The 57,671-nt window shown below is 67.9% G+C and carries 46 protein-coding genes and 8 pseudogenes (1 of these 54 running past the window's edge); 29 read left to right on the top strand and 25 right to left on the bottom strand.

Annotated elements, in window-relative coordinates; translation table 11 throughout:
- A protein-coding gene (locus ACZ7M7_RS42605) for a TniQ family protein (protein ID WP_472126951.1) crosses the window boundary here: on the top strand, window positions 1–1,020 show its 3' portion. The gene continues 756 nt to the left of window position 1, outside the view; 1,020 of the gene's 1,776 nt are visible here — the last part of the coding sequence; its start codon lies off the left edge, out of view; the stop codon is at window positions 1,018–1,020.
- A 306-nt stretch (window positions 1,021–1,326) separates the two neighbouring features.
- On the opposite strand, the gene ACZ7M7_RS42600 is transcribed toward ACZ7M7_RS42605, so the two are convergent.
- Window positions 1,327–2,355 (bottom strand): SGNH/GDSL hydrolase family protein, encoded by a 1,029-nt coding sequence (locus tag ACZ7M7_RS42600; protein WP_472126948.1) that lies wholly within the window; start codon window positions 2,353–2,355, stop codon window positions 1,327–1,329.
- Window positions 2,356–2,940: 585 nt separating this feature from the next.
- Between ACZ7M7_RS42600 and ACZ7M7_RS42595 the strand changes: the two genes are divergently transcribed.
- Complete coding sequence (locus tag ACZ7M7_RS42595; protein WP_472126945.1) at window positions 2,941–4,959, top strand: Shedu anti-phage system protein SduA domain-containing protein; 2,019 nt, start codon at window positions 2,941–2,943, stop codon at window positions 4,957–4,959.
- Window positions 4,960–5,263: 304 nt separating this feature from the next.
- On the opposite strand, the gene ACZ7M7_RS42590 is transcribed toward ACZ7M7_RS42595, so the two are convergent.
- The 3 genes and pseudogenes from ACZ7M7_RS42590 to ACZ7M7_RS42580 all read right to left on the bottom strand — a co-directional run bounded on the left by ACZ7M7_RS42590 (window position 5,264) and on the right by ACZ7M7_RS42580 (window position 9,873).
- Window positions 5,264–7,615, bottom strand: a complete 2,352-nt coding sequence (locus tag ACZ7M7_RS42590) for a P-loop NTPase fold protein (RefSeq protein ID WP_472126996.1) — start codon at window positions 7,613–7,615, stop codon at window positions 5,264–5,266.
- 255 nt (window positions 7,616–7,870) lie between these two features.
- Window positions 7,871–8,710 (bottom strand): annotated as a pseudogene (locus ACZ7M7_RS42585) (WD40 repeat domain-containing protein); the annotation flags it as partial.
- 536 nt (window positions 8,711–9,246) lie between these two features.
- Window positions 9,247–9,873 (bottom strand): hypothetical protein, encoded by a 627-nt coding sequence (locus ACZ7M7_RS42580; RefSeq protein ID WP_472126943.1) that lies wholly within the window; start codon window positions 9,871–9,873, stop codon window positions 9,247–9,249.
- A gap of 478 nt (window positions 9,874–10,351) precedes the next feature.
- Between ACZ7M7_RS42580 and ACZ7M7_RS42575 the strand changes: the two are divergent.
- The 5 genes and pseudogenes from ACZ7M7_RS42575 to ACZ7M7_RS42555 form a co-directional block, all read left to right on the top strand.
- Window positions 10,352–11,169: pseudogene (locus tag ACZ7M7_RS42575) on the top strand (IS701 family transposase); the annotation flags it as partial.
- Window positions 11,170–11,629: 460 nt separating this feature from the next.
- Entirely contained in the window at window positions 11,630–13,765 is a 2,136-nt protein-coding gene (locus ACZ7M7_RS42570) for a hypothetical protein (protein ID WP_472126940.1), read from the top strand.
- A gap of 118 nt (window positions 13,766–13,883) precedes the next feature.
- Window positions 13,884–14,333: a hypothetical protein gene (locus tag ACZ7M7_RS42565; RefSeq protein ID WP_472126937.1), complete on the top strand. Its 450-nt coding sequence runs from the start codon at window positions 13,884–13,886 to the stop codon at window positions 14,331–14,333.
- Between the two features lie 350 nt (window positions 14,334–14,683).
- Complete coding sequence (locus ACZ7M7_RS42560; protein WP_472126934.1) at window positions 14,684–15,103, top strand: hypothetical protein; 420 nt, start codon at window positions 14,684–14,686, stop codon at window positions 15,101–15,103.
- Window positions 15,079–15,390, top strand: coding sequence for a hypothetical protein (locus tag ACZ7M7_RS42555; protein WP_472126931.1), 312 nt, complete (start codon window positions 15,079–15,081; stop codon window positions 15,388–15,390). Before ACZ7M7_RS42560 ends, ACZ7M7_RS42555 begins: the two co-directional genes overlap by 25 nt.
- Before the next feature lie 268 nt (window positions 15,391–15,658).
- On the opposite strand, the gene ACZ7M7_RS42550 is transcribed toward ACZ7M7_RS42555, so the two are convergent.
- From ACZ7M7_RS42550 to ACZ7M7_RS42530, 5 genes and pseudogenes are all read right to left on the bottom strand, one after another.
- A complete protein-coding gene (locus tag ACZ7M7_RS42550; RefSeq protein WP_472126994.1) occupies window positions 15,659–16,525 on the bottom strand; it encodes an SGNH/GDSL hydrolase family protein in 867 nt (288 codons plus the stop codon).
- 611 nt (window positions 16,526–17,136) lie between these two features.
- A complete protein-coding gene (locus tag ACZ7M7_RS42545) occupies window positions 17,137–17,448 on the bottom strand; it encodes a hypothetical protein (protein WP_472126928.1) in 312 nt (103 codons plus the stop codon).
- 181 nt (window positions 17,449–17,629) lie between these two features.
- Window positions 17,630–19,228 carry an alpha/beta hydrolase gene (locus tag ACZ7M7_RS42540; protein ID WP_472126926.1) on the bottom strand — a complete coding sequence of 533 codons (1,599 nt, stop codon included), beginning with the start codon at window positions 19,226–19,228 and terminating at the stop codon, window positions 17,630–17,632.
- Between the two features lie 189 nt (window positions 19,229–19,417).
- Window positions 19,418–19,774 (bottom strand): annotated as a pseudogene (locus ACZ7M7_RS42535) (GAF and ANTAR domain-containing protein); the annotation flags it as partial.
- A 523-nt stretch (window positions 19,775–20,297) separates the two neighbouring features.
- Window positions 20,298–20,666 (bottom strand): hypothetical protein, encoded by a 369-nt coding sequence (locus ACZ7M7_RS42530; protein WP_472126923.1) that lies wholly within the window; start codon window positions 20,664–20,666, stop codon window positions 20,298–20,300.
- Window positions 20,667–20,777: 111 nt separating this feature from the next.
- Here ACZ7M7_RS42530 and ACZ7M7_RS42525 point away from each other — a divergent pair, with 111 nt between their 5' ends.
- Window positions 20,778–20,912, top strand: a complete 135-nt coding sequence (locus tag ACZ7M7_RS42525; protein ID WP_472126920.1) for a hypothetical protein — start codon at window positions 20,778–20,780, stop codon at window positions 20,910–20,912.
- 13 nt (window positions 20,913–20,925) lie between these two features.
- Here ACZ7M7_RS42525 and ACZ7M7_RS42520 read toward each other — a convergent pair whose 3' ends face one another.
- Window positions 20,926–21,534 (bottom strand): TetR/AcrR family transcriptional regulator, encoded by a 609-nt coding sequence (locus ACZ7M7_RS42520; RefSeq protein ID WP_472126917.1) that lies wholly within the window; start codon window positions 21,532–21,534, stop codon window positions 20,926–20,928.
- A 95-nt stretch (window positions 21,535–21,629) separates the two neighbouring features.
- Here ACZ7M7_RS42520 and ACZ7M7_RS42515 point away from each other — a divergent pair, with 95 nt between their 5' ends.
- Both ACZ7M7_RS42515 and ACZ7M7_RS42510 read left to right on the top strand, forming a co-directional pair.
- Window positions 21,630–22,880 carry an NADH:flavin oxidoreductase/NADH oxidase family protein gene (locus ACZ7M7_RS42515; RefSeq protein ID WP_472126991.1) on the top strand — a complete coding sequence of 417 codons (1,251 nt, stop codon included), beginning with the start codon at window positions 21,630–21,632 and terminating at the stop codon, window positions 22,878–22,880.
- Window positions 22,881–23,153: 273 nt separating this feature from the next.
- On the top strand, window positions 23,154–23,630 hold the full coding sequence (locus ACZ7M7_RS42510) for a hypothetical protein (protein WP_472126914.1): 477 nt from the start codon (window positions 23,154–23,156) through the stop codon (window positions 23,628–23,630).
- Here ACZ7M7_RS42510 and ACZ7M7_RS42505 read toward each other — a convergent pair.
- The 4 genes and pseudogenes from ACZ7M7_RS42505 to ACZ7M7_RS42490 all read right to left on the bottom strand — a co-directional run bounded on the left by ACZ7M7_RS42505 (window position 23,605) and on the right by ACZ7M7_RS42490 (window position 27,295).
- Window positions 23,605–25,202, bottom strand: a pseudogene (locus ACZ7M7_RS42505) (succinic semialdehyde dehydrogenase). The gene ACZ7M7_RS42510 and the pseudogene ACZ7M7_RS42505 sit on opposite strands and share 26 nt — an antisense overlap.
- Before the next feature lie 15 nt (window positions 25,203–25,217).
- Window positions 25,218–26,138: an acetoacetate decarboxylase family protein gene (locus ACZ7M7_RS42500; protein WP_472126911.1), complete on the bottom strand. Its 921-nt coding sequence runs from the start codon at window positions 26,136–26,138 to the stop codon at window positions 25,218–25,220.
- Window positions 26,139–26,204: 66 nt separating this feature from the next.
- Window positions 26,205–26,512 (bottom strand): annotated as a pseudogene (locus ACZ7M7_RS42495) (DUF6207 family protein).
- A gap of 291 nt (window positions 26,513–26,803) precedes the next feature.
- Window positions 26,804–27,295, bottom strand: a complete 492-nt coding sequence (locus tag ACZ7M7_RS42490) for a DUF6233 domain-containing protein (RefSeq protein WP_472126909.1) — start codon at window positions 27,293–27,295, stop codon at window positions 26,804–26,806.
- A 293-nt stretch (window positions 27,296–27,588) separates the two neighbouring features.
- On the opposite strand from ACZ7M7_RS42490, the gene ACZ7M7_RS42485 reads away from it, so the two are divergent.
- From ACZ7M7_RS42485 to ACZ7M7_RS42475, 3 genes are read left to right on the top strand one after another with little or no spacing between them, the layout of a single operon-like run.
- A complete protein-coding gene (locus ACZ7M7_RS42485) occupies window positions 27,589–28,113 on the top strand; it encodes a PadR family transcriptional regulator (protein WP_472126906.1) in 525 nt (174 codons plus the stop codon).
- Entirely contained in the window at window positions 28,110–28,802 is a 693-nt protein-coding gene (locus ACZ7M7_RS42480) for an ABC transporter ATP-binding protein (RefSeq protein WP_472126903.1), read from the top strand. Before ACZ7M7_RS42485 ends, ACZ7M7_RS42480 begins: the two co-directional genes overlap by 4 nt.
- On the top strand, window positions 28,799–31,147 hold the full coding sequence (locus tag ACZ7M7_RS42475) for an ABC transporter permease (protein WP_472126901.1): 2,349 nt from the start codon (window positions 28,799–28,801) through the stop codon (window positions 31,145–31,147). Before ACZ7M7_RS42480 ends, ACZ7M7_RS42475 begins: the two co-directional genes overlap by 4 nt.
- Before the next feature lie 348 nt (window positions 31,148–31,495).
- Here the strand turns inward: ACZ7M7_RS42475 and ACZ7M7_RS42470 are convergent, their stop codons facing one another.
- From ACZ7M7_RS42470 to ACZ7M7_RS42455, 4 genes are all read right to left on the bottom strand, one after another.
- Window positions 31,496–32,152 carry a DUF1326 domain-containing protein gene (locus ACZ7M7_RS42470; protein WP_383605087.1) on the bottom strand — a complete coding sequence of 219 codons (657 nt, stop codon included), beginning with the start codon at window positions 32,150–32,152 and terminating at the stop codon, window positions 31,496–31,498.
- A gap of 248 nt (window positions 32,153–32,400) precedes the next feature.
- Window positions 32,401–33,237, bottom strand: coding sequence for a DUF2182 domain-containing protein (locus tag ACZ7M7_RS42465; RefSeq protein ID WP_451179669.1), 837 nt, complete (start codon window positions 33,235–33,237; stop codon window positions 32,401–32,403).
- A 1,028-nt stretch (window positions 33,238–34,265) separates the two neighbouring features.
- Window positions 34,266–35,384 carry a fatty acid desaturase family protein gene (locus ACZ7M7_RS42460; RefSeq protein WP_472126898.1) on the bottom strand — a complete coding sequence of 373 codons (1,119 nt, stop codon included), beginning with the start codon at window positions 35,382–35,384 and terminating at the stop codon, window positions 34,266–34,268.
- A gap of 7 nt (window positions 35,385–35,391) precedes the next feature.
- The gene (locus tag ACZ7M7_RS42455) at window positions 35,392–36,447 is read right to left on the bottom strand and encodes a ferredoxin reductase (RefSeq protein WP_472126895.1); all 1,056 of its coding nucleotides are present in this window, start codon (window positions 36,445–36,447) and stop codon (window positions 35,392–35,394) included.
- A gap of 86 nt (window positions 36,448–36,533) precedes the next feature.
- On the opposite strand from ACZ7M7_RS42455, the gene ACZ7M7_RS42450 reads away from it, so the two are divergent.
- From ACZ7M7_RS42450 to ACZ7M7_RS42435, 4 genes and pseudogenes are all read left to right on the top strand, one after another.
- Entirely contained in the window at window positions 36,534–37,673 is a 1,140-nt protein-coding gene (locus ACZ7M7_RS42450) for a PucR family transcriptional regulator (RefSeq protein ID WP_472126892.1), read from the top strand.
- A 562-nt stretch (window positions 37,674–38,235) separates the two neighbouring features.
- Window positions 38,236–38,574: a thioredoxin family protein gene (locus ACZ7M7_RS42445; RefSeq protein ID WP_472126890.1), complete on the top strand. Its 339-nt coding sequence runs from the start codon at window positions 38,236–38,238 to the stop codon at window positions 38,572–38,574.
- A 56-nt stretch (window positions 38,575–38,630) separates the two neighbouring features.
- Entirely contained in the window at window positions 38,631–38,873 is a 243-nt protein-coding gene (locus ACZ7M7_RS42440; RefSeq protein ID WP_472126887.1) for a hypothetical protein, read from the top strand.
- Window positions 38,849–39,130: pseudogene (locus ACZ7M7_RS42435) on the top strand (1,2-phenylacetyl-CoA epoxidase subunit PaaA); the annotation flags it as partial. The gene ACZ7M7_RS42440 and the pseudogene ACZ7M7_RS42435, both read left to right, overlap by 25 nt.
- 248 nt (window positions 39,131–39,378) lie before the next feature.
- On the opposite strand, the gene ACZ7M7_RS42430 reads toward ACZ7M7_RS42435, so the two are convergent.
- A complete protein-coding gene (locus ACZ7M7_RS42430) occupies window positions 39,379–41,040 on the bottom strand; it encodes a sigma-54-dependent Fis family transcriptional regulator (protein WP_472126988.1) in 1,662 nt (553 codons plus the stop codon).
- 305 nt (window positions 41,041–41,345) lie between these two features.
- Between ACZ7M7_RS42430 and ACZ7M7_RS42425 the strand changes: the two genes are divergently transcribed.
- From ACZ7M7_RS42425 to ACZ7M7_RS42395, 7 genes are all read left to right on the top strand, one after another.
- On the top strand, window positions 41,346–42,371 hold the full coding sequence (locus ACZ7M7_RS42425) for an NAD(P)-dependent alcohol dehydrogenase (RefSeq protein ID WP_472126884.1): 1,026 nt from the start codon (window positions 41,346–41,348) through the stop codon (window positions 42,369–42,371).
- 18 nt (window positions 42,372–42,389) lie between these two features.
- On the top strand, window positions 42,390–43,991 hold the full coding sequence (locus ACZ7M7_RS42420) for an extracellular solute-binding protein (protein WP_472126881.1): 1,602 nt from the start codon (window positions 42,390–42,392) through the stop codon (window positions 43,989–43,991).
- Window positions 43,992–44,072: 81 nt separating this feature from the next.
- Entirely contained in the window at window positions 44,073–44,951 is an 879-nt protein-coding gene (locus ACZ7M7_RS42415) for a carbohydrate ABC transporter permease (RefSeq protein WP_383605016.1), read from the top strand.
- Window positions 44,948–45,793, top strand: a complete 846-nt coding sequence (locus ACZ7M7_RS42410; RefSeq protein WP_383605013.1) for a carbohydrate ABC transporter permease — start codon at window positions 44,948–44,950, stop codon at window positions 45,791–45,793. Before ACZ7M7_RS42415 ends, ACZ7M7_RS42410 begins: the two co-directional genes overlap by 4 nt.
- The gene (locus tag ACZ7M7_RS42405; protein ID WP_472126878.1) at window positions 45,790–46,878 is read left to right on the top strand and encodes an ABC transporter ATP-binding protein; all 1,089 of its coding nucleotides are present in this window, start codon (window positions 45,790–45,792) and stop codon (window positions 46,876–46,878) included. The genes ACZ7M7_RS42410 and ACZ7M7_RS42405 overlap by 4 nt, the downstream gene beginning before the upstream one ends.
- A gap of 1 nt (window position 46,879) precedes the next feature.
- On the top strand, window positions 46,880–47,959 hold the full coding sequence (locus ACZ7M7_RS42400) for an ABC transporter ATP-binding protein (protein WP_472126875.1): 1,080 nt from the start codon (window positions 46,880–46,882) through the stop codon (window positions 47,957–47,959).
- 196 nt (window positions 47,960–48,155) lie between these two features.
- The gene (locus ACZ7M7_RS42395) at window positions 48,156–48,758 is read left to right on the top strand and encodes an NADPH-dependent F420 reductase (protein WP_472126985.1); all 603 of its coding nucleotides are present in this window, start codon (window positions 48,156–48,158) and stop codon (window positions 48,756–48,758) included.
- Window positions 48,759–48,965: 207 nt separating this feature from the next.
- On the opposite strand, the gene ACZ7M7_RS42390 is transcribed toward ACZ7M7_RS42395, so the two are convergent.
- The 3 genes from ACZ7M7_RS42390 to ACZ7M7_RS42380 all read right to left on the bottom strand — a co-directional run bounded on the left by ACZ7M7_RS42390 (window position 48,966) and on the right by ACZ7M7_RS42380 (window position 50,697).
- Window positions 48,966–49,115 (bottom strand): hypothetical protein, encoded by a 150-nt coding sequence (locus tag ACZ7M7_RS42390; protein WP_472126872.1) that lies wholly within the window; start codon window positions 49,113–49,115, stop codon window positions 48,966–48,968.
- A complete protein-coding gene (locus tag ACZ7M7_RS42385; protein WP_472126869.1) occupies window positions 49,112–49,765 on the bottom strand; it encodes a response regulator in 654 nt (217 codons plus the stop codon). The genes ACZ7M7_RS42390 and ACZ7M7_RS42385 overlap by 4 nt, the downstream gene beginning before the upstream one ends.
- Before the next feature lie 281 nt (window positions 49,766–50,046).
- Entirely contained in the window at window positions 50,047–50,697 is a 651-nt protein-coding gene (locus ACZ7M7_RS42380; RefSeq protein ID WP_472126867.1) for a histidine phosphatase family protein, read from the bottom strand.
- A 487-nt stretch (window positions 50,698–51,184) separates the two neighbouring features.
- Here ACZ7M7_RS42380 and ACZ7M7_RS42375 point away from each other — a divergent pair, with 487 nt between their 5' ends.
- Window positions 51,185–51,313 (top strand): hypothetical protein, encoded by a 129-nt coding sequence (locus tag ACZ7M7_RS42375; RefSeq protein ID WP_472126864.1) that lies wholly within the window; start codon window positions 51,185–51,187, stop codon window positions 51,311–51,313.
- A gap of 27 nt (window positions 51,314–51,340) precedes the next feature.
- Here ACZ7M7_RS42375 and ACZ7M7_RS42370 read toward each other — a convergent pair whose 3' ends face one another.
- Window positions 51,341–51,925 (bottom strand): Imm21 family immunity protein, encoded by a 585-nt coding sequence (locus tag ACZ7M7_RS42370; protein WP_472126861.1) that lies wholly within the window; start codon window positions 51,923–51,925, stop codon window positions 51,341–51,343.
- 451 nt (window positions 51,926–52,376) lie between these two features.
- On the opposite strand from ACZ7M7_RS42370, the gene ACZ7M7_RS42365 reads away from it, so the two are divergent.
- Entirely contained in the window at window positions 52,377–52,610 is a 234-nt protein-coding gene (locus ACZ7M7_RS42365) for a hypothetical protein (protein ID WP_472126859.1), read from the top strand.
- Here the strand turns inward: ACZ7M7_RS42365 and ACZ7M7_RS42360 are convergent.
- Window positions 52,522–52,827: pseudogene (locus tag ACZ7M7_RS42360) on the bottom strand (replication-relaxation family protein); the annotation flags it as partial. The gene ACZ7M7_RS42365 and the pseudogene ACZ7M7_RS42360 sit on opposite strands and share 89 nt — an antisense overlap.
- A gap of 207 nt (window positions 52,828–53,034) precedes the next feature.
- Here ACZ7M7_RS42360 and ACZ7M7_RS42355 point away from each other — a divergent pair.
- A complete protein-coding gene (locus tag ACZ7M7_RS42355) occupies window positions 53,035–53,448 on the top strand; it encodes a hypothetical protein (protein WP_383632390.1) in 414 nt (137 codons plus the stop codon).
- Between the two features lie 278 nt (window positions 53,449–53,726).
- On the opposite strand, the gene ACZ7M7_RS42350 is transcribed toward ACZ7M7_RS42355, so the two are convergent.
- Window positions 53,727–54,206, bottom strand: coding sequence for a hypothetical protein (locus ACZ7M7_RS42350; RefSeq protein WP_472126856.1), 480 nt, complete (start codon window positions 54,204–54,206; stop codon window positions 53,727–53,729).
- A 480-nt stretch (window positions 54,207–54,686) separates the two neighbouring features.
- Between ACZ7M7_RS42350 and ACZ7M7_RS42345 the strand changes: the two genes are divergently transcribed.
- A complete protein-coding gene (locus ACZ7M7_RS42345) occupies window positions 54,687–56,486 on the top strand; it encodes a hypothetical protein (protein WP_472126853.1) in 1,800 nt (599 codons plus the stop codon).
- 334 nt (window positions 56,487–56,820) lie between these two features.
- Window positions 56,821–57,585 (top strand): annotated as a pseudogene (locus ACZ7M7_RS42340) (IS481 family transposase); the annotation flags it as partial.
- Window positions 57,586–57,671: the final 86 nt, after the last annotated feature.

Genomic DNA, 57,671 nt, shown 5'->3' with positions numbered 1-57,671 from the left:
TGGTTCGCCGCCCTGCGGTTCATTGCCGCGATGGCCCGGCTGGTCGTTCACGACGATGAACTCGCGCCCCTCCCCGATTTCGCGGCGCACGCCCTGGCGGTGGTGCGCGATGCCCGGCACGCCCGCCGGGAGAAGTTCGCTCGCGGCGGCGTCCCCGACCCGGGAGCGGTGCCGGCCACGGCCGCCGAGGCCGCCGCCGTCCTCGCCCTCGCGGCCCCCATCCTGGACGCCCCCGACCGCAACTCGGGCCCGCCGTACCTCGTGACCTGGGCGAGCAGACTCGCCGAGGACCGGGTGGCCAGGTACCACAAGTTTGACCCGCTGCGGCATCTGCCGCGTCCGATGGTCATGGACGAGATGATGGCGGCCACGATCCCGCCGCACCGCCGCCACGTCGCCGATGATGCAGTGCCGGCCTCCACCCTGACGTTCCGACACATTCCCCAACGCCTCGACCCGGGCGACTACGAGGAGTTCCTGGCGGCGCACCTGCCCGGCGCCCGCGTCAACAACGGCCGGTACACCGCCTCCTTGGCGCTGGCCCGCCACGCCGGGGCCGAAACGTGGGCACAGGCCTCCCATGCGCTCGGTCTACCAGCACGGTCGCGGAAGACGTACGCACGCATCCTCCAACGCACCCCGGAACCAGAGGCATTCTGGGAGGCAGTCCGGGCCCTGGCAGACCGGATGACCGATCGCGGCCTCATCGACTACCAGGCCCGTCGCACGGCGCTCTCCAGCCTGCGCGAAGTACCCGGCCGCGCCCTGGCCCCGATCCTCAAGCCGACGGGACAGTCCCTGACCTGGCAGCGGCGGCGGCACGCCGCCGGCTGGCTGTGGGAACACCTCACCGGCGGGCAGGCGGCCGACGCCCCCACCTACGCCGAAGGCTGGGACGGCATCAAAGCGGCCTCCGTCACTCACGCACGCGCGCGATTTCACGCAGAACTCCCGCAAGAAGCGGCAGACGCACTGCTCTCCTGGGGACGGCAGTGGCTCGCCTCCGGCGGCATCCGATGACACACCGATCCTCGGCATGTCGACGGCAGGGCGGCGCACCGCTGTGAACCAGGGCATCCGGTGCGGCCGGGCAGGCACCGGGCACTGGACTGGGCTTGTCCCTCTCGTTTCAGAATGAGTTGAGCTGGGGGTCTTGTGCTTCACCTGCCGGGCGCTGGGCGGGGACTGCTCCAGCTGGATACGGCCGGGTGCGTCACGTCGTTCAGGGGGGCGGTTCGGGGCGAGCACCTGGAGTCCGACGCATGATCGAAGCCCCGGGCCGACGGCCCGGGGCTTCGATCATGCGGGAAAGGGGCTGTATCTCGGTCAGCGGTTGAGGACTTCTTCGATCTTGGTTGCTACGTGCTGGGCCTGGATGTCACGGCCCTTCTCGTTGGGGTGTGCGTACCACGGGATCGGCGTGCCGAGTTCGACCTTGGAGCCTTCCAGCAGGCCGCCGATGCCCCGGTTGGCGCCGTCGCACGCCGTGTTGTTTCCGGTGTGGTCGTAGAGGTCCACGAAGTCGGCACCGTCGTCCGCGGCGACCTTCTTCATGACGTCGTCCAGCCGCTTCTGGGCCTGGTCCAGGACGGGCAGCGCGTCCTGGGGGATGTCGGCGAACGGCAGTTCCGTCTGGCCGGGGGCCGCGGTCAGGCACTTGGTCGTGTCCTTGGGCACGAGCCGGGGATAGCCGACCAGGACACGCTCGGCGTCCGGCGCGAAGTAGCTCATGCGCTGGAGCGTCTCCTCCAGGTCCCCTTCGACCCGCTGGAACTGGTAGTCCAGCCACCGCTCTCCGTCTTCCGACTCGAAGAAGTCCTTGCACTCGCCCGCCGGTTGGTCCGAATCCACCGGCTGTCCGGGCAGCAGCACTCCCTCGTTACCCCGGAGCTTGGCGGAGCACTGCTTGAGGATGCTGGTGAAGCCCAGCGTGTTGCCGCCCATACCGCCCACGACCAGCTTGGTGTCCTCCTTGAGCGCGTCCTGCTGCGCCGGGACCGACCCGACGCCGCCGAAGAGCTCCTGCTCCTTCCAGAAGTGTTCGACCAGCGCGCCTCCGCAGGAGACGTCCGACTGCACGTCGAGCGTGATGTCCCTGGCCGCCAGGTTCCGGGTGGCGACGGCGGGATAGTTCTCCGTGGCCTGGAAGCAGAAGAACTTCTCGTTGTCCTGGTCATTCACGGGAGCGATGCCGAAGTTGGCGGTGTAGGAGTCGCCGAAGAAGACGGTCGGCACCGCCTCGGCGGGCGCCGCGCCGGCGGGTGCCGCCGGCGCGGCGAGCGCCAGGCAGCTGCCCAGTGCGACGGCCGCGGCGGCCAGCCGCAGTGTCCTGGGAGTGGTTGTCGTCTTACGCATGGCCGAAGGCATGCCTGTGCCCTTTCGTTGGGGCCCACGCGAAGCGGGGCGAGAGAGCGCTACGTTCCGTATTCAGACATGCGCAGAGCGTGATCGGCGAGTGGTTGAGAACCGCAACCAAGCGTTCTCGGACATTGCTTCCACTCGCGTCCATCTCGCCTGCTCAGCAAGGGTGCCCAAGGAGGATTGACTGCCGAGATCGAGAACGATCACGACCCGTTCGAGGGAGGGCCGGCGCGGCCGCGGTGCGAGCCGGGCAACGGGCCGCCCGTTGGCGGGGCGACGGGATTCGACGCACCGCCGTGCCCGCCGAGCGAGTGAGCGACTGTCGCAGACATGTGCCATAGCTGACGTGGTTGTGCGTCTCGAACTGGCCTGAATCCCGCCTGCGACGGGTCTCAGGCCGTCACCGCCTCGAGCGCCGGATGAGGAGAGGCCGGAGAACCGCACAGCCACTGGTGGATGGCAGTGTGCTCGGCGAGGTGAAGTCTCAATTGTCCGGCGCCCTACCGGCTAACCGCCCATCCTGGACGCATGACTTCCACCGATCCCGCCAGCGCGGCCGAGTCGCGGACAATCACTCCTGTGACACGACGTGACATCTTCGCGTACCTGCGCGGGATGTCGAGCCCCTGGTGGGGCACATTGGATGAGGTCACGTTCCTTGAGGGCCTCTACGACCTGGACCGGCCGCCAGTCGGCAACAGCCGGCTTCCGACCGTCCGCGCCGATATCCAGCAGCACCGGATCAACAATCAAGACCTGGACGACGACTGGATCTTCGAGGACTCCCGCCTGGAGCTCTCCCACCGACCGGACGAGGTACTACTCAGCTTTCTCGCACGGATGGTCCATCCAGAAGTGGCGGCTGACGTCGAGGAGGCTATGAAGCATGTCCAGGCACTGAACGTGCTGCTGGCGCCGGACGGTTGGGGTCTGCGTGCGCACGAGTTCCTCTCGGGCCGCCCCCTGTATGAGCCGGTACGTATTCCGCCTACAGGCCCGTTGATCCCGCTGCCGCTGGAGGACGAGGACGCGGGCAAGCTCGACCTGGTCCTCGGCCAGGTTTTCAGTCTCCTGGACTGCGCTGGGGAGGAGACCCCACGCGACCTGCTTCGCACCGCGGTTCTGACTCTCCGCCGTGACGGCGGCTACTTCCATCCCACACCTGGTGACCATTGGACGGATGCCACCTACGAGGCGGTCCTGACGGTGGAGCGCGAGCTTCTGCCCACCTGCACCGCGGAGGTGAAGGAGGCGGTCTGGCGGACGTTGCAGTCCGTGCTCACTCAACTCGGCCGCATCGACGTCCAGGACCTTGTGGTCGAAGCCGACACCCGCCCGCTGCCCAACATCCCACCGGACTGGCGGACCCAAGGCGCAGCGCCCGCTACCCCCATCGTTCGCGGCCTCCGACTCCCCTTCACCACCACCGAATTCGACGTCACCCGCAGGGACTTCACCGACCTGGAGATCCGCGGTGCGCAGGACAGCAGCGGGTTCCACTACCTCTACGACACCCGCGCCCGCCGGATGATCACCGAGTTCATCCTCGACGACCGGCCGCAGGTAGCGACCCTGTGCAGCGTCACCATCATCAAGAAGGGCGACACCTTCACCCCGAGGATCAAGCTCTGGAAGAAGGACAAGAAGAGGGCTGGGGAAGTCTCCGCCACGCAGGAACTGCCTGACACCGGGATCACCCGGGCCGTCAAGGCGCTCGTAGACACCGGGGACGTCCACGAGAACTTCTGGAAAGTCATCAACTTCCTCCAGGGCTGCACCGGCCTGAGCACACCCGGCAGTTCCCTCCAACTCGTGGCCGGTGACGAGACCCAGCTGGCCGAGCTGCTGACCGGCCAGGACCGGACGACGGTCCTCGGCGCGGTCAGGACCGCCATCGGCGGCGGGCTCACCGAGGAGGACATCCGGCTGATCAGCAACCGCAAGGAACAGCTTCAGAGGTTCGAGCGACTGCTGACCGATCCGGACTACTTCCGCCAGGAGGAGGACGCGGCAACGACACGCGGGGCGGAAGCGGTCTGGCAGGCCTTCTTCGAGGCGAATCAGTGGATATTCGGCTACGGCCTCAACCTCATCGCCTGCGAATCCATCAACGACGGCAAACTGGAACGCATCACCACCGGCGCCAACATCTTCGGCGGAGCCGGGAAACGTATCGACGCCATCATGCGGTCCAAGGGCCTGATCAGCAGCATGCTCTTCTGCGAGATCAAGACCCACGACACCGAACTGCTCGCCAAGACCCCGTACCGCGTGGGCGTCTACCAGGCATCCAAGGAACTCGGCGGCGGCGTGGCGCAGGTGCAAAAGACGGCCAGCAAGGCCCAGCAGCTCATCTCCCGCGAGTTCCTCACCCGGATCTACGAGGAAGACGGCACCCCGACAGGGACCGAACTGTCCACTACCCGCCCGAGGCAGGTCGTGGTGATCGGGAGCCTGCGCGAGTTCACGCACAACGGCGCCGTGAACCCGGAGAAGATGAGCTCCTTCGAGCTGTACCGGACATCCATCCAGGAGGTCGAGGTCATCACCTTCGACGAGCTCTACGAGCGGGCCTGCTTCATCGTCGAGGACCACTGAGGCGGACCGCTACCAAGGCGCTCGACGACACTGCCGCTGTCCATGGTTCGGTTGGCCAGAGGCGGTTTTCCACTCTTTGGGGTAACGCCTCCTGATCGGCGGCAGAGCGACCGGCCGCCTGTGCCCTGTACCTCACAGCCAGTAGCGCCTACCACTGATCACGTGATCAACGCTCCTGTCGTCCGGGTGGGTTAGTCCCCCCAAGGGCTTGGTCGGCCACAATGTTCGGTGGCAGCCTGCGCACGACCCCGCCCGCGCCCTGGAATTCTTCAGGTGAACCACCCTCTGCGAAGCCCCACCTGGTTCACGACGCTCCTGTGTCCTCTCCTGACCCCGGTTCCGGCCGGTTGCCCAGGGGGCGTTGCCGCTCGAGGCTGCTGACGATGCGCCCAGTGGGAAAGGACAACCGGCCCACCGGAACGACCCAAGGGCCCCAGGCGGACAAGGGCTCGGGCAGCTGAAGGCTGTGCTCGGCAGCACTTCGTTCCACTGCATCAAGGCCGTCCAGCAGGGCTTGCCACTGCTGGGCCTGGACGGGCGTCATGTTCGGGTCCGCCACGCTCCACCACTGCCCTCCCTTCCTTTGCCGCGGCGTGAGGGAAGCGCGGAAGCGGGCCCAGCTCTCGCCGGGATGCGCGGCAGTCGTGTGGTGCAGATGGAGGAAGAGGGCAGGGCCGAGGGACGGATAGGCGACGAGCGCGGCAAGGAGAACCATGGCTGCGCGGTAGGGCCGGTAGGGCACGTCGCGGAAAGCGTTCGTGTCGGGGTCCAAGACCACGGCTCGCTGTTCGTCGAGATCGGCTTCACGGTGATCCCGACGGATCGCAGTGAGCAGACCATAGCTGTTGGCAAGCCGCTTGACCGCGCGGGGAGTGGCCACGAGGAGTGGCGGACCGAGCAGGTTCAGCAGGGCGATCTCGTCGGGCTCGAGCGTGAGCGGATCCACCCGCTCAACCACACGGGCAGCGGGCAGCTCGAGCCCGAACTCGTCCGCCTCGGATACTGCATCATCGTCGCCAGCACGGACCCCGTCCGCACTCCCGGTCCTGCGTTCCTCGCCCTCGCCCAGAAGAGGCAGGGGGTGGGCAGCGGATGCGGCATCGGGGCGATCGGCCTCGTGCGAGGGCGAGGGCAGCGGGCCGAGCGTCGGGTCGGGCAGGTCACCGCGTACGCCGACCAAGGTGTGCAACATCCGCTGGTACCCGGTGGTGTCCAACGGCGGCAGGGTGAGCACTACCTGGAAGATCTTCTCCAGGTACTGCGCGGGAGTGGAGCGCCACAGTTCCTCGTCGTCGGGGTCTACGGCGCCTTCTCCGCCTTCCGTGCCGCTGGAAGGCTCTCCCTGATCGAGGAGGTCCCGGTAGTGCGCGCTGATAGCCCGCAACAGCCAGCGCGGATCCACAGCGACAACCACAACGAACAAGTCGACTGCGAGCAGCAGATGAACGGCCTCCAGCATCTCCACCACACGCTGAGGTGGGCATCGGTCCAGGTCGTCGATGCAAAGAATGATCCGGTCGATTCGCGGCAGCTCGTCCCCTGCTTCGTCAGTACCTGACCCAGGCGCGCTGCGGGAGTCCTCCGCAGCACGGGCCAGCAGATCCGCCATGCGCTGGAAGTCCTCGCGGATCCGGGTCATCACCCCGAGCTGACTGCGATAGTCGCCTGTCACGGCCCGGTCGACGACGAGCCCGGCCAGCTGCCCGGCTGCGGTGACGTTCTGGACTTGTCTGGTGAGCTCGGACACCTCGGCATCTGCGACGTCGGCGGCGGTTTGCAACCGGCGATGCTGCTGCTCGCCGAACTGCACGGCCTTTTGCCATGCAGCGTTCGCACGGGCCCGGGCTGCGCGAATGAAGCCGACTGCCGTACGTACGGCCACTGCTACACAGGCGATGCCTGGCAGGGTCGCTGCCCAACCCCACAGCGCTGGTAGGCCCCAGGCCATCGCGACCGTCGCTCCGGCCAGTACGACGAGGACGGCCAGAAGTGCGGCGGCGACTAGCGGAGCGCTTCGGGCAAGACGCCAGGACGCCCGGCCCGTCCCCCGCAACGCAGCCACGGTGCGTGCTGCCTCCGCGTAGACCTTTTCCGGACCGTCGCCTGCGAGCATCCGTACCTCTGCCCGCTGTTCCTCGGGAAGCCGGTCCCACAGCTTTTCGGGTTCGTCAAGCGCCTTGTGCAGCTCGTCGCAACGCGTTCTCGCGGCGTGCAGCCGTTCTCGCAGACGGCGCTCAGTGACCAGCTCGGCCGTAAGACGGGACTGCCTGCGCTGCTCCTCGTCGACGTCGCCGTTCAGCGGCGCCGCGAGCTGGGCGAACAGCTCGGCGACCAGGCTGGCCCACAGGCCAGTTTCCGCGTAGTGCCAGGCATTGAATCTGACCTGCCGCACTGCGCTGTGCGCGAGCGGGTTGCCCGGCTGGGCTGTCGCATCCACCTGTTTCTGCAGCAGCCCCAGAAAGTGGCTCTTGCCCTGCCCCCAGTCACCGAACAGTCCCACCGCCAGTGGTGGCCTCGCTGTGCGCGCGGTGATCAGCTCTGCGACCGCGGCTGCCTCCCCCGCCCTGGCGAGGTCGTCGGTAGAAGCCGTAACGTCCGAACGGTAAGTGGGCAGCCGCGGAACGGGCCGGTGCTCCACCACCTCCCACAGCAGCACGCCACCATCATCATCACCAGTGGCCAGAGTCGGCCGACCGCCGGCATCCCCCCACGCACCCCACACCAGACTGCCGGAATGACCGTTCAAGGGTTCTCCCAGGGCAATTCCCTCCACTGGGTCCCATAGCCGTACCTCCGCGTCTCGGTCCCCCGTGGCCAGTACCGGTCGGCCTTCGACACCGCTCCAGGCCCCCCACACCAAGCCACCTCGGTGGCCGGTCAACGGCTGTCCCTGCATTCTGCCGGTTGCCGGATCCCACAACCGGACTGTCCCGTCAAAACCGCCGGTGGCCAACACCGGCTGACCTGTGACCTGTCCCCACGCACCCCACTCCACGCTGTGCTCGTGACCGATCAAGGGCTCTCCCAGCGCAGTGCCCTCCACGGGATCCCACAGGCGTACCTCCCCCCCGCGGTCGCCCGTGGCCAGGACAGGCCGGCCGTCGACACGGCCCCACGCACCCCACTCCACAGGTTGGGAGTGGCCGGTCAATCGCAGTGGTGCCGACCTAGGCACCTCCGCGAAGTCCCACAGGCGTACCTCGCCTTCGTGGTCACCGGTGGCAAGGAACGGCCGGCCGTCGACACGGCCCCACGCACCCCACTCCACGATGCCGTTGTGGCCGGTCAGATGTCCTGTCTCGGCGCGCTGCACCGGATCCCACAGGTGAACCTGGCCCACCAAGTTGCCGGTGGCCAAAACGGGTGCGGGCCCGACCGTGCCCCAGGCCCCCCACATCCCAGCTGCGTCGGCCGGGCCGGGCATGGGTTCACCAAGTTCGGCTACTGCCCCCTCCCATGTCCGCGCTTCCCTCCTGCCGTCCGGGGAGCGAGGGTCCCACAGGCGTACGGTGCCGTCTCCGCCACCCGTGGCCAACAACGGCTGACCTGCCACGCTCCCCCACGCCCCCCACAGCACAGCGCCGTCATGGCCACTCCAGGGGGTTGCTAACAGAGTTCCGTCCACCGGGTCGCACAGTCGCACCCTGCCGTCGGCGTCACCAGTGACCAGCACCGGTCGACTGCTCAGCTCGCCCCACACCCCCCACAGCGCACCCCCGTCATGTCTCGGCAGGGGTTTCCCCACCGGCATTCCACGCAGAACAGGTGTCCCGATACTGCCGCTCATGGCAGGAATGTACGAGCTTTGGGCACATTCGCCCGGGTAGGCGCCACGGGAGGCCATTGACGAACCCTTTGCTCACCCACGGCATCCCTGTGTCGGACCGATCGCCAGCTGACGTGCCAGAGGATGTGAGGCCGAGCTGTCCTATTGATCCGAAACGCTTTGGGTTCAGCGCGTTGACGGTGCCTCCTCGACGAGAACCTTTTGGGTTTCTGATCAATAGGGAGACGCCCGAGAGGGTCTGCGCACTGAACAGATCATTGCGCATTTCCTCGGTGTCGACCGTGCAGGGAAGAGTTCAGTGCCCAGGTCAGAGCCTCGGGCGCTGAACTCAATTCTCTCGCCCGACAGATACCGCAGGCGGCGACGTCAACACCGCCGTACACCAGTGGCAGGTGGAGACCGGACGCATCCGCCCGGACGCCCAGATGATTCACATCGAGGTCCGAACATGGCGCCCCGGCTGACCGCACCTGGGGCAACCATCCCTCCACGCGGGGCTGTCAGTGCCCAGACTCTGCGGGCTGTGCCTCGGCCTCAGGAGCAGCTGCTGACTTGGGAGCGGTATAGAAGACGGACCTTCCTTGCTTGGTGCGCTCTGCCTGGCTTTTGGCCACGAGCCCCTCGAGTGTGACTCGCACGACCTTGTCCGCGATCTGGCGCTCGGGGTGGGCCTGGCCGAGTGCTGTAGAGATCTCCGCAGCCGAGCGCGGTTCCTTCAGCTCGAGGAGGTGACGGCGAATGAGCTCGACCAGGGTGGGCTGAGCTGCCTTTGCGGCATCCGCCGGCTTGGCCACGGGCTTCTTAGGTGCTGCCTTCTGAGGCGCGGCGGTGGACTTCCGGGCCTTTCGCTTGCCGCCACGCGCCGCGCCGGTCTTCTGCCGGGGTGAGGGCACCGCGGCACTCTCGGCCTCTGCCGCGGGCCGGGCCGGCGCCTGGGTGACACCGAGCGCCTGCTGCACGTTCACCAGCACTGTGTGGTCGTGCTGCACCGCGGCAAGCTGCTCTTGCAGGGACGCGATCTCCGCAGTGATACGTTCCTGCTCTTTCACATTGCGTTCGAGGTCTCCGGCCACCTGGGCGACGTACTGCGATGTCAGTTCGGTGGCGGGAGTGATTGTCTCGGGCATGGGGCTGACCTTCCTCAGCGAATGAACGTCCTGCGGGGCTGCACCACATGGAAGTGACGCCCTCTTGGGCGAGGTCTAGGCGGCGGCGCGGCTGGGGGTGCCACAAGTGCCGCAAGATGCCTCGGTGTACAGATGGTACGGACAAACAGCGCTGGTTGTTCCCGCCAGGTGAGGTCTTCTTACTCTGGAGACAGTTTCAGGATTGTCATACCCGGTGTCCGTTAGGCAGCGCGACGGGATGTGGCTGAGGCTGGGGCAGGTGCCACATCACCTCGTCGTTCGCCCGGACGTGATGCCATGCCCCAGGGCGTCTGTGGCCAAGGCGGTCGAGGAGGTCGCCGGTCTGCTGGGGGGGGGAGTGACCGCATAGGCGGGGGAGGGTGTCCATGTCGGTGCTGTGTTCGGCGCGAGCGCAGGTGTGTGCGGCCAACGCGAGAGCGGTCAGTTGCAACGCGGGTGCTGCGGCCGGCAGGACCTGCACCGGGAGAAGTGGCGCCTTGCGCTCGGCCTGCTGGACACACTCGCCCAGTGGCATCTGACGGCGCCGGTCGTGGTCGCTGACGCCGGCTACGGCGTCAGCACTCCGTTCCGGCTCGGTCTCGAGGAGCGGGGGCTGTCCTTGTCCTGGCGCTGAACGGCAAGGAAGTCGTTCATCCGGAGGATGTCGAGCCGCACCAGCCTGCTTATGGCGGCCTCGGACCTCCCACCCTTCCCCGCTACCGCACCCCGCCGCGAGCTGTCTCCGCCTTCGCGGCGCAGGCGGGTGCGGAGCGGTTCACCGAGGTGACCTGGCGGCAGGGCAGCAAAGGCGCGATGACCTCACGGTTCGCGGTGCTGACCGTGAGGCCCGCGGGCAAGCAGTCCCTGGCCGCCGCTCAGGAAGCGGGCGGCGGCCGCAGCCGGTGGGACGGTGCCCTGCCCGTCCGAACCCTCCTGGTCGAATGGCCGGATGGCCAGGACGCCCCGACGGACTACTGGATATCGAACCTGCCGCCCACCACTCCGGCCGCTGACCTGGTGCGGTGGGCGAAGATGCGCTGGCGGATCGAACACGATTACCGCGAGCTCAAACACGGCCTGGGCCTGGACCACTTCGAGGGCCGCACCTGGCTCGGCTGGCACCACCGTCCCGGGGAACCAGCGGGTTCGGGGCACTTCCTGGCACTTCCTGCGCATCGCGAAGGACCACCGCGGCCGGGACGTGCCGCTGTGGTCGACGCTGTGGGAGGACTCCGGCCAAAGAGCGGGCGTGAGGACTGCGGCCTCGAGACCCTCCCGGCCTTGGTCAGGGCTTAGATCACTCCGCGCTGGGGAGCCGGGGCAACGCGCCGTTCAGCGATGCCGACTTCCTCCAGCTCCGCCAGAAGGCCGTCCGGGAAGGTTTCCGCAATGCCTGCGCACGGATCCTCTCACCGCCTCAGTGAACAATCAAGCTCAGAAACAGCTCAACACCGTTGCTTCACGCGACGGTCACAGGTTTCCCTATCTTAGCGATCTTGGGCGCATCCGGAAGGCTGCGCTCAGGTTCGCGGTCCGATCAGCGTGTTTGCACTTGGCCAGGTGAGCCCGACCAGCTCATCCATACCTGCAGACACCAGACCAGGGGGGAACTATGACATCTCAGGCCATTAGAAAGTCCACGCTACGCGCCGTCTGGGCGGTATGCGCGGGCTCTCTCGTCGCCTCCGCTGCGCTCGCACCGCAGGCCATCGCACCGAACACGGCTCACGCAGCAGACGCCTCGTGTATCTCGTCGGTGGGTACCTACGTCCTGAGCCCGGCGAGCACCAACCCCGCCAAGAAGCGGACTCTGTCCAAGTACATGGACTGGGGGCCCAAGGCGGGCGAGTCGAGTTTCTTCGACACGCAGCTCACCGCCCAGATACCCGGCACCAGCAAGCTGTTCACCGCGCCGAACGGCGTGATCTACGAGATCTCCAGCAGCGACCGTGACGCGCCACTGAAGGCTTACAAGGACAACACCGCGACAGGCGGTGCGCTGCTGACGCCGGTGAAGTCTTACAAGCCCGACTGGAGCACCGCGAAGCGGGTGTGGTCGAACGGCAAGCGGATCTTCGTCATCAACGCTGACAACACGGTGAACGTGTTCGGACAGAGCGCCCCGGCCACCGGCGACGGGACCATCAGCCTCATCACCACACTGCCGCGGTCCAACAGGCTGACCGAGATCCTCAACGCCGAGGACGTATGGATGGTCGGCTCGGTCATCTACACGCTGAGCACCGACGGCACGATCGCCCACCAGACCTACCTGGAGACCGGGGGGTCTGCGGGCGCCGTCACGACCACGCTGGGCGCCTCCGTCACCGACACGACCGGCCTGAGCGGAGTCACGCAGGCGTGGAGCCCCGGTCCCGGCGCCATCAACACCCTCAGCGTCACCGGCGATCCGGACACCACGGGTCGCATCAGCAAGTACGCCACCGGCCCGTTCACCGGGATCAACGACGAAGTGACCGTCGGCATCCTGGGCGACGTCATGGCAGACCCTGCCGCCTGCATGGCGGACCCGGACCCCGACGTCGTGCCCTACTTCGGCACGCCAACGGCCGTCGACAACGATCTGCCAACCGCGCAGGAGCCGTCCGACACCGGTGCGCCGCAGCCGTCGAACACGGTCACGGGCAAGTTCATGCTCGGCGACGGGCAGCCCGCGGCCGGCCTGCCGGTCACGGTGACCGCCGCCGATGTCGTAGCCGGTAGCGAAAGCACTAATGGCGCTACGGAGCCCGTTGTGGGTACCGCGACGACGGCAGCCGACGGCACCTGGTCCCTGACGCTTCCCTCGAAGCTGCCGACGGCCGTGCAGAAGGCCATGGACGACAACCGCGGTGCGCTGAACCTGAACGCCACCACGACCGGAACCACCTCGTCCGGCGTCCCTGTACTGGGAGTGGACGCCCTGGTCGCCGTACCGCCGAAGTCCGCGACCCTGCGCGCGGCGAGCAGCGAGGAGACGGCCTCGATCGCGGAGGCGATCGACGACGGGCACAGCGTGCCGATGCTGCCGAACACGGTCGACGACGCCACGGCGAAGGATCCGACGCCGGAGCAGGAGAAGCGGACGCTCGCCGCCCAGACGGAAGCCGACCCCAAGGCGACCGACGAGAAGACTCCGGTGTGGCAGTCCGACCGCGGCGCCCTCGCCGCCGACTACAACCCCTACTTGGCGGACGGCAAGGACATCCGCAGCGAGAAGGTCGCGCCTCGCGCGTCGGGGACGTGTGACACGCTGCGGTACAAGCAGACCTCCAAAATCAAGTACACGGTGGTCGGTGAAGCGCACGCGAACTGGGATGCGAAGGCCACGTTCGAGTACGACGCCACGATGAACAGCACCATCGACATCGCCGTCAACAGCAACGGGGACTGGAAGGTCGGCGGCAGCAAGCAGGTGTCGCACGAGACCGGTGCGTCGACGGGTTACGTCAACAAGGGCTCCTACTACGCCCGCCAGTACCAGGTCCCGGTCGAGTACATCAAGTACAAGCACCAGCGGATCTGCTCCGGCACGGTCCGCGCCACCTGGTACACGATCGAAGCCGGCCGCTACAAGGTTCCCTCCGGCGGCTCGGTCGGCAAGATCGGCAAGAACGTCTCCTCCAAGGACGGCTCGCGCAACTACAACAACTCGCCCAGGAGCCACCGGGCCAAGGTGGAGCCGGGGACCTACTTCCAGCTCACCAGGAAGAAGTCGAGCAAGTTCGGCAACGCCGTCAACTTCATGGGCGTCGCGCTCGGCGTCACCACCGGGTACGACAAGAACCACAAGCAGAAGATCACCGCGGGCAACCGTACGAGCGCGAAGCACAAGATTTGGGGGAAGAATGGGCCGGTTTCTGACAAGCCGGGTGTCTTCTACTCCAGCTAGACGCCGCACCATCCTCGTTGCCGGACTCGGTGCCGCGGCCCTGACGGCCGGGGTTTCCTGGGTGATCGCCGGCGCGTTGGAAGGCGGGGTCCGCGAGGGATCGGCACTCGATGGAGGCATGCAGTCAGCCGGGGATGTCGGCTACGAACACGCCCAGATCGGTGACGAGTACTGGGCCGGTCTTCCCCTCACCTGGAACACGTCTGCTCGAGACGTGGAGATCACCAAGGCGGAGTTCTCCGAGGTCCCCAAAGGGCTGAAGGTCATCGAGTACCGGGCCCTCAACGGCAACGAGACGGACGGGAACATCCTGTTCGCCCGCACCGATGGCAAAGGCGGTATGCCCGACCTGTCCAAGGCCAGGAACTACGCGGGCCACCCGGTCAAGGTGAAGGCGAAGTCCGGCAGCGACATCTACTTCGTCGCCCGGGTCAAGGTCACCGGCCCACCCCAGGGCGCGCTGAAGGGGTGCCGTTTCTGGTACGAGCAGGACAGCAAGGAGTACCAGCAGCAGGTGGACTGCTCGACCATCGTCAGCCTCGGGCCGCCCCTGAAGTACGAGAAGTAGGCGTGACTGCCTGTTTCTGAAGCGGGTCGCAGACGGGCCTCACGCCACATGTGATCAGCTTTCAACGACCGTGCTCCCAGCGCGAGGCCCGGCGGGCTACGTCCCGCCGGGCCTCGCGCAGACAGCTGGTCACCCGCACAGTCGGGAAAGGAGCCTACGCATGGGAGGAGATCGGCCGGAACGGGCCCAGAGACTATCCGGCACGCCCCCGCGTAGACGCCTCAACTGTTCTTGCAACTGCCGCCGAGTGCGCTGACAGACCTGGGTGCAGAATGACCCCGCACGATCGGGAGGGAAACGTGAATAGACTCAAGCGCCTCATTGCGCGTGGTTCGCTCATTGTGCTTGCGGTGTCGGGGCTTGCAGCCTGCGCTGGTGATGACAAGGACGAGGCACTCCAACTCGCCAGGGAAGCCTGCGCGATGGAGTTCCCCGAGGTCTCTGGTGATCCGCTGATCGACGCCGGGGCTCGCCAGGAGTCCCGCGACAGAGTCCTTCCGCTCATGGAGAAGGCGGCCGACAAGACGGCCCAGGCCGCCCGCCTCGATGACACCTGGCAGCCTCTCGCTACGGCGTCCAACCGGGGCGCCGAACTCGCCTCGATCACGCTCGAACTCGGTGACCTGCGCAGTACGCAGCTTGGCGGGGACTACAGCGATCCCGCGGACCTCGACAAGGACAGCCAACTCGACGAGCGACGCACCAAACTGATCAACAGGCTGGACGAGCCGAGCATCACCGGCGAGTGCCGCAAGACGACCGGGTCCTAATCGAACGCTGGCCCGCAATCGACTCCCGCATCCTCGTCTGTCAGCGCTACAAGTCCTTCACCCCAGCGAAGTCCCTCACCGTCATCCCTCAGTACCACCGACTGTGGACAGCCGTCCCCACCGACGACCCGCTGTGGATCGACGACCTCGCCTGCCACGGCAACTTCCGCCAACGGGCGAAACTCACCTACCTGGTCATAGGGAGGGGTGCAGCGCTGCCTTCACCCCACGATCTGCGGCCGCACGGAACACGTCTGAATGCGCAGAACGGGACGAGCAGCGCGTGATCGATGCACATGAGCGGCCAACCGCTTCAAGGCCCTCGAAGCCGCCTCCGGTTCGGTGGATCGTGACGTGCGCGCAACGACTCCTTACTGGCCGTGACCACTGCGCAGTGGTCAGGACCAGATGCGCATCCGGGGTTGCACGGCAACTTCAGATCGGTGGGACGACGAAACCCGGATCGATGACCTGGAGCTTCGTTGAGGCGCGAGGACAGGAACCGGACCGTGCGCGGGAGGGGCGCCGGCCCGGTTCCCTGCTGGGGTGTGCCCCTTACCGGTTGAGGATCTGCTCGACCTTGCCTGCCACCCGCTCGGCTTGGATGTCGCGGCCCTTCTCATCGGGGTGCGCGTACCAGGGAAGCCATTGGTCTTCGCCGATCTGGATCTGGGAGTTCTCCAGCAGGCCGCCGATACCGCGGTTGACGCCGTCGCAGGCCGTGTTGCTGCCGGTGTGGGTGTAGAGGTCGACGAAGTCGGCGCCGGCGTCCGCGACGGCCTTCTTCATCGTGTCGTCCAGCCGCTTCTGGATCTGGTCCAGGACCGGCATGGCGTCCTGCGGGATGTCGGCGAGCGGCAGCTCCGTCTGGCCGGGCGCCGGGGTCAGGCACTTGGTGGTGTCCGCAGGCACGAGTCTGGGGTAGCCGACCAGGACGGGCTTTGCGTCGGGGGCGAAGTACCGGATGCGTTCGAGCAGCTCCTCCAGGTCCCATCCGACCCGCTCGAACTGATCGTCCAGCCACTGCTTTCCGTCGCCGGACCCGAAGAACTCGGCGCACTTGGCGGCCGGTTGGTCCTCGTCGACCGGCGTTCCGGGCAGCAGGGCGTGCTCGTTGGAACGGAGTTTGTCGGAGCACTGCTTCAGGATGCGGGTGAAGCCCAGCGTGTTGCCGCCCATGCTGCCCACAACCAGCTGGGTGTCTTCCTTGAGAGAGTCCTGCTGCGGCGGGGCCTTCAGGCCGGTGCCGGGCAGCAGCTCCTGCTCTTGCCAGAAGTGGTGGATGAGTGCGCCTCCGCAGGAGACGTCCGACTGGACGTCGAGCGTGATGGCCTTGTCCGCGAGGCGCCGGGTGGCGACGGTGGGATAGTTCTCCTTCGCCTGGAAGCAGAGGGTCCTGTCGCCCTCCTGGTAGGGAGCGATGCCGAAGTTGGCGGTGTGGGAGTCGCCAGAAGAAGACGGTCGGTACGGGGTCGGCGGGCGCCGCGCCGGCGCTTCCTGCCGGGCCGGCGAGCGTCAGGCAGCTGCCCAGCGCGACGGCCGCGGCGGTCAGCCGCCGTACCACCGGAGTTTTCGTCGTCTTACGCATGGCCGAGGACATGGCTGTGCCCTTTCGTCGAGGCCCTCACGGGGTGAGACCAGTGAGCCGGAACGTTCCGTATTCAGTCATGCGCAGAGCGTGATAATCCAGTGGTTGTGAGTTAAACCAGACATTCCTGGACAACCTCTCGTGCATGTCCATCTCGCCTGCTCAGCAGAGGTGTTGGGGAAGCGCGGGCAGATGAATCGGATGCGATCATGGCCCGAAAGAGGAGGAGCCTGCCCGACCCTCCTGCGGGCCCGGCAGCGTGGCCGTGCGCTGACGGGCAAAGACGTCTGGCATGCAGTCGGTCATGCCGTACAGAGGAGCGGCCATCGAAGAGGAGTCTGTCGGCCGACGCTGTCGCCTCTGGGTACTTGGCCTAAAGCCTGGCTGAGGCGTGAGTCCAGGTCGGCGGGTGAGTGACGGAGCAGGCCTGCCTCACCTGCGAGCGTCAGGTGAGGACGGGCAGCGGCCGGGTCTCCGCACCTGGGTCCAGCACAGTCAGGGCGCCGCTCAGCCGGTCGGCGATCTTGCGGCTGACCGTCTCGGCCCGCTCGAGTGCCGCGTCGATGTCGTCACCCAGCAGGCCGGGCGGCAGCAATCCCTCGTCCGGTAGAACCGGTGTGTCGACGGGTGTGCCGTTCGTCGCGGGCAATGCTGATGCGGCCCGCAGGTGCCCCATCTCCAGCCGCACCCGCCGGGTGCGGATGAGTGCCTCCGCCAAGAGGCTGGTGGCGAGCTGGCGGTCAGAGTCGGTTCGCACGAGTGTCGCTGCTGTGCGGCTGTGTCGATCGACGGCTCCCCAGCTCGGCGTCCACGGCCACCAGCCGGGGCAGGACGGGGCGTCAAGGTCCGGCATGTGCGGACTCACCCCCGGCGGCACGAGTACGGGTGGGGCCCGCCGCTGACGGAGGGCCCCACGTGGTCGTCACCCTGTCCCGGGTTCAGAAACGGCTGACCATCCCGGGGAGACCACGAGGTGTCGGCAGCGGGAGCGGGTTGTCGCCGGCGCGCTCGCGTGCTTCCGGAGCGGCCTTGCAGGTCACGTCCTTGACCGGCAGCTTTCCGGTGGTCAGGTAGGCCGTGGCCGGCTTGTCGGCGCACGACTTGGAGCCGTAGATGCCGTGTCCGACACCTCCGAGGACCGTGACCATCTTCGAGCCCTTCATGACCCCTCGCAGGCCCTGCCCACTGGCCAACGGGGTCTGGGAATCCCACTCGTTCTGCAGGATCAGCGCGCCGACCTTGTTGTCGATCGTGGTGGCGGGCTCGGAGCCGTTCTTCTTCCAGAAGGCGCACGGCTTGATGTTGGACACGAAGTCGCCGTACAGCGGGTACTTGGCCTTGTCCCGGATCGCGTCGGCGCGGTACTGCTCGGGATCGCGCGGCCAGTTGCGGGTGTCGGCGCAGACGACGGACCAGAAGCCGGCGTCGCCGTTGTCCTCGGGCACGGCACGGGCGAAGGAAGGCGGCTGCGGCGAGAGCCTCTTGCCCGCCTCGCCACCGGAGGTGGGCCGGCCCTCGGCGGCCTTCTTCAGCTCGACGACCGACTCGGCGGCGTCGCGGACACTGAAGAACGTGGCCCGGCTGCCGGAGCGGATGTCGTCACCGGTCAGCTTGGTGCCGTCGAGGTCGATCGGCTTCCGGTCGGCCTGGGCGACGAGGTCGTAGAAGGTCTTGCGGACCGCCTCGGGCGTCTTCCCCAGCTTGTACGTGGAGTTCCGCTCGGCGGTCCACTCGGTCCAGCGGGTGAAGGCGGGCTCGGTGCCCTCCGCCCAGATCTGGATCATGCCGCGCCAGACCCTGGCCGGGTCGACGGCGCTGTCCAGCACGAAACGGTCGGAGCGCTTGGGGAACATCTGCGTGTAGACCGCGCCGAGGTAGGTCCCGTACGAGTACCCCAGGTAGGAGATCTTCTTCTCGCGGAGCACGGCCCGGATCACGTCCATGTCCCGCGCGGTGTTACGGGTGGTGATGTGCCGCAGCTTGTCGCCCTGCTTGGCGTCGCACTTCTCGGCGACGGTCCGGGCCCACTTCACGTCCTTGGCGAACGTCGCTGCCTTGTACGGCCGTTCCGAGTTCGCCTGCTCGGGCGTCAGGCCGCAGCTGACGGGGGAGCTCTGGCCGATCCCTCGCGGGTCGAACCCCACGAGGTCGTACTTGGCCTTCACACTCTTCGGCAGCTCACTCGCCATGTACTGCGGCATGTCGACTCCCGGACCGCCGGGTCCGCCCGGGTTGAGCAGGAGCACACCCCGGCGCTCCTGCTTGGTGCTCGTCTTCAGCCTGGATATCGCGAGGTCGAGCTTCTTGCCGCTGGGGCGGTTGTAGTCGAGCGGCACCTTGATGGTGGCGCACTGGAAGGCCGCCGGCATCTCTCTGTCACAGCGGTGCCAGGCGGGCTTCTGCTGAAGGTACTGGCTCATGGGGTTCGCCGCGGTGGAGGGGGCGGAGGCGGCGGATGCCGTGGCCGGCGCGAGCGCGGGAACCAGGGCGGCGACGGTACTGGCCGCCAGGAAGCAGGCTATTCGGCTGTTTCGCACGTGGGGGAGGTCCTTGCCGTTGAGGTGTACGGGTCGGACCAACCCTTTCGGCTATGGGAGTTGGGGCGAATCCATCAACGAGGCAAGGTTTCTCAGACCGTGGACGGACAGGGCGGGCGGCGGATGGTCCCGGAGTCGGACAACCAAGACTCGCTCCGCGGCATCCAGCTCAATCGCCTTTCTGCCGCCCTACGGCCATCCCGGGGTTCCCCGTTCGCACACACGGCGGGCCGCCTCGCGAAGCTTGATGTTGCTCTCCTGCGAGGAGCGGCGCAGCACGTCGAAGGCTTCTTCTTCGGTGAGTTCGTGGGCGCCCATGAGGATGCCCATGGCCTCGCCGATGATGTGGCGGGTGGCGACGGCCTGTTCCATCTGGGCGTGGGTGCGGGCGCTGGAGAAGGCGACCGCGGCATGGGAGGCGAGCAGCAAACCGGCTGTCTCGCCGTCCTCGGTGAAGACAAGGGCTTGTGGGAGCATAAGTTCAGCGCGCCGAATTCCTCGTCGTCGGTGAATAACAGGAAGCGCCATCATGCTGCCCACGCCGAGCGCTGCGAGGACCACGGCGTCCACGAACTCCGCACAGAACTCAAGTCGCAGAACGGGAGTGCCCACCCAGTCCGGTGACTGATGACCTGGCAGGTTCCCCATAGCCGTGCAGCTCACGTGCCTACGGCCTGCCTGGTATGCGGTATTCATGGACCGAGCGGGGTGTCTCTGAAGGCCGCGTCGATGGTACCGGCATCTGGACATGGTGGGTCCGGTTGACCCGCAGCACGTTGCTCGGGCTGGCTTCCAGGTGCGGGGCGTGGCAGCGCCGCTCGGGGGATCACCTGGTGGCCGTCCGGCACGGTGAGGACGTTGAGTACGCCCGCGAGCACGACGATCCGCTCGACGCTCTGTACGGGGAACGAGGAGTCCGACGCCGGGCTGCCGCGGGAACGGCAACAGTAGGCGCCCGGACCCTCGGGCTGGAGGCGGCCGCTGTCGCTGGCGTGGCAGAGGATCGGAACGGGCATGGTGTACCTCCGCGCGGGCACCGGCTCCGGCGGGCGCCCGCCGGCTTGGGCGGTCAGGGCTTCACGCGGGTGACGCGGGAGGTCCGCAGAGGGGCGCGCAGGACGTCCGCGTGCGCGGGCGGGTCAGGTGCCGCGAGACGCTGGAGCGCCTCGGTCAGCCTCGGGTCCGCGAAGTCCTCCTCGGCTCTGTCCGCTTCGCCGGCCGGCACCCTGCGCGCAGTGGTCTCGGTGTGCCTGAGGTCCGGCATCTCCTCGGAGGGTGCGAGAGCCGCGATGTACGGGCTCCGGCCAATGGACATCCCGCTGCCCGTCCGCTGCTCCGTCGTCGTGGGGTACGCGGCCACGGCATGCGGCCCGTCGCCCGGCTGCTCGTCGGCGAAGACGTGTGGAGCGCCTTCGTCGAAGGCGCCGCCGATGCGCATGCCGAGCTGCCCGCCGCGCTCGGCCGGGGGCGCGACGCTGTTGTCGTCACCTCGGGCGGCTTCCTCGCCGCACCGTGAGGCACGCTGCTCTCGCTGCCGGACGAAGGAGTCGTGGCCCTCAACCGCGTGACCGTCAACGCCTCCGTCACCACCCTCGTGGTGGGCGCGTCCGGAACCACGCTCCTGACTTTCAACGAGCACGCTCACTTCGCCGGAGAGCGCCGCCGCATGCTCACCTACCGCTGAACCAGGCAGTCATCTACTCGGCCGGCGCTGCCGCTTGGGACAGAGCGGGGGCCGCGTTGAAGAGTGCGTACACGGAGGCGTGGACCTGGTTCGCGACCACCTCGGGTGTGGAGCTGTCCAGCTTGCCGTCGAGGTGCAGGAACGCCAGGCCGTGGACGAGGGCCCACACGGTGGTCGACAGCGCTGCCGAGTTGTCGACACCCGGGAAGGCGTCGCGGACGATGCCCTGCACGTACACGGTGATCACGGCAGTCGCGGCGACGCGTTCCGCGCTGGTCGGGTCGCAGGGCTCGGCGAACATCGCCCGGAACAGGGCCGGGTGATCGAGCGCGAACTGCACGTAGACGACCGCGACCGCGGCCAGGTCATCGGGAGTCGACGGCGCGGGGTGGACCGCTGCCAGGTGCTCGGCGAGCTCGCGGTATCCCTCGGCGGCGACCGCGGAGACGAGTGAGTCGCGGTCCGCATAGTGACGGTAGGGGGCGGTAGGCGACACGCCGGCCCGGCGGGCGACCGCGCGCAGCGAGAGCCCCGCGCTGCCGTCCTCCTCCAGCAGCTCCCGCGCGGCCCGCAGGCAGGCGGCGCGCAGGTCGCCGTGATGGTACGTGCCGCTCTGCGACATAAGTCACACTCCCTCATGTGTGCGGTGCTCACATTGGTGCCCTAATGTGAGTGGTGCATACATCGTAGGTGATCGACATGGAAGAGGAAACCGGGATGACCACCGAGCTGTTCTCGCCACTGCTCCTGAGCTCCGGGCAGGTGCTCAGCAACCGGATCGCAAAGGCCGCCATGGAGGAGAACATGGCCGGCAACGGCCAGCTCCCCGACGAGCAGCTCTTCACGCTCTACCGGCGCTGGGCCCGCGGCGGCACCGGACTGCTGATCACCGGGAACGTGATGGTGCATGCCGAGGCACTGACCGGCCCTGCCGGAGTCGTACTCGACGAGCACGCGCCCCTGAAACCGTTCACCGAGTGGGCGAAAACCGGCAAGTCCGGTGGCGGGGCGATCTGGATGCAGATCAACCACCCTGGCCGCCAGGTTGCGTCCGACATGCCCGGCGTCGTGTGGGGCCCCACCGACATCGGCGTTTCCCTCGGCAAGCACAGCAGCCGCTTCGGCCGCCCGACGGCCATGACCGCGCAGCAGATCGAGGACACCGTGACCCGGTTCGCCGTCACGGCGCAGCGCGCAGAAAAGGCCGGCTTCGACGGCGTCGAGATCCACGCAGCGCACGGCTACCTTCTGTCGCAGTTCCTCTCCCCGTTGGTCAACAAGCGCACCGACCAGTGGGGCGGATCACTGCAGAATCGGGCCCGGATGCTCCTGGACGTCGTCCGCGCGGTCCGCGCCGCCGTCTCACCGTCCTTCGCGGTCGCGGTGAAGCTCAACTCAGCCGACTTCCAGCGCGGCGGCTTCGACGCCGACGACGCGCGCCAAGTGATTGCGATGCTGGAACCGCTCGGCGTCGACCTGGTCGAACTGTCCGGCGGCAGCTACGAGAGCCCTGCGATGACCGGCCGCTCCGCCGATGACCGCACCCGGGCCCGCGAAGCCTACTTCCTGGACCTCGCTAAGGACCTGGTGAAGACCAGCCCCCTCCCGCTGATGCTCACCGGCGGTATCACCCAGCGCGTCACTGCAGAGAGGGTCCTCGACAGTGGGGTGGCGGTCGTCGGCATGGGCACCGCCCTCGCGGTCACCCCCGACCTCCCCGACCGCTGGAAGCAGTATCGGGAGGCCGACCGCCAGCTGGAGCCGGTGACCTGGTCGGACAAGGCCCTTGCCTCCGCTGCCAGCATGGCAAAGGTCCGCCATGAGATGCGCCGCCTCGCACGTGGCCGCACGTCCAAGCCCGGCACTCACCCGGCGATCGCCCTGATCTGCGAGCAGCGCAAGCAGCGAAAGGCTCTGCGTGGCTACCGCGCCTGGCTGTCCAGGGCGCAGAGCACCACGGGCCGTTGAACCCGCCTTGCCGAGATGTCCTCGGATGTGCCCGGTGTACCCAGCCCAGCTGGGTACACCGGGCACATCCGCGCGCGGCCCTTGGGGCACTGCCGGCGGCCCACGTGATCACCGACGGGTGGTGCGGGGCGGACCGACCGTGAGAGCGGACGTACGGCGGCTTCTGCCTCAGAACGGCACGCTCTTGCGCGCTGAGGTCGGGACAGCTGTGGTGCGCATGACTGTCGGCAACGACGTCGAGCCGGACGGCGATTCGCCCGGCCCATTCGACTTGTGTTTCGTCCCCGGCTGCTGCGGGCTGGAGACTGGCGTAACGAGCACGAACTCATCGGCGACGTCAGCATGCTCGGCTTCGGGCCCGCCCCCGCGTCGCCGGTCGCGATGCAACTCGGCGGCACCGTCTGGTTCAACGTCAATGCCGAGCAGAGCGATGGGCCGGTGATCGAGCTGTCCGTAACCGAGCTCCGTCGCCGGCTCCCCGGTGCCGAAGGCGAGGACCTCACCGACTACGCCGCCGCGCTGACGCCGCAAGGGTCTCCCGGCGCCTGCCTGACACTGCACTTGCTTCAAGGCGATTTCGCCCGCGGCCCCGGCCTTCCCGCCACGCTGCCGGAGCGGTACGACGGTGTGCAAGGCGAAGAGGGCGAGCTCGTCGTGTGGACGGGCCGCCCTCTTTTCGCGGCGCGCGGCCCGATCGGGGCCACGGTCGTACGGCAGTCGCTGTTCAGCGCATGCCGGCCGCCTTCATGACCTTCAGGGCGCCGGTCAGGAGGGTCGCCCACGTCTCGGGGGAGATGCGCTTCGGCGGGGTGAACCCCTGGATGCGTTGATGGGCGACGGTCTGGGGCTCGGTGTACTTGAGGATGCCGTCGGCGCCGTGACGGCGGCCGAGTCCGGAGTCGCCCATGCCGCCCATCGGTGCGTCGATGCTTCCCCATGCGGCGGCGAAGGCCTCGTTGACGTTGACTGTGCCGGCGTGCACGCGGGCAGCGACGGCGCGGCCCCGGGCCCCGTTCTCGGTCCAGACGCTGGCGTTGAGGCCGTAGGGCGTGGAATTGGCCAGCGCGACCGCCTCGTTGACGTCACGGTAGGGGTAGATGGACACGACGGGGCCGAAGGTCTCGTGGTCGTGCAGCGTCATCTCGGGGGTGACGTCGGTGAGGATGGTCGGTTCGTAGAACAGCGGCCCCAGGTCTGGACGTGCCTTGCCGCCGGCGAGGACGGAGGCGCCCTTGGTCACGGCGTCGCCGACGTGTTCGGTGACGGTTTTCAGCTGGGACGGGGTGGTGAGACAGCCGACGTCGATGCTGTAGTCGTATGCGGCCCCGATCTTGAGCTTCTTGGTGCGCGCGACGAACGCGGCGACGAACTTGTCGCGGATCGACTCGGCCACGTACAGGCGCTCTATGGAGACGCACAGCTGTCCGGCGGAGGGGAAGCAGGCGGCCACGGCGCCGTCGGCGGCCTTCTCGATGTCGGCGTCGTCGAGGACGATCATGGCGTTCTTGCCGCCGAGTTCGAGAGAGGCGCCGATGAGGCGGCGGCCGGCGTCACTCGCGATGTGCCGGCCGGTGGCGGTGGAGCCCGTGAACATCATGTAGTTGGCGTTGTCCATAAGCGCGCCGCCGATGGAGCTGCCCCTGCCGATCACCAACTGCCACACGTCGGCCGGCAGCCCGGCCTCGTGCATCAGGTCCAGCGACCACAGTGCGGTCAGAGCGGTCTGCGTGTCGGGCTTTTGCACCACGGCGTTGCCGGCCATCAGCGCCGCTATGGCATCGCTGGCGGCCATGCTCAACGGGTAGTTCCACGGGGAGATGACGGCGACGACACCCTTGGAATGGCGCAGTTCGGTGGTGTGGGTGAGGACAGGGATCGCGCCGCGGCGCCGCTTGGGGTTGAGGTACCTGGCGGCGTTGCGGGCGTAGTAGCGGGAGGTGATCGCGATGTCGACCACTTCGAGGTGGGCGTCGCGGCGGGTTTTGCCGTTCTCGGCCTGCATGAGGTCGAGGGCTTCGTCCTGGCGGGCCAGGACGAGGTCGTGGTATCGCAGCAGGATCCTCTTGCGCTCGTCGAGGGGCGTGGCCGACCAGACCTTCTGGGCGGTGCGGGCGCGGGCGAACGCCTCCTCGACGTCCGCGGGTGTCGAGACCGGCAGGTCGGCGAGCGGGACACCGGTGTACGGGGCGTTGGTGGTGACCCGGGAGGCGTTCGGCGCGGCCGAGACCTGAGCGGCCAGCCGCTGGAGCATGGGGGGGTGATGGACGCGGGCAGGCCCGCGCTGCGGGCAGAGGTGGGGCGGGTGGCGTGGTCGGTGGCCATGACGGTTGCTCCTCGCTACTTGTTCCGGCTCTGGACCGAGGTGGGGACCGGCATGTGCAGGGCGACCTGGCCTTCGGTCATGACGTCGAACTGAATGGTCCTGAACGGCTTCAGCGATCGCAGGTCGTCGGCCATACGGCCTTCCCCGACCTCGAGGGCGATGCCGCGGGTCGCGCGGGTCGTACCGGCGCTGAGCACATTGGTCTGGCTCAGAGTGGAGTGCCACGCGCCGTTGATCGTCGTGTACGAGGTGAGCGAGCTGACGCGCTCGCCGCTGGGGTGGGCGGCCTGCTTCGGTGTGGTTGCCAGGAGCGAAAGGTCGACTCCGCCGGTGTCGTTGGCCACGCGGGCGGTCGTCCGGCTGTGGCTGATGTCGACGTCGAGCTCGGTGACCCACTTGGGGAAGCCGTAGCCGTCGTGGCCGCGTACCTGGGCGATTTCCGTGCTCACCGGCAGGGACAGGACGTAGGAGTCGAGGTGCTCGTTCTTGAGGCCGGCGACCAGGTCGAAGAACCCGAGCTTTCCGTGCCGCGCGGGCTTGACTGCGATGCCGACGGCGGCCTCGGTGTAGAAGTCGATGTCGCACACGTCGTATCGGAAGAACATGACGGAGACCAGCCCGATACCCGGCGCGATCTCCAGCGGCGCGAGCTCTCCGGGCAGCCTGGTGCGGATCGAGCGCGAGGGCGCGAGCATCGTGAGCCGGGCGGTCGAAACGCAGTAGTAGAAGTTCGGGGTGAGCGTGGGGCCGATCGGAGAGTCGACCTTGATCTTGGGCAGCTGCCGGAAGAAGTCCACGCCGCTGACGCGGGGGTCACGGGCGATTGCGTCAAGGTCGGGGTTCATCCGGTACCGGTCATACAGGCCGCCCTTGGGGACCGTGACTGCATGGCCGCCCAGGTCGACCTTGAGCGTGTCCTTCTGTGTCGAAGTCATGGCGAGGGTTCCTCACTCTCATGTAAGCGGTGCACACATGACCATAGAAGGGTGATGTAAGCACCGTCAACACCGGGGTGGCGGGATTCTGCGGACGCGTACTTCGCCTCCGCCGCGCGGTCGTAGACGGGATAGACGACTGCGGCGCCCGCGCCCACGGCGAGTGCCGAAATCGGGTTCCTGGCGCAGGTCCAGGAAATAGCGCAGCCGTACCCCAGGCCCGCCGGGCTCCCGCGTCGTCCGGTCCGCCGGCGCGGTGGCCACTGTCTGGCGAGCAGCTCCTGGACGGCGAAGGAGGTCGCGTCGTCGGCGGCCGCGACCTCCACCACGGCCAGGCTTGGCTCCGCCGTATGCGCGTCGTTGATCGGCGTCATCCACGGCATGACGCGCCGGCGGGTGCTGGAGTTCGCTGGCCCCGGCGGCTTCACTCGGCCGAGTGGGGTGCTGGTCACAGCCACGACGGAGGCCGCGCCGCGCCGAACTCTGAGGGCCCCCTGGCTGGCGCTAGTCGCGCTTCGTGCGGGTATTGACGTAGCGCACGGAGGGGACGCCAATGCGCCCGGGGCGGTGCGAGGCCCACTGGCACGGCGGACATCCGCCGTGGCCGTACCGGTGGGTCTTGCGGTGGCAGATGGCGCAAAGGCCGACCTGGTCGCTGGTGTAGATCAGTGCGGATGGGTCCGGTTCGCTGACCGGGGGAGCGGGAGTCGACATGGTGGGTCCTGTTCTGGGCGACGAACATCAGTCACCTCGGTCGCAGGAGAGCCGCGCGTAGCCACGAATGTTCGAAGCTTGCTGCCTGGCGGGCCGGCCCGCCGTTGTCGCGGGTGGCGACCCGACAGGCTGTCGGCGCGGGGTCCTGTAAGTCGTCCATGCGCAGTTGCACGGCCGGCCGCAGTGCGTGCATCCGGGCAGTCCTCGGTCAGGAGTCGGCGGGCTTCGTCGCAGCTGACCGCGCGGTGCCGTTTGCCTGCGATGTGGCAGTCGTCGGCGTGGACCTGGACTGGGGTGCGGTCGGATCCGATGCCGAGTTCGACGATCCAGTTCGGGGGCTCCGGGCGGTTGCGGCGGAGGTGTTCCTCTTCGGTCTGCCGCTGCTGGACGGCTGCGATCTTATGGTCGATGCGCTCCACCCGCAGGGCATGTCGGACCCGCATTCTGTGGAATCAAGTCTGTCAAGAGTCTTAGGTGTGGAGGAGGTGCTTCCGACAGTCTTGGGCAGGGCTGGCGCCTGAGGGTGTAGTGGTCGGGCGGCTCGACCACGGGGTGGAAGCATCAGGCACGCAGCCGCCGGGGTGATAGCCGTGCCTGGCCTGCGCAGATACTGCACCAAGTCGTCCTCCGTCAGCCTGCCCGGAGGCGGGTGGAAACCGGTCGGGTGCTCGTCCCCCCACGATCTGCACACTAGGTGTATACACGACGCGTATACACAGCGTGTAGAGTGCGGGTCATGTCCATAGGTCACACCCTTTTGGGGCTCCTGGAGGCTGGCCCGCGCCACGGCTACGACCTCAAGCGGGCCTTCGACGAGAAGTTCGGTCACGACAGGCCACTGCACTACGGCCAGGTCTATTCGACGATGTCCCGGCTGCTGAAGAACGGTCTCGTCGAGGTCGACGGTATCGAGCCGGGCGGCGGTCCCGAGCGAAAGCGGTACGCGATCACCGACGCAGGCATCACTGACGTACAGCGGTGGCTGGCGACCCCGGCGAAGCCGGAGCCGTACCTCCAGTCGACCCTCTACACCAAGGTCGTCCTCGCCCTGCTCACCCGGCGCGACGCCGCCGAGATCCTCGACACCCAGCGTTCCGAGCATCTGCGCAGCATGCGGATCCTGACCGACCGCAAGCGCAAGGGCGACCTGGCCGATCAACTGATCTGCGACCACGCCCTGTTCCACCTGGAAGCCGACTTGCGCTGGCTGGAGCTGACCGCCGCCCGACTCGACAAACTCCGTGAGGCTGTGACCCGATGACGATTTCTCCCCCCGGTTCCCTGCTCACCGCCCGCGACCTGCGCAAGGCGTACGGCCCGACCCACGCGCTGGACGGCGCCGGGTTCTCCATACACCCCGGCGAGGTCGTCGCCATCATGGGCCCCTCCGGGTCCGGCAAGTCCACGCTGCTGCACTGCCTCGCGGGAATCGTGCCGCCCGACTCCGGATCAATCACCTACAACGGGCGTGAAGTGACGAAGATGAGCGATGCCCAACGCAGCGCGCTGCGCCGCTCCGAGTTCGGGTTCGTGTTCCAGTTCGGTCAGCTGGTGCCCGAGCTGACCTGTGTGGAGAACGTCGCCCTGCCGCTGCGGCTGAACGGTTCCTCTCGCAAGGACGCCGAGCGGACCGCGCTCGGCTGGATGGAGCGACTGGAGGTTGACGACCTCAAGGCCAAGCGTCCCGGCGAGGTCTCCGGCGGCCAGGGCCAGCGCGTTGCCGTGGCCCGCGCGCTGGTCACCGGACCGCGCCTGCTGTTCGCCGACGAACCCACCGGCGCGCTCGACTCCTTCAACGGCGAACGCGTCATGGAACTGCTGACCGAAGCGGCCCGCTCGACCAACGCCGCCGTCGTCCTGGTCACCCACGAGACACGCGTGGCTGCTTACTCCGACCGCGAGATCGTCGTCCGTGACGGCAAGTCCCGCGACATGGAGCGCGCCGTATGAGTCCTCGCCAGTGGGCCACAGATCTGGCCCTAGGGGCCCGCTTCGCCGTCACCGGCGGACGCGAGGGCTGGGTTCGGATGACGCTCACCGCCGTCGGCGTCGGCCTCGGCGTGGCACTGCTCCTGTTGTGCACCGCCCTGCCCAACGTGTTCGCCGCCCGCCAGAAGGTGGAGGACGCCCGCTTCGACATCTCGTACTCCGATAAGGCCCCGCCGAGGGCCGACAACACCTTCCTGGTCGCCGAGACCGACACCACCTGGCACGACGACGACGTCCGCGGGCGGCTCGTCGAGCCCGAGGGCGAGCGGGCGCCGCTGCCCCCGGGAGTCGACAGCTTCCCGGGCAAGGGCGAGATGGTGGTCTCTCCCGCGCTCAAGGACCTACTCGCCTCGGACGGCGCCAAGCTGCTGCGTGAGCGGCTGCCCTACAAGATCACCGGCACGATCGGCGAGAGCGGACTCATCGGCTCTCACGAACTGGCCTACTACGCGGGCGCCTCGGGGCTGAGACTCACGGACTTCTCCCCGGTGCACCGGCTGACCGAGTACGGCAAACCGGACGCGACACCCGAGAAGACCGACCCGGTGCTGCTGCTCATGATCCTGGTCGTGTTCGTGGTGCTGCTGACCCCGGTCGCAGTGTTCATCGCCGCCGCCGTCCGCTTCGGCGGCGAGCGCCGCGACCGTCGGCTGGCCGCGCTGCGCCTGGTCGGCTCGGACAGCCACATGACTCGGCGGATCGCGGCGGGTGAAGCCCTCGCCGGAGCCCTGTTCGGCCTGGTCATCGGCACCGGCTTCTTCCTCCTCAGCCGTCAGACGCTGGGCTCCACCGAGGTGCTGGGCGTGAGCGTCTGGCCCAGCTACCTCGACCCCTCCCCGGTGCTCGCCGCGCTGGTCGCGGTGGCGATCCCGGTCGCCGCCGTACTCGTGACGCTGCTCGCGATGCGCGGCGTCATGGTGGAACCGCTCGGCGTCGTGCGCGCGGCCAAGCAGCGCCGCCGCCGGCTGTGGTGGCGGCTGCTGCCGCCGCTGGCCGGCCTCGCGATGCTCTACCCGATGATCGGCAAGGGCCGCGAGAGCGGCGACTTCAACCAGTACCTCGTGATCGGCGGCGTGCTGCTGCTGCTGATCGGCATCACCGCGCTGCTTCCCTGGGCCGTGGAGGCGGTCGTCGTCCGCCTCGGCAAGGGCGCGCTGTCCTGGCAGCTCGCGGTACGGCGGCTGCAGCTGAGCAGCGGAACCGCCGCACGCATGGTCAATGGCATCGCCGTCGCCGTGGCCGGAGCCATCGCCCTGCAGATGCTGTTCACGGGAACGCAGAGCCAGTACACCAAGGCCACCGGCAAGGACCCCGGCCGGGTCCAGATGCAGGTCGACTTCAGCGACCGCAAGCCGCTGTCCGGTGTCGAGCGCGAATTCACCGGCACCAAGGGGGTACGGGCCGCGGTGGCCCTGGCCATCTCGCAGTACGGGGACGCGCGTCGCAACCCGGAGAACACCAACGGCCTGACCGTGGGCAGCTGCACCGCCCTGCGTGAACTCGCCACGCTTCCTTCCTGCAAGGAGGGCGACGTGTTCATCACGCGAACGAGGAGCCACTACACCTCATCCAGCAACGCCGACGAGATCGCCGTGGTGAAGCCCGGTCGGCAGCTCTACATCGACCCATCGTACGACGACGCCACCGAACGAGGCATCGAGGTGCCCTGGACCGTACCGGGGACTGTGCGGGTGGTGGACGCGCGCAAGGACTCACTGCAAAACGCCAACTCTCTGCTGGTCACCTCCGCCGCTCTGCCCGCCGAGGCCGCACCCGCGTTGTTCTCGGACGGGGTCTACCTGCGTCTGGACCCATCGGTGACGGATTCACGCGAGTACATACGCAACGCCGTCGCCCGGATCGACCCCCTGGCACGCACCTACAGCTGGTCGGCGACCCAGGAGAACGCCAAGTACGCCTCCATCCGCACCGGCCTCCTCGTCGGCGCCGTCTTCGTGCTGGCACTGATCGGCGCGAGTCTGCTGGTCTCCCAACTGGAGCAGCTGCGCGAGCGCAGGAAGCTGCTCTCCGCGCTGGTCGCCTTCGGCACCCGGCGCCGCACGCTGAGCCTGTCGGTGCTGTGGCAGACGGCCCTTCCGGTCGGACTCGGCCTCGTGCTGGCCACAACGGTGGGCACCACCCTCGGCGCGGTGCTGCTGAAGATGACCCGTACACCAGTGACCATGGACTGGCCGAGCGTCCTGACCATGACCGGCGTGGGCGCGGCCGTGGTCGGCGCGGTCACGCTGCTCAGCCTGCCGCCGCTGCTGCGGATGATGCGCCCGGAAGGCCTGCGCACGGAGTAACCCTTCACACATCCCCGGAATTGGGCTCCTCCTGCCAGGAGGAGCCCACCCTGTACGCAGACAAGCCCGGCCCGCATCAGCACAGCCACCCACTGTGCGCCGCTTCCGCGACACCGACCTCGACGAACTTGTGGCCTCCGCCTGCGAGCGCCGCCCCAACGGCGTCCTGGAGCCGTTCAAGGCGTACCTCAACGCCCGCGTCGCCGAATAGGACCTTGCGGACGAACGGCCGACCGCGCACCAGGCCGAGCGCCTTCTCCAGATCAGGCAACCCGGTGGGACCCAGTGGCAGAGCGCGTTCGACGAGCCGTTCGACTACCAGCATCGGCACAGCTGGCCCACGGCTCTTCAGTCAGGGCCGCTCCAGTCGAATGGGAAGTGCTTGCTCGATTTGCCGGAGCGTTCCCAGGAGAAGCCGAATGCGTCGGCGCGGTCGACGGTCGCCCGGCCCCAGGTGGCGATCTGACCTGGCCCCACTTCGGCGCCTGGGGCGTTGTGGACCTGGACGCGTGCGCCGTTCGGGGTGGTCGGGCCGGTGAGAGCCTCGGCGGCCGCCGTGACACGGCCCGGGATCTCGGCTCGCCAGGTGGCGAGGTCATCGTCGATCTCCACGTGGATGGGGGCGATGTCCATGCCCCGCATCTCGGGGTGGAACATCTCCCCGAACTGGGCCGGCCAGCCGCCCGCCTCGCCGCCGAAGACGGCTCCGAGTGCGGCCCGCTGCTGGTCGTCGGCGCGTTCGTCGAGGAAGACCGCGGCGTATGGCTCGGTGTGCGTGCCGGCCCATGGGTTGCCCTCGAAGGAGCCGAGCATCAGGACGTTGAGATCGTCGAGCTGCACGTCGCCGAAGTTGCCGTTCCGGATGTGCCAGACCAGTACGCCTTCGCAGTCACCGTAGGTCGGGGGCTGCGCGAACGTGCAGGGGCAGGGTATGGCGCACTTGCATACGTCGAACCAGTCGCCGGCCAGGTGCCAGCGCGTAACGGTGGTGGCCTGTTCTGTCATCTCGCTTCCCTCCTGCCGAGCCCGAAGGAGCTCACTCGGAGTGGCGAGACCGCGTATCCCGAGCCCGCTCCCGGGATCGGGAGGGTGGCCTCCCCTCCAGCTTGCACCTCACGTCCAGGTCGGGAAACCGGTCCACGTCGGCAGTCGCCCCTGTGGTGGGCAGCGGCGCCGAGCCGCTCATCGAGCGGACGCACGTCTAACGAGTCGGCGGGAGCGCCAGGGCAGTGACCTGGGACGTATAGGGGTGATCACATGCCGTCCATCGACGGCATCGAGCCCTGCAGCCCTGGCAGCAGCCAGTCCTGAAACGGGGCGAGCAGGGCCAGGACGAGGAAGGCGACACCCACGACGCTGGTGAGAAGCCAGCCCCGGGACCACAGCTTCTCCATGAAGATCACCAAGGCCAGTCCGGCCATCGCAGCCACGTTCATCACACCGAGCGGAATGAGGACGACCATCAGTCCGGCGCAGCAGCCGACACAGTAGGCGCCGTGGTGGACACCCACCCGCAGGTCGCGGGCCGGTCGCCGGAAGCCGGCGTAGCGCACCAGATGGCTCAGCGGGTCGCGGCAGTGCCGTAGGCAGACGTGCTTGAGGGGACCGAATTGGTACAGGCCCGCCAGCAGGAACGCGATCGAGCCGATCCAGCGTCCGGCGGTCGGATGGTCGTCCACCAAGCCACCGGTGAAGGCCAGGGCCGCGTAGGCGAGCAGTCCGACGGCCGTCCACACCAACAGATATCCGCCCACGAACTCCACGGTGCGGGCGGCCCGGGTCCAGCCCGAGGACTGTCGTCCGATGCCCCGCACCCAGGTGAGGGCCACCGGCGCCATGGACGGCAGCATCATGGCCGCCATCATCGTCACCCAGAGCAGCAGGAACAGGGGCAGCGCCATCCCCATGGTGCCGGGCTCGACCCCCATGTCCCGGGCCTGTCCGATCGTCAGCGCCCATGCGGGCACCGCGATCAGGACGACGAGGATCCAGGCGGCTGCGAGATCCCGCGTGGGCAGCAACCCTCCGCCCGCTCCGGTCGGGGCGGGCGACCGGGAGGGTACGAAGGCGGAAGTCCGGCTGCGACGCATCGGTGTTGCCTCCTGCGACTGCTTCCAGAACAGCACACGTGCACCTGCGACGCGACCTGGTCCGACCGGTCATTACGGCCAGCCAGATTCGCGAACGCGCAGGCCCGAGCCCCTTGAGTCGAGTGCCTCGGGGGGCAGGCACTGACCACCTGGGAGAAGCCGACCAAGATCTCTTCTCCCAGACTCCTCCCATGCGATGCCAGGAGCGCAGCTGCGTCACGCAATCCCGTTGCGCAACCCCGCTCGTAACCTCGCATTTCTGTTCGGCTGGCGTCTATCGCAGGCGATCTTCGACTCGGCAACCGCAGTCGCACCGAGGAGTAAGTGGCGGGTGGGATGGGTGGTCCGCCCGCAGCCGGGACTGGGCGCCGGTAGTCTCCGGCGCACGACCGTGGGCGGGCTCCCAGGAGTCCGACGACCAGAGCGGTACTCCCATACGGCAAGACCTCCCGCCCTATCTTTGGTAGGGCTCGGCACCCGAAGGACAGCAGTAGGGCGCCAACGACTTCCCTGTCGGCCCCGGCCGTCGCGCAGCCGCCAGCTGAGGGCGCATGGGAGCACCGTGCCGGAGCCATACCGCATTGTCATCCTGCGGAGTTGGGCGAGGAGAGCCTCGTGCAGCTGGCACGTCGAACGCGACGAAGCGCGCCGGCACTTGGTCCGCGGCGCGGCGGCGGTCGTGCCGCGGCGGTGGAGCCGGCCCAGCAGCCCCTCGCGAAGGAGCTGCTCCTGGTCCCACACGACCGACTCGCCGTCCATTGCCGACGCGTCCGGCAGCTGGCTGCTCCCGGATTCGATCTCCGGGAACGAAGCCGCCAGATTCGTGCCCGCCGTGAGTGCAGTACTACCCGCCCACCTCGCCGGGGGCTGTGTGCTGAGTTCCTGGCGCACGTCCGGGCAGCGCAGCCGGCCACCGGGCTGCCCGGGTCCTGTGTCGCGCGGCCTGATGTCGCGGCCGCCCATTGTCCGCAACGGATCTCACCGAACCCGGCGGTGCCGCCGGGTTCGGTCTGAACCGGTACCGGGAATCAGGCCGCGACGAGCTCCTGCTCGCGGTCCGGCGTCTTGACCTTGGGCTTCTTGTTCGGCAGCGAGAGCCGGAAGACCTTGTGCCACGCGGAGAACACCTGCTTGGGCAGCGGCCCGGTGACGTACTCCAGCTCGTACTTTTCGAACAGCGCGCGCACCTTCACCGCGACCTCGGCGTACCGGTTGCTCGGCAGGTCCGGGAACAGGTGGTGCTCGATCTGGTGCGAGAGGTTGCCGGTCATGAAGTGCATGGCCTTGCTGCCGCTGATGTTCGCCGAGCCCATCATCTGGCGCAGGTACCACTGGCCGCGCGTCTCGCCCTTGATCGACCGGCGCTCGAAGACCTGCACGCCTTCGGGGAAGTGCCCGCACATGATCACCGAGTGGGTCCAGATGTTGCGGACCAGGTTGGCGGTGAAGGTGGCGGCGAGGGTGGTGAGGAACGACGGGCCCGACAGCAGCGGGTGGATCACGTAGTCCTTGAGCACCTGCTTGCGGATCTTGCGGCCCACGTCCTTGGCCCGCGCGCGGAACTCCGGGTTCTTGCGGCGGCGCTTGTGCAGGTTCTTGCCGAGTTCGAGGTCGTACGCTGCGATGCCGTACTCGAAGAAGCAGGCGTTGATGAAGTTCCACAGCGGCTGGCCGAGGTGGAACGGGTGCCACTTCTGGTCCTCGTCGACGCGCATGATGCCGTAGCCGAGGTCGTTGTCCTTGCCGATCACGTTGGTGTACGTGTGGTGCAGCTCGTTGTGCGAGTGCTTCCACTGGTCGGTCGGCGAGACGTGATCCCAGTCCCAGGTGGTGGAGTGGATCTTCGGGTCTCGCATCCAGTCCCACTGGCCGTGCAGGATGTTGTGGCCGATCTCCATGTTGTCCATGATCTTCGCCACGGACAGCCCGGCGGTGCCGATCAGCCACGCGGGCGGGAAGAACGAGAACAGCAGCACGCCCCTGCTGACCAGCTCGAGCTTGCGCTGCGCCGAGATGACCTTGCGGATGTAGGCGGCGTCTTTCTCGCCGCGGCTGGCGATCACCTCGTCGCGGATCGCGTCCAGCTCGCGGCCGAGCTCCTCGATCTGCTCGGCGGTCAGGTGGGCGGTGGGGTCGATGGCGGTCAAGGCGCTCCTACCGTTCGATGTCGCAGGGGCCCGCCGCGGCGGACACGCAGGTCTGGATGAGGACGCCCGGCTCGGCCTCGGTGATCTCGCCGGTGCGCAGGTCGCGGACGGCGCCCGCCTTGAGCGGCGTGACGCAGCCGAAGCAGATGCCCATGCGGCACCCGGAGGGCATGAGCACGCCGGCCTCCTCGCCGACGTCCAGCAACGGCGTGGCGCCGTCCGCGTCGGCGGTCTTGCCGGTGGCGCTGAACGTGACCTCGCCGCCGTCGCCGGCGACGACGATGCTGGGGCGAAAGCGTTCGGTGTGCAGGCGCTCTTGTACGCCGTGCGCGGTCCAGTGCTCTTCGGCGGCGTCGAGCAGGCCCGCGGGCCCGCAGGCCCAGGTCTCGCGCTCGGCCCAGTCGGGCACGAGTTCGTCGAGACGGGCGATGTCGAGCATGCCGTCTGTGTCGGTGTGCACCTCGGTGAGCTGCAGCTTCTTGTCCGCGACCAGGTCGTGCAGTTCGTTGCGGAAGATCACGTCTTGCGGCTGGGGCGCGCAGTGGACCATGACGACGTCGTGGAACTCGGTGTCGCGCAGCATGCCCATCACGGGCGTGATGCCGCTGCCGGCCGTCAGGTAGAGCACCTTGGCGGGCTTGGCCTGCGGCAGCACGAAGTCACCGGTCGGCTGGTCGAGCTGGATCAACGTGCCCGGTTTGGCCTTGCGGACCAAGTGGTTGCTGACCTTGCCGTCCGAGATCGCCTTCACGGTGATCGTGACGCGGCCGTCCTGGCGGTTTGTCGGCGAGGTGAGGGAGTAGGCACGCCACAGGCGCACCCCGTCGACGTCGACCCCGATCCGCACGTACTGACCGGCTGTGTGGCCGCGCCAGCCCCGTCCCGGCCTGATCACGATGGTCGCGGCGTCACCCGTCTCGGGGTGTACGGCCTCGATACGCCCCCGCAGGTCAGCGCCCGCGCGCAGCGGGCTGACCAGGTCGAGGTAGTCCGACGGCAGCAGCGGCGTCGTGACCATCTCCATCAGTTTCCACGCCCTGCTGCGGAGGGCTGTACTCGTCATGACTTCAGCTTGCTGTGCCTCAGGGCGTAAAGTCCTGTCCGTAGGACGTGAATCTGGTCAGCTGGATTGTTCACAGGGAACAAAACGTGAGCCATGTAACCCGGAGGGCCAGCGAGCTGGCCCTGGATGAGACGACGGTCACCGTACTTCGGGCCGCGCTGAAGAGCACCGCCGACGAGGTCGTCCAGGCGATCATTGACGAGGTCCCTTCCTACGCCAACGCCCTTTCGGGCCGCATGGGCGGCACCATCCGCCGAGCCGTCCGCACCGCCCTGGGGCACTATCTGGACCTCGCGAGCGGGAACGCCACAGGCGGCGACGGCGGCGACGCGGCCTACGAGCTGGGCCGCGGCGAGGTGCGCGACGGCCGTTCGATGGATGCCCTGCTCAGCGCCTACCGTGTCGGCGCCCGCGTGGCCTGGCGATGCCTGGCAGCGGGGGCCGTACCCGCAGGTTTGCCCGCCGCCGAGGTCGCCAAGTTCGCCGAGCTGACCTTCGCCTACATCGACGAGCTTTCCGCCGCGAGCGCCGCGGGCCACGCCGACGAACTGGCCGCCCGGGGCAGGGATCACGAGCGCCACCTGGAGCACCTGGCTCGCGACCTCCTCGCCAGTGCGAGCCCGGACGTGCTGCTGGTCTCTGCTCAAAGGGCCGGGTGGCAGCCTCCGGTCTCGCTGACCGCGGTCCTGCTGCCCGCCGCCCAGGCCCGGCCTGCCTACCGCGCGCTCGACCCGAGCACCCTCGTCCTCGACGATCTGCCGGATGCCACCGGTGTGCTGCTCGTCCCCGATGCCGACCGGTCACATCTCTTGCGGCAGCTGACCGACCGCACCGCCGTGGTCGGCCCGGCCCGGCCATGGACTCGTGCGTCCGCCTCGTACGCACGAGCCGTACGCGCGCGCTCCCTCTCCTCTGATATTCGCGACACCGAGGACCACCTGCCCGAGCTGGTGCTGAGCGCCGACGTGGACGCGTTCGCAGACCTGCGTGCCCGAGCTCTCGCACCGTTGCGGACCTTGCCTGTCGCGACCGCACGGCGGCTGGAGGAGACGTTGCGGGAGTGGCTGCTGCACCAGGGCAGGCGGGACGAGGTGGCGGCGGCGTTGTTCGTCCATCCCCAGACAGTCCGGTACCGGATGTCGCAGCTGCGTGAGCTGTTTCCGGATCTCGCATCGCCTCACCGGGTCCTTGAACTGACGCTTGCGCTCGGTCTTCGGGTCAGCTGACGCGTACTTCGACCGTCCACGACCGCGTCCGGGAGCGGTCCAGGAATCGTGCCTCGTTATCGGTGCCATCAGCTGGCTCGTGCGGCCCGGGGGAGAGCGGTATTAGCCAGCTGAGACCGGGGTTGATGTGAAGACCAGACAAGGCTTCGGGAAGCCCGTCGGGGGCGCTGTCTCTGAGAAGCGGGGTGGCGGATACGGCTCGACTGGATCCGGTGGACGATGCGCACCGGCCCGCTCGTCGACGCGCTCATCGAGCATCTGGTCGGTGATCTGGGCCGCTATGCCCTGGAAAAACGGCTTCCATGTCGTCGTGGAGGGCGCTGTCCTGGCACGAGCAGACCCACGGGCGCACGGCGGGCTGCAGCTGGGTGACCGACGGGGCGGCCAGTCCGGGTCACCAGCGGCGGGGGGTCGGGCCTCTCGCGCCGGAGACCACCGTGGTTCTGCCACGGCCCCGTGCCTCCCTTCCGACCAGTCAACCGGACGACCGACCGGGCCGGCCTGGCACACCGTGCGAGGGATGATGGGGATGGAATGACGGAACGTGAGGTCAGGAGTTTCCATGGCGAAGCGGGTTCACCGACCCCGTGAGGACGCGGAGTTCAATTTCATCCTTGGGATGAGCGGAGTTCCGGTCCTCGCCTACTTCACCGGGACATGGCCCAAGGCAATCGAGCCCTGCCGGGTGATGGACCTCGTCATGGGTGGCATCGCCGACGACTACACGGGCCGCCTGACGGCCGTCCGCGCCGACATCACGCGTTGTCCGGCCGCAACCGAGCGATACGGGATCACCGGAGCCCCGTCCTACGTCCTGCTCAAGGAGGGAAAGGCGGTGGCGCACGGCACGGGGCCTATGACCACCGCCGAGGCACGGAAGTTCCTGGACGGCCACCTCTGAGCGGCCGCTGCGGCACGTGGCCGCGACGCCCGTCACGTCTCGACTATGGGTGGCCGATGTCGGTGCTGCGGGATGTGCGCGACTACATGGAGTGGGACCGGGCCGAGATGCTCGACTGCGGCCGCTCGCGCGGCTTCTACATCCCGACGCGCCGGTTGCTGCTGGTGGAGGACCCGGCCGCGCCCCGCGTGCGGGTGGGTGGCCGGTGGGTGCAGGTGGCCCACCTGGATGCGGAGGAGCGGCGCCGGCTGCTGGTGGCGGCGGCCGATGGAGGATGCGTCAGCGCTTTATCGACATGACTGCCCCGCAGGCCGAGCACCTCGGTGTCACGCTCCCCGACCTTGAGCTGCGCTGGAATGCCGAGCGTGGCCGCTACGGCTTCGGCGCCCCGGACTTTTCGGAGCTCCAGCGAGTGATCGAGGGCGACGGCATCTGCAATGCAGAGCGCATCGCTCGACGCCCGGCGGCACACGCGGATGGAGCTTGGGTGCGCGAGGCGGCCGCGGCACATGCCCCAAAGCGGTCCGCCCGGTTCCCGGAAGGAGCGGCAGCGTGAAGGACGGCAAATGGGGTCTCGATCATGTCCCCCCCGGGAGCTGTACGCCCGTCGTAACGAGGGAGTGCCTCGACTCCAAGGAGTTGGCTGCAGGCCGTACCCCGCAGCACGAGTGATTGGCGTGGACCACATGCCCGGCTGCCGACAGCGCGTAGGTGGTTCAGTTCGTCCCACGATGGATCCGCCGTGCCAGTCGCCGCCACAGGACCCGGCGTCGCACGCCGTGGCAGGTGTGCGGGGTCGGCCGGTCACGTCAGGTTGGAGGGGACGATCCCGTAGCGGCGCATCTTGCGGTACATCGTGGCGCGGCTGATCCCGAGGTCCTGCGCGGTTCGCTGGACATTGGAGTTGCGGTCCATCAGCCCACGCAGAATGGCGTCGCGTTCCAGCGCCTCGATGGTGGTCAGGACCTTGTTGGACGACACCCGGCATTCCGGCGGCAGGTCCTCCGCTTGGAGGATCCGGCCCGAAGCCCGCCGCGCCAGTCCCCGGATCACCGACTCCAACTGCCGGACGTTCTCGGGCCAGGGGCAGCGCTGCAGCATGGTCAGCGCATCCGGGGAGAATGTGCTCTCGCCGCTCGGCCGGTACTTGCGAAGGAAGAACCGTGCCAGGTGCTCGGTGTCTCCATAGCGATGGCGCAGCGCCGGCACCTCCACCGAGGCGCCGCAGAGCCTGTCGAGCTCGTCGGCGGTGCTGACCATCGACGGCTGGCTGGTTGTGACCAGCTGGGCTGTCGCGCTGCCGTTCTTCCGTACCAGCAAATGCGCCAGCTGCTGGCGTAGCTGATCGCCCAGCAGGTGCACATCACAGAGGAGGAGAACGCTGGACGACACGGCGAGCAGCTCTTCGATGTCGTGCAGCCAGCGCTCGGTGACGGCAGGTGAGTCCGCCAGCGGTGTTTCCCGCACTTCCAGCCGGCGTCCGGCGCCGTGGGCCCGGTGCAGGGCCTCGACCAGTGTCCTCTTGCCGACGCCGGCTTCGCCCAGGAGATGAAGCCGTGTCCCGGCGGCGAACGCCGCTTCGCTTGCGGCCACTGTGCGCAGCCAGTGCGGGGACGAGCCCACCAGTCCCAGGTTGGAGCGGACGGGCGCGGCGGAAACCGCAGGTGTGGTCTGGGTCCGTCCGATCAGCCGGACTCGGAAGACGGCGCCCGCATCGCTGTCCTCGCGTCGGCAGCGACTGACCCTGAGTTCGGCGACCCGTCCCGAGGGCAGGGCGATGCTGCGGGTCCCCTCAAGCCGCGCATGGTCGGCGATCTCACGGGCGTGGTCGAGCAGCGCCTGCTGATCGGGCCCGGTCACTGCGGCGCTGAGCTGCTCGTTCATCATGACGACATCGCGGTTGAGTGCCAGCACGGGCCCCGGGCGCGCCGAGGAGCACGCCTCCATGTAGTCCTGGAAGAGAGCCCGTTCGCGCCGCGAGGTGATCGCCGCGATCTCGGCCTCGATCTGGGCCGCGACCGAGCGGGCGAAGGCCATCAGCATGCCGTCGGAGCCCTGCCGGATGGTGGTGAGATTGAATGCTCCCAGCAGCGTGCCCCGGGTGGGATGCAGGATCGGTACGGCCGCGCAGTGGAACTCCCGCAGCTCTTCGACGTAGTGCTGCCTTCCGGCGATCACGACCGGTCGGCCGCTGGCCAGCGCGGTCCCGATGCCGTTCGTGCCCACGTATCGCTCGGCGAATACATGACCCGGGGCCAGACGCACGCGGTTGAGGTGCGTGGTCAGACCATCGTGAGACACCTTCCGGGACAGCACTACGCCGTTCCGGTCTGTGATCATCGTGGAGACCGGGTCGTCGGCGAGCTGTTCGTGCAGCGTGTCCAGGATGGGCAGCGCCGCCCGTGCCAGGGGGCTGTCCAGGTTGGGGTTGTCCAGGTAGGGAGCGTCAAGGCTGCCGGACTTCACCTTGTACTCGATCGAGCGTTGCCATGAGGCGACCACCAGTGGCCGGGCATTCGAATCGTTGGTGGCCTCCAGATACAGCTCTCTGGCTACTCTCAGCGAGTTCCCGGGTTGATGTCGGGGCATTTAACACTCCCGTGCGGCACGCGTCACATTCCTCGGTGCAGTGATTGGAACAGCCCGGCGGCGTCGCGCCTACGGCGTGTATCACATTGAGACATCCGCGGACGAATTCTGAGACATCGACCTGCGAACGGCGGCCTGTGTAATCGGCGCACCACCCACCCGCCGACTCGCAGGGAGCCGCCGTGAAAGCCGTGCAGGTCATCGAATACGACGAGCCGCCCGTGCTCGTGGATGTGCCGGACCCCCAGGTCACCGGCCCGCTGGATGTGATCGTGCAGATCGGGGGAGCCGGAGTCTGCCGGACCGATCTGCACATCCTCGAAGGACAGTGGAAGGAGAAGAGCGGGGTCGCCCTTCCGTACACGATCGGTCACGAGAACGCCGGCTGGGTCGCGGAGGTCGGAGAGGCCGTCAGCAACGTCGAGGTGGGTGACCCGGTCATCCTGCACCCGCTGGTGACCTGCGGTCTGTGCCGTGCCTGCCGGGCCGGCGACGACGTGCACTGCCTGAACTCGGCCTTCCCCGGGATCGACGCCGACGGGGGCTACGCCGAGTACCTGAAGACCAGCGCCCGCTCCGTCGTGCCCCTCGCCCCGTCCCTGGAGCCGGCCTCGGTGGCGGCACTGGCCGACGCCGGGCTCACGGCGTACCACGCCGCCGCGAAGGCGGCCCGGGCACTGTGGCCCGGTGACAAGGCCGTGGTCATCGGCGCCGGCGGACTCGGACACATCGGCATCCAGGTGCTGCGGGCCCTGTCGCCGGTCGAGATGATCGTCATCGACCGCAGCCCCGAGGCTCTCGCGCTGGCCAAGGAGCTTGGAGCCGACCACACGGTCCTCGCGGACGGCAGCGAAGCCGACCGCGTACGGGACCTCACCTCGGGGCACGGGGCGGAGGCCGTCCTGGACTTCGTCGGTGAGGGTGGCGCCGTCGAGACGGGCGTGGCCTGTCTTCGCCGTAACGGCAACTACTACGTCATCGGCTACGGCGGCCAGCTCCACGTGCCGACGATCGACGTCATCTCCACGGAGATCAACTTCATCGGCAATCTCGTGGGGTCCTACAACGACCTCTCCGAGCTGATGGTCCTTGCGGCCCGCGGCAAGGTCACCCTGCACACCCAGCGCTACCCCCTCGCCTCATTCCGGCAGGCCCTCGACGACCTGCACGCCGGCGCCGTACGCGGCCGAGCGATCTTGATCCCCTGACACCGCAGGAGAAGCCCCATGCGCAGCAGACCGTACAAGGGCCTGGTCGCCGTCGCGGCCGTAGCGGCACTGACCGCCACCGCGTGCACCGCCCAGAACGAGGCTCAGCAAAAGCCCAAGGAAAAGACCGCGCTCTTCAAGCCCGGCTCGGAGATCAGCTACAAGAAGTACGGCAAGGACTACCCGGCGACGAAGGTCAAGGACGTCCCCGGCTCCTGCAGCTACGAGTCGATCAGCCGCAAGGACTACTCCGGGCAGACGCTGAAGATCATCAGCCATGCCGTCCCCGTCATCGGTGAGCCGACCCAGCTGCACGCCAAGCAGTTCGAGGAGATCACCGGCGGGAAGGTCGAGGTGGTCAATGTCCCCTTCGGCGAGCTGCACCAGAAGATCCTCACGCCCCTCCAGGCGGGCCAGCCGGCGTACGACGTCATGTTCTACCCGTCCCTGTGGATCGGCGACATGGCCCCGTACCTGGAACCGGTGCCGGAGAAGTACCTCAACACCACCGGCATGCAGGACGTCACCGCGGCCTACATGGACGTGGCGACCTGGGACGGAAAGGTCGTCCAGTACCCGGTGGACGGTGACCGGCACTACCTCAAGGTCCGCAGCGATGTGCTGAAGGACCCCAAGTGGCAGGCCGAGTACAAGCAGGCCACGGGCAAGGACCTGAAGGTCCCCACGACATGGGCCGAATACCAGGAAATAGCCGAGGTGTTCAGCGGCAAGGACTTCGACGGCGACGGCAAGAAGAACTACGGCAGCGCCGAGGTCACCAAGCGCGATGACCTGACGTTCTCCGCGTTCATCAGCAGGGCGGCGCCGTACGTGAAGAATCCGGACGTCAAGGGCGGTGTCTTCTTCGACCTGGAGACCATGAAGCCGCTGATCAACACGCCCGGCTTCGTCCGCGCCCTGGAAGACATGGCCAAGGCCAAGGCCACCTGGGCACCCGGCGGCGCCAACTTCGGCCTGGGAGACGAGATCTTCTCCTTCGGAGGCGGCCAGACCCTGATGTCCTACTCCTGGGACGACGCCTTCATCCAGGCCCAGCAGCCGGACAGCAAGATCCGCAACACGGTTGAGGCGGCGCCGCTGCCGGGCTCAACGGAGGTCTACAACCGCACCACGAAGTCGTGGGACAAGAAGGCGAACCAGGCGGCCTACTTCACCTGGGGATGGACCTCCGCGGTGGCCAAGGCATCCAGCCACCAGGAGATGGCCTTCGACTACCTGTGCTTCTTCAGCAACGAGGCCAACACCGCTCTCGACCTGACCATCGGACGTTTCGGCGTCAACCCCTACCGCATCTCCCACCTCGACCCGGAGTTCTGGGAGAAGCAGGGCTGGGACAAGGACGTCGCCAAGGCGTACGTGAAGACGCTCGCCGGCATGGAGGAGAACCCCAACCGCGTCTTCGACCTGCGTGTCCCCGGCGTCAACCAGTACATGTCCGCGCTGGCCAACGGCGTCGCGGCGGCGCTCGCGGGTCAGGCGTCCCCGCAGCGCGCGCTGGACGGCGTAGCCAGGGAATGGGCCAAGATCACCGACCAGATCGGCAAGGAGAAGGTCCAGAGCGCCTATCGCAACGTAGTCGTGCTCGAGGACGAGTCCTGATCCGAACGCAGGGCGCCCCGGGTGGCCGGACCGCACCGGCCGGCCACCCGGGGACTCCCGCCCCCTTCCGCAAGGAGAACCATGGACGGCCTGCGCCGGCACAAGAGCATGTTCCTGTTGCCGGGACTGCTCACGCTCTTTCTGATCATCATTTTCCCGCTGCTGTTCACCATCCGCGTCAGCTTCTCCGGCTGGAACGTCAGCCACCCTCAGATGGACTTCATCGGAGGGGCCAACTACACCGCGATGCTGGACGACAGCCGCTTCTGGGGCTCGATCACCCGGCTGTTCCTGCTGGCGGGCGGCACGGTTTTGATTCAGTACCTCATCGGGTTCGGCATGGCGCTGCTGGTCTGGCGCGAGGTACGCGGCCGCAGATTCTGGCGGGTGCTCTTCCTCGTCCCCATGATGACCACGCCGGTGGTGATGGCCGCCATCTGGCAGACGATCTTCCATGAGTCGCTGGGGCCGGTGAACGACCTGCTGGGGATGCTGGGCCTGACGGGAATTCCCTGGCTCACCGAGTCCGGACCGGCCCTGTTCGCGCTGATGACCGTCGAGGTCTGGCAATGGACCCCCTTCATGTTCCTGTTGCTGCTGGCCGGCCTGCTCAGCCTTCCCAAGGAACCGTTCATGGCCGCCGCGATCGACGGCGCCGGCACCTGGCGCACCTTCTGGAAGGTGACCTTCCCGCTGATGGCACCGGTCTCGGTGGCGGCGGTCATCATCCGGCTGGTCGAGGCGTCCAAGCTCTCCGACAGCGTCTACGTCCTGACGTCCGGCGGTCCGGGCTCCTCCACGGAAACCCCGGGCTACTACCTCTACATCCAGGGTCTCCGCGATCAGCAGACCGGCTACAGCGGGGCGATGTCCCTGACCTACCTCGTCCTGATGATCGTCACGCTCACGGTCGTCGCCGCCCTGCTCACCAGGGCCCTCAAGCTGAAGGGGGACTCATGAGGTCGCGCCTTTACCCCGTATTCAAGTACACCGTGATCGCCCTGTGGGCCTGCTTCGTCGCGGGACCGTTCTTCTGGGCGATGACGACCAGCTTCAAGAACGCCAACGCCGTCCAGGGCGGTCCGACTTACATCCCCTGGGGGCAGTACGAACCCACCCTCACCGGCTGGCGCAACATCTTCGGCGGAGCCGGCGGCGTCGATGTGATCGATCCCTTCATCAACAGTGCCATCGTCACCATCGCTGCGTCCGCCATCAGCTTGGCGCTGGGGTCGCTGGCCGCCTACGCGCTGTCCCGGTACCGGTTCAGGCTGGGCTTCATCAAGAACAGCGACATCGTCTTCTTCTTCGTCTCCCAGCGGATCATGCCGCCCGTCGTCCTGGTGATCCCCTTCTTCTACCTCCTGCAGTGGGGTGGCCTCCTGGACACCATCGCGGGCCTGGTCATCGTGACGGTCGCGCTCCTGCTGCCGATCGCGGTGTGGGTGATGGTGGACTTCTTCAACGGCATCCCCCGGGAGATCGACGAGATGGCGATGCTGGACGGCTGCCCCCCGTTCCAGACCTTCGTACGGGCGATCCTGCCGAACTCCCTGCCCGGGCTGACCGTCGCGGCGATGTTCTGCGCCGTGTTCGGCTGGAACGACTTCTTCTTCGCCTTCCGGCTGACCTTCACCGAGGTCCAGACCCTGCCCCAGGCGGTCGTCGCCCTCAACTCCTCGATTCCACCGTGGTGGACGCTGTCCGCAGCCGCGCTCTTCGGCGTGGCACCGCTGATCCTGCTCGCCCTCTGGGTGGAGCGCCTACTGTCCAAGGGGAACCTGTCGGGAGCCGTCCGTTGAACCTCAACGCCACTGATCTGTGCCTGACCGTCGACGGCGTCCACCACCTCAAGAACGTGACCGCCACCTTCCAGCCGGGACGGCTGCACACCGTCATCGGCCGGACGATGGCCGGGAAGACGACGCTGCTACGGGCCCTGGCCGGCCTGCAGAAGGTGGACTCCGGCTCGCTGACCCTGGCGGGAGCCGACTTCCTCAAGACACCGGTATGGCGGCGCGACACCGCCATGGTCTACCAGCAGTTCATCAACTACCCGCATCTGAATGTGTTCGACAACGTGGCCTTCCCGCTGAAGCGGGCAAGGCTGTCACGGGACGAGATCGGGCGCCGGGCCCGGCAGAGCCTGGCGAGCGTGGGGCTTGCGGACTTCGAGAAGCGCAAGCCTTCCCAGCTCTCCGGCGGCCAGCAGCAGCGCGTCGCGATGGCACGCGCCCTGGCCCGCGGTACCGGCATCCTCCTGCTCGACGAGCCACTGGCGAACCTGGACTACAAGTTGCGCGAACAACTGCGTGACGAGTTCAAGGCCCTCTTCTCCGACCAGGGCGACACGATCGTCATCTACACGACCACCGAACCCGCCGAGGCGATGATGCTCGGGGACGTGGTCCTCGTCATGCACGAGGGACGGATCCTGCAGACCGGCACCCCGCAGGAGGTCTTCGAACGCCCGGCGACCACCACGGTGGCGTCCATCATCAACGACCCGCCCATGAACATCTTCGCGGGCCGACTGGAGGGCGGACAGGTCACGGTGGCCGGTTTCCAGGCCACGCACGTCTCCGCGCACCTGGCCGACCTGCCGGACGGCGCCTACCAGTTCGGCCTGCGCGCCACCGACGTCAGCCTGGCTGACGGCGGGGTCGAGGGCGAGGTCACGTTCGTCGAGATCTCCGGCTCCGAGACCTTCGTCCATGTGGCCGTCGGCGAGACCCCCTTCGTCGTACAGATCGAGGGCATCCACGACGTCGCCCTCGGCGACCTGGTCAAACTCCGGCTCCGTCCCGACCGGCTGTTCGCTTTCGACGAGCAAGGGGCGCTCGTGCGGACACCTACATACGATCTCGCTTCAGTGGAAGGCCGTTGATATGGCGCAGTTGGACATCGTCGACGTCGGGCACGCGTACGCGCCGGGCGCAGAGGAGGAGCGGTGGGCCCTCAAGCCGCTGAAGCTGACCTTCGAGTCCGGCAAAACCTATGCGCTGGTCGGGCCTTCGGGGTGCGGTAAGACGACGCTGCTGAACATCCTGTCCGGCCTGGTCAGACCATCACGCGGACGGGTGCTGTTCGACGGCGTCGACGTCACCGCCCTGCCCACCAAGGCGCGCAACATCGCCCAGGTCTTCCAGTTCCCCGTGATCTACAAGTCGATGACGGTCTACGACAACCTCGCCTTCCCGCTGCAGTGCCGGCGCTGGGAGAAGACGAGGATCGACGCCAAGGTCCGGCAGGTCGCCGAGGCCCTGGACCTTCAGGACCGACTGGGGCTGCCAGCTCGCGGGCTCACCGCCGACGACAAGCAGCTGATCTCACTCGGCCGCGGCCTGGTCCGTGACGACGTGGCGGCCGTCCTGATGGACGAACCGCTCACCGTGATCGACCCGCAGCTGAAGCACTCACTGCGGCGCAGGATACGAGAGATCACTGAACAGTTCCGGCCGACCGTGATCTATGTGACGCACGACCAGTACGAGGCGATGAGCTTCGCGCAGGAATTGCTCGTCATGAAGGACGGCCGAGCCGTGCAGCAAGGCACCCCTGAGCAGCTGTTCGAGGCGCCCTCCTCCACCTACGTCGGCTACTTCATCGGCTCACCGGCGATGAACTTCCTGACCGTGGATCGCAGCGATGGCCCCCTCGCGCTGGGCGGCCGACCGCTGTCCGTCGCCTGGGACATTCCCCGCAGCACGACCGAGGTCCAGGTCGGTGTGCGGCCCGAATACGTCAAGTTCGTCACGGACCCCGGCCCCAACACCTTCCCGGGCCGACTGCGGGGCGTCAGCGACCACGGTGCGCAGCGCGTGCTCGAGGTCGAGGTCGCCGGGCAGTCTGTCAGGGCCAAGACGCCACGAGAGGACGGAGTCCCGGCCGGCGAGAATGTTCTGGTGCACCTGCCGCGCGCAAAGGCCCTTCCGTATGCCGGTGGCCAACTGGTACTCCGCTCGTGACGGTCCGTCCGCCTTACAACTCATCTCAGTTGGTGAGGGGAGCCTGGAAGGGCGCTGGCCGGGCGGTGTGCAGCAACTGTTGAATGGCGCCGTGGAGAACATTTGGACGCCAGCGCATCAAGCGGTGGAGGACGAGGACGCAGAGGCTTTGGCTCAGTTGCTGGCCAAGGGAGTCGACCCCGATGAGGTATGCGGCATTTCCACGCCTGGCTGCGCGGGCCAGCGCGGTTCGCGCCACGCCCCGGGCAGCAGGTCCGCGCGGGCGCCGGCAGGGCATGAGGTGACCGTGGCGGACCGCGCGCCGGGCGCCGCCGCCGACGCCGCCCGGACAGCCCAGATCGTCATCAACGCCACCCCGGGTGCCGGCTCGCTGGACCGGCTCGTCGCCCTCCGCGAGGAACTGCGCGACAAGATCCTCGTCGACGTCTCCAACGCCACCACCGACGGACCGGACGGACTGCCCGCCGACCTGATTTACCCCGGCTCAAGCCTCGCCGAGCAACTCCAGGAGGCACTCCCCGAAACGCGCGTCGTCAAGACACTCAACACCATGCTCTTCCCGGTGATGACCGCGCCCGCCGCGCTCACCCAGGCGCCCGACGCCTTCCTCTCCGGCGAGGACCCCCAGGCCAAGCAGACCGTCCGCGAACTGCTCATCAACCTCGGCTGGCACAAGGACTGGATCACCGACCTCGGCGGGATCCAGACCGCCCGCGCCACAGAGGCCGCGATACTGTTCGTACCGCACGTGATGCGGTCCAGCGGATTCGCGCCCTTCGCGATCTCGATCGCCCGATGATCCGCACACAGTGCATCGCCCCGGCGGGCCCACGTCCAGAACGGATACAACAGCCCAGCGGAGGCCAGCGATTCAGCGCCGCATGGCGACCCGTGGCTCCCCTTCCCGGGGCCGTCGTCCTCGCACCGAGGAATCGGCGACTAGGCACGCGCAGACCGCATCGGCCAGCAGGACGGCTGGGAGGGTGAGGACGAAGGTGAGCAGCGGTCACCGTCGGCGCAGCAGCAGGGCGATGGCAGCTGCCAGGCCACAGGCTGTCCGCCACGGCTCCTCGGCATCCCAGGGAACCCAGACATCGAGGAGAGCCAGACCCACCGCCACGCCGTCCAAGAGCAGCGGAGCCGGGCGGCGGGTCATCCTGTCCTCCTGGTGAGGAGTCCGGCCCTTTCGGCGAAGAGCGTGGCCTGCACCGGGCCGCTGACCTCCAGCTTGGCGAGGATCGCGCTGACGTGATCCTTGACCGTGCCGGTGCTCAGATGCATCCGGGTCGCGATGTCGGCTTTCGACAGACCCTCGGCGATGAGGACGAGCACCTCACGTTCACGGCCGGTCAGGCGCTTGAGTACCTGCGGTGGGTGCTCCTGTGCTCCTGCGCTCGGATAGCCCTCCACCACCACACGCGTCACCTGGGACGACAGCACTGTGCCGCCGCGGGCCAGGCTCCGCACCGCGAGGGGCAGTGCCTCGGGATCGGTGTCCTTGAGAAGGAAACCGGCAGCACCCGAGCGCAGCGCCGTCTCCGGGTACTTGTCTATGTCGAATGTGGTCAGCGTGGCCACCACTGGAGGCTCCGGCAGTTCGCGAATGTGACCCAGGACGGTGAGCCCGTCCACGTCCGGCATCCGGATGTCCAGCAAAACGATGTCGAGGCGTCTCTTGCGCACAGTCCGCAGAGCCTGCCCGCCTGGCACCGCCCCAACGACCTCGATACCGTCGGCGGCATCAAGGATGCGCTGGAAGCCTGTGCGGATCAGGGCGTCGTCGTCGACCACCAGTACCCGGATCACGTGTGCTCCAGCCGCTATCGGACCACTGTCCGATTCGGACCACGGCGGGGGCGGCTGTGCCGCTGGGGCCGTCCGCTGAGAGGCCGTCGGCCCGTCATGACAGCCCTTCCGGAGCTGAACCGCCTGCGTTTTGGATCGTCGCCGTGGCTTGCTCAGCATCCTGGCACCTTCGGCGCCGGCGTTGTCCATTCCTCTGAGTTCGTACCTCCTGCTGCGGTGGCACCGTAGCCGAGCGCCTCGTCGAAGGGCGCGTGAGTCCGCTGACGAGAAGGACATGGAGGTCATGGCCGGACGAGGAGGGGTGGATACCACCCGGTTGCCTGCGTGCGCAGCACTGCGACGGATGCAGAACCGTCGGCCGACTGCGGTTGCTGCGGGATGGCCATGCCGCCGAGCCGGGCATTCCAGCAGCCGTCGCGCATCGTCAGCGTCACCGCGGACAGGGGCGGAACACCGAGATGCCAGAAGGCGCGGGCAGGTGCGGACAGGACATGGACCAGTGAGGCTCGAATGACGGAAGCCTCGGTGACCGTGAGTATCCGCTCCATATCGGCGGGCAGAGAACTCAGCCATGCCGCTGTCCGACGGCAGAGTCGAGCGACGGACTCGCCCCCGTGCGGCGCGGCGTCGGGATTGGTCAGCCAAGCCGAGAAGCCGTAGGGGTCTTTGGCCACGATGTCTTTCCGCTGGCGGCCGTACCAGCTGCCGTAGTCCAGGTCACGCAGAGCAGTCTCGGGCGTGGCTGCGATCGCGAGGGACTCAGCGGCCCGCGCGCAGCGGGCGGAGGGAGCTCGGAGCGCCAGTGAGTACGGCGCAATTACTTCTTCCGTCGGTATGTCCTCATGCCGTCCGTGGTCATTCAGGGCCCCGTCCCCGAAGACCAGGCCGTCGCTGCCTTCCGCGGCAGCAGCACACAGCATCGTTACTCGCACAGTCACTATCCGGCCCCCTTCTCCGATCGGGACGGGACAAATGCCGACCTCGTGGTGTGATCAAGTGGGGGCCGCACGATGGCCACGATGTGGCCCACCTATGCCCTCAGGGAGATCAAGCCGACGGCGGCATTGGTCACAAGACTTCAGGAACCGTGCCGGCAGAACCATCCGGCAGGTGGCCGGACTGCCCCCGCCGATCGGCTGGTTCTCACCCGTCGACGGTCGGGCCGTTGGCTGTCCGGGGCAAGGGCGTCGAGCCGGATCTGCATGCGCAGTAGGAATTGATCTACACGCCGGCGGGAAACGATCTTTGTGAGGGGGATGCCGTGGCACTCCGAGACGCGCCGCAGCCGCCGGCCGGGAACGAGTACCCGGCCCACGTCGAGGCGCTCTACCGAACGCCGCGCCCGACCATGAGCCGGGTCGGGTCTTCACGGCCGCAGAATCCGCGGCACCGCCGACGGCTTTCATGGCGTGGGGCCCTGTGATCACAAGTCGGTCCAAGGACGAGGTCCTCGAACGCCAGCGAGACGACGCGGCGGCCAAGGGACAGGTCGCCCACGAGCAGATCTTCGACGGACTCCTCAGCCGACTTGACGGGGAAGCGTCCTGACCTCCTCCTGCCGAGGGCTGATCTCGCTCAGCTCGATGGCTGAGACAGAAGTTGGATCACGCCCACCGAGGTGTCCTTGATGGGTGAGGCATGGACGGCGCGGACCATCCAGCTGCCGGGCGGCAGGGCGACGGGGGCCTGCTCCGGCATGCCTCCGCCGTTCGGGTACTCGACGCTGAGCTCGGCTCCGGCGGTCACGGAGTCCATGAGAACCGCTGGGCCATCCGTCTCCCAAATGCCGCACTCCTCCCACATGGTGGTGGAGTCGGCGAGCACCGCCCGGGCCGCGGCGATCAGGTCGGCCTCGCTGTTGGCGCCCAGCCAGCGAACGAAGGCCTGGTGCTCCGGCAGATAGAAGCTGCTGGCCGGCTCGTCCGCCAGGACAAGTCCCTGTGCGCCCTCCTCGCCGACGGCGATCACGCCGGCCAGACCTTCCACCTCGCAGGCGCGGTCATAGTCGTCCAGACCGTCACCGCTGCCGACGACCATCCCCGACTGGGTGCAACCATGCCACTGGGTCAGCGCGGAAACCGGCACTGCGATCAGCGGGCCGCCCATCGACTCGACCCAGGTGCGGGAAGGGTCGGCTGGGGTGGAGGGGAACGTTGTCACGACGCCATTATCCCCGGGGCCTCGGACAACGAGCCGTCAGGCGGCCCAGCGCAAGCCATCTCTTGACACCAAGACCCGCATATTAGAGGGATGCCGATGACGATCGTCTACGACCGGACCAAGACCGTCGTCCGTCGGCACGTCGCTCCCGGCGAGGCGGTCCCGCTGCATCCGGAGGCGGTCGCTTTCGCCGGGCACTACGACTTCGACATCGACGTCCTGGCCGCCTATCGCCCACCGGAAAAGGGCCGGTTGAACGACAGGTTCTCATCGTTCGCGATCATGTGTTGTCAGGGCGGGCGTTCTCCTCGCTGGAGGAGATGGACGCCGCGTTCGCCGCCTGGGTGCCCAGGCGGCGGGACCAGATCCACAAGACGCACCGGGAAGTCATCGGCATCCGGGCCGCCCGCGACCACGCGGCCCTCAAACGCTGCCGCCGACTCCGTACTTGGTGGCCGAGCAGCATCTGCGGCCGGTCGGCAAGGACTGCCTGGTCGCGTTCGGCGGAAACCTCTACTCGGTTCCTCGACCAGGGCTGCGGTATCAGGTGCACCCGCTACCGCCAGCGACCTTCTCAACGCCGCGCTTTGTGATGACAGGTTGGTCCATGAGCGGGGCTGGCCTCCAGGCAGCGGCACCCACACTGAGCCGGAGGGACGGTTGTGGTCGATGTCTTCCAGAGTGACGGCTCCGAGAGGGACCTCGCGGGCGAGGGCGGCGACGGGTGGGTGCTGTGCGGCCATCGCCTGCACATCGCTGATCCGATTCCTCAGCCTGGCCCGGGAGGCGCCGGTGAGTACGAAAGAGACGCCAGGGTAGATGGGGTACCAGCGCAGCCACGCCGGACCGGCGGAAGGCAGCCTGTGGCGGCCGATGGGTTGGGCTTCGTACCGGAACAGTCTGTGGTCGCCGGGTCAGACATCGCCGGTACGCCGGGGGATGGTGGCGCTGGGGTTCGGGGTTCCCCAAACCGGCCGCCGCGTACATGGGGCGGTGGCGCAGGCGCATTCACCGCCGGGTTGCACTTCCTGGAAGGCCCTGTGATGCCGCAACTGGCTTGCCCGTCACGCTAGGGCGTCTCGTAGAGGAGGCCGCGTACCCTCGGCTGCGTGCCTCGCCATTCGAAGAAGTCCCGCCGGCTGGTCGCCAACGGGCGCGTGTACATGTGGACGATGCGCCATAGCCACCGAAGGGGCGCCGATGGCCGGGCCGTGGACTGCCGCCAAGTCCTGACCCTGTCCCCGCATCCGGCCGGCACCGGCGGCCCGCTACGCATTGTCTTTGCCGCCGGTCCCGGCCGGTACGTCCCGAGCGGCGCCCCCTTCGGCTCCGGGGACGTGGGCTTCATCCGGGGTGTAGACCTGAACCTGCACGAGCCGGGCGCCGTGCGGGCTTTGCTCGACGTGGCGTTGGCCGGGGGGTGGCAGCCAGGGGAGCCGCGGGTGGTGGAGGTCGACGGCTGGTGCCTGCTGGAGACGGCGGCCGCCGTGCGAGCCGGGGACACCAGCCCCGAGGGCCCGTAGGGGGTGGCTCCTCTTCTTCTGACTTCATTGATCCTGAGACGAGCCCGCCTGTCCTGTCTCATCGAGCACGTCATCTGGATGCGCCCTGACCTGCGAGGTGTCAGGTCTGCGTGAGACTTGGGTCGAGGCCGGAGAGCCATGAGGCCGGGACCGGATTCGAAGGGATCGAATGTCTCATGGATCATGGCGAGTGTGTGCGCTCTGACCTGTGGTGCGGCACCTCGTCTGGGACGCCATCGGTGTGATTCTCACAGCGCATGGCAGTTTCGGGGCGCGAGTCAGCTCCAGTAGCTGCCGCTGGCCGCTGTCTCCTGCCGCGTTTGGAGCTTGAGCTGCTGCCTGCAGGAGTTGATGGCTTTCGTCGCCCAGTCCCGGAAGGCTTCGGGATCCTCTGCCAGGGCGTGCAGTTGCCGGGCGGACTTCTGAGCGTGGGCCATCCAAGGCGCGACGGCATCCTCGGCCAGGACCTGGTCCAGGCGTCGCCGCGCGGTGGAGGTATCACCGGTCAGTCCGGCGGCAATCCCGGCGTGGTAGTTGTCCCAGAAGTGGCCGGGGCGAGGTTTGTGCGAGGTCAGGAAGTTGGTGGTGGACGGCAGGTCAATGAACGTGGCCCGGTTTTCCAGTGCCAGGTCGGCGGCTCGTCGCGCGAGGGTTTGCGCGTCGAGGGGGAACTGGGTGGGGTTCACGAACCGCTCGAATCCGGGCTCGCGGCCGCCGAGGTCGAATGCCAGATGATCTCTGTCCTGCCACAACCACATCACGCCGACGTTCAGATAGCTGCCGTCGTTGCGGCCGGGCTGGAACTCGACGATGCTCAGCCACCATCCGTGGTCGTCGATCCAGGTTCGTGACCTTCCGCGCTGCTGGAGACCGGGGGCCGAAGTGCCTCGCGGGCTGCTGCGGCAACCAGGAGGGGAGCGGTGGGTGTGGCTGCCATGCCGATCATTCTCCGATGCCCTGTGGTGCTGCGCAGGTGGTGGCGTAGGGGCGTCCGCAGGTGCCGGGTTCGACCTTGCGTAGCTCGAAGTGTTTTTGGAACTCGTCCCGTCTCTAGCTCGGTGGGTTCTGCGGTATTCGGCGGCCGGGGGGCGTTGCATTTGCGCGGCACGTCGCCGAGAGGAGGCCCTGCCGCCTGCCGGAAGCGCTGACGCTCCAAGATCTACTTCTGGCGGCTTCGGGGCTTACCTCGGCGATATCCCCGCTGTCGATGTCAGTGCCATGCCCTACCTTCGGGTCACATGGACGCCAACTACCCAGCCCTGGGCACCTATTACGCCGGCAGGGACGAACCTGAGGGCACGCCCGCCCATTCTCTGTACGTATGGATCGAGTACCTGCACGAGCTGATGGACAAGCTGTGCGACCGGTTCACCGCCGGGGGCTGGGAGCACGATTTCTCGATCGACTCGCTGCAGGTCCTGGAGCGCGACCTCGGCATCCGGTACGGGGCCGGTGACGGCACGGACGAGGCCGCCATGGTCATGGAGTCCCTGGCGGGCTACTTCGGGGAGGTGCTCCTCAGGGCGGGCGGCGGGCGCTGGGTGTGGGAGGAGTGTGCGGGGGCCGGGGGGGTGCCCGCCGTACAGCCGGATCCTGCGCTCGGTCTGGAGCCCATCGTTCCGATGCTGCTCGTCGGCCAGGCGGTCTACGAGAAGACACGGAACATCTTCACCACCGTCGCGCTGCGCCTGCGCAGGGCGGTCGTGGACCACGCGGCGGCGCACCCCGGGTGGACGCCGGAGCGCGTCCGTACGCCGTGGGTGCGACGCCATGAACTGGACGCGTACGACGACGGGTGGCGACGGTGGCCGGACGCGTGCCTCTACCACTACCGCACCTGGTGGGCGGACACGGCCGGCGGGGGCGTCGAGCGCTGGAACTTTCAGGCCGACTCGCTCGACGCCCTGGAGAAGCTGCTGCGCCAACGCCTCGGGACGGTCGCGAAGTACGACAAGGTCGCGGGCCGGGACTTCTGGACCATGACCGCCTGGTATATCGGTGAGTACGTTGTCCGCCACAAGAGCGCCAGCTGGCAGTACCGCACGTCCAACCCCAAGGCGCCGCCCGGGACGTGGTATGGCAAGGACTCCTACTGGACGGACTCCGCGTTCGTCGCCCAGCCGTTCCGTTACGACGGCCACACCGAGCACCCTGCCGACATGGTGCGTGACGTTCTCGCGGGCGCGAGCCTGCGTGAAGTGGTGGACCGTTTTCCCTGTGCCCTCGAGGGGCCCGGGCGCGCTGACCCCGCGTCGCCTGGCCCAGGAGACGCCGCCGAGCCCTGGCCCGAGGTCCTGTGGCCGCTCGTCGCCCCGGAGCACCTTCCGCCGCCCCTCACGCCTCGGCAGCTTCAGGAACTGGACGAAGAGGCACGGCAGTTGAAGGCCGATCCCGATCTCAGGCCCCGATACGAGGTGAAGCCCGGACGGGTCACCTACACACGGATGGCCGAAGTCCTCGTCGACCTCGGCATGATCACTCAGGAGAAGGCCCGTGGCGTCCTGCACGACTTCAGGGACTACGCGCACGACACACTGGACGATCCCCATGACATCGCCGACACCCTCGAGGAGTTCGGCGTGGCCGTCAGTATCCACGCCGATGATGTCGACTACGCCGACGAGTACTACGCGTGGCTCCTGGACAGGGCCGCGGCACTCACCGGAGGGAAGGTCACCGTCACGAACTATCGCTTCGTCTTCGACAAGGACGACGACGAGGACGACAAGGACGACAAGGACGGGGAGTACGAGGTGTACCAGGAGGAGGACGGTCGCGGGACGCTGTACTTCGACCGCAACGGCGAGGAGCTCTCCTTCTACATAGAGCAGGAGTCGAACGACTACCTCGACATGGGCGCGGCCCAGGCCGCCATCGAAGCGCTCAGCCCCGACGACGACCCCCGCTCCTTCCGCTGTGTCGACAACGGCCCCAAGAAGCCGCCCGGCACCACGGACGACATCATGGTCCTGACCACGGCCGACCAACGCGCTGGACTCCGCCGGCACTTCGGCATCGAGTTCCACGAACCGTGGTGAGGCGGCCGTCACCCTCCCCTGTACGTCGGTACGGCCCCGCCCCGCGGCGGGGTGACACCGCGCCGACGCCATGTGGCCGCTGACCGTTACGCGAGATCGCCGAGGGAAGCCCAAAGAGGCAGAGGGTGATCTTGAAGCCAGTTCCGGACCATCATCGGTACGCCCGCCGGGGGCAACGACCTTCTGACGGCGTACAAGGTGAACCAGAGGGCCGCCGCAGGTAGCTGCTAGTTGTATTGATCACGAGCGTTGTTAGCGCTGGCCTGGCTTGATCATGGCGAAGGCCTCCGTGTGTGGTGGAGGTGTCGAATCTTCACCACACACGGAGGCCTTCGTGTCCCACCGTAATGCCCGGCTGACTGTTCATGGCAGGCGACTGCTGATCGACCGTGTTCGCTCGGGCCGTCCCGTCGCGCACGTCGCCGCGGAGATGGGCATCTCCCGCCCCACGGCCCACAAGTGGATCCGACGCTGGCACTCCGAGCGCGAAAGCGGGCTCTTCGACCGCTCCAGCCGTCCACGCACGACACCACACCGAACCAGTGCCGCAGCCGAAGCCCGCGCCTGCCGACTGCGGCAAACCCGCAAGCTCGGGCCGGCACGCCTGGGACCGATCCTGGGCCTGCCCGCCTCGACCGTGCACCGCATCCTCACCCGGCACGGCCTGAACCGTCTGGCCTTCCTGGACCGGCCCACCGGAGAGGTCATCCGCCGCTACGAGCGTGACCGGCCCGGCGAACTGGTCCACGTGGACGTCAAGAAACTCGGCCGGATCCCCGACGGCAGCGGCCACAAGGTCCTGGGCCGCCAGGCCGGCCGAGCCCGCCGCAGCAGCATGGGCTTCGACTACATCCACTCCGCCGTCGACGACCACAGCCGCCTCGCCTACAGCGAAATCCACCCGGACGAGAAGGCCGCCACCTGCGCCGCCTTCCTGCGCCGGGCCGCGGCCTTCTTCACCGCACACGGCATCGGCCGCGTCGAGCGGGTCCTGACCGACAACGCCTGGCCCTACCGCAAGAGCTTCGCCTGGCAGCAGGCGCTGGCCGACCTCGGTGCGGCCGGCAAGCTCACCCGCGCCCACCGGCCGCAGACCAACTGCGAGGATCTGCAAGCGCTCTTCCGGCCGGTCTGACTCACAGACCAACCGGCCGCTCGTGCCTTGTTGCCGATGCGTCGGCCGGC

It is taken from the genome of Streptomyces sp. NPDC111606, from assembly GCF_055656945.1.
The sequence above is the reverse complement of the archived record's forward strand: the minus strand, read 5'-3'. Positions and strand labels throughout refer to the sequence as shown.

Excerpts from the sequence above, each read along its gene's own strand:
- ACZ7M7_RS42600 (WP_472126948.1), bottom strand. The coding sequence starts at position 2,355 with ATGCGTAAGACGACAACCACTCCCAGGACACTGCGGCTGGCCGCCGCG.
- ACZ7M7_RS42580 (WP_472126943.1), bottom strand. The coding sequence starts at position 9,873 with ATGCCCGAGACAATCACTCCCGCCACCGAACTGACATCGCAGTACGTC.
- ACZ7M7_RS42565 (WP_472126937.1), top strand. The coding sequence starts at position 13,884 with ATGCAGTCAGCCGGGGATGTCGGCTACGAACACGCCCAGATCGGTGAC.
- ACZ7M7_RS42530 (WP_472126923.1), bottom strand. The coding sequence starts at position 20,666 with ATGCGCATCGGCGGCGCCTTCGACGAAGGCGCTCCACACGTCTTCGCC.
- ACZ7M7_RS42520 (WP_472126917.1), bottom strand. The coding sequence starts at position 21,534 with ATGTCGCAGAGCGGCACGTACCATCACGGCGACCTGCGCGCCGCCTGC.
- ACZ7M7_RS42515 (WP_472126991.1), top strand. The coding sequence starts at position 21,630 with ATGACCACCGAGCTGTTCTCGCCACTGCTCCTGAGCTCCGGGCAGGTG.
- ACZ7M7_RS42500 (WP_472126911.1), bottom strand. The coding sequence starts at position 26,138 with ATGACTTCGACACAGAAGGACACGCTCAAGGTCGACCTGGGCGGCCAT.
- ACZ7M7_RS42490 (WP_472126909.1), bottom strand. The coding sequence starts at position 27,295 with ATGCGGGTCCGACATGCCCTGCGGGTGGAGCGCATCGACCATAAGATC.
- ACZ7M7_RS42485 (WP_472126906.1), top strand. The coding sequence starts at position 27,589 with ATGTCCATAGGTCACACCCTTTTGGGGCTCCTGGAGGCTGGCCCGCGC.
- ACZ7M7_RS42480 (WP_472126903.1), top strand. The coding sequence starts at position 28,110 with ATGACGATTTCTCCCCCCGGTTCCCTGCTCACCGCCCGCGACCTGCGC.
- ACZ7M7_RS42475 (WP_472126901.1), top strand. The coding sequence starts at position 28,799 with ATGAGTCCTCGCCAGTGGGCCACAGATCTGGCCCTAGGGGCCCGCTTC.
- ACZ7M7_RS42470 (WP_383605087.1), bottom strand. The coding sequence starts at position 32,152 with ATGACAGAACAGGCCACCACCGTTACGCGCTGGCACCTGGCCGGCGAC.
- ACZ7M7_RS42465 (WP_451179669.1), bottom strand. The coding sequence starts at position 33,237 with ATGCGTCGCAGCCGGACTTCCGCCTTCGTACCCTCCCGGTCGCCCGCC.
- ACZ7M7_RS42455 (WP_472126895.1), bottom strand. The coding sequence starts at position 36,447 with ATGACGAGTACAGCCCTCCGCAGCAGGGCGTGGAAACTGATGGAGATG.
- ACZ7M7_RS42445 (WP_472126890.1), top strand. The coding sequence starts at position 38,236 with ATGGCGAAGCGGGTTCACCGACCCCGTGAGGACGCGGAGTTCAATTTC.
- ACZ7M7_RS42440 (WP_472126887.1), top strand. The coding sequence starts at position 38,631 with ATGTCGGTGCTGCGGGATGTGCGCGACTACATGGAGTGGGACCGGGCC.
- ACZ7M7_RS42420 (WP_472126881.1), top strand. The coding sequence starts at position 42,390 with ATGCGCAGCAGACCGTACAAGGGCCTGGTCGCCGTCGCGGCCGTAGCG.
- ACZ7M7_RS42415 (WP_383605016.1), top strand. The coding sequence starts at position 44,073 with ATGGACGGCCTGCGCCGGCACAAGAGCATGTTCCTGTTGCCGGGACTG.
- ACZ7M7_RS42410 (WP_383605013.1), top strand. The coding sequence starts at position 44,948 with ATGAGGTCGCGCCTTTACCCCGTATTCAAGTACACCGTGATCGCCCTG.
- ACZ7M7_RS42400 (WP_472126875.1), top strand. The coding sequence starts at position 46,880 with ATGGCGCAGTTGGACATCGTCGACGTCGGGCACGCGTACGCGCCGGGC.
- ACZ7M7_RS42390 (WP_472126872.1), bottom strand. The coding sequence starts at position 49,115 with ATGACCCGCCGCCCGGCTCCGCTGCTCTTGGACGGCGTGGCGGTGGGT.
- ACZ7M7_RS42350 (WP_472126856.1), bottom strand. The coding sequence starts at position 54,206 with ATGTGGTTGTGGCAGGACAGAGATCATCTGGCATTCGACCTCGGCGGC.
- ACZ7M7_RS42345 (WP_472126853.1), top strand. The coding sequence starts at position 54,687 with ATGGACGCCAACTACCCAGCCCTGGGCACCTATTACGCCGGCAGGGAC.